Origin of the sequence: Pseudonocardia sulfidoxydans NBRC 16205 (assembly GCF_007989085.1) — a bacterium.
Taxonomy (GTDB): Bacteria; Actinomycetota; Actinomycetes; order Mycobacteriales; family Pseudonocardiaceae; genus Pseudonocardia; species Pseudonocardia sulfidoxydans.
Window position 1 is genome coordinate 1 of sequence record NZ_BJVJ01000012.1, and the last position, 55,213, is coordinate 55,213.

Genomic DNA, 55,213 nt, shown 5'->3' on the forward strand with positions numbered 1-55,213 from the left:
GGGGTACATGGACGCGGGCAACCTCGTCCCCGACTCGGTGACCGTCGGCATGGTGAAGGCCCGCCTCGCCGACCCCGATGCGGCCAAGGGCTTCCTGCTCGACGGGTTCCCGCGCACCACGTCGCAGGCCGACGCGCTGGGTGAGATCCTGTCGGAGACGGGCGACGAGCTCGACGCCGTCGTCGAGCTGCAGGTGTCGGAGGACGTCGTCGTCGAGCGGCTGCTCGCGCGCGGCCGTTCCGACGACACCGAGGACGTCATCCGCAACCGGCAACAGGTCTACCGCGACGAGACCGCGCCGCTGCTCGACTACTACCGCGACCGGCTCGTCACCGTGGACGCCGTCGGCGAGGTCGCCGAGATCACCGACCGGGTGTTCGCGGCCCTCCCCGAGCGCTGACCCGCGTCGGGCGGGGCGTCACGAACCAGCAAGGAGCGCGTCGATGACTGGCGGCAGAGGCGGGGTCCGCGGAGCGTTGGCCCGTTTCCGTGGGCGTGACATCGAGCTGAAGACGCCGGGCGAGATCGAGGCCATGCGGGCGGCGGGGATCCTCGTCGCCCGCACCCTCGCCGCGGTCCGTGCGCTCGCCGCCCCGGGGGTCAGCACGGCCGACCTCGACGCACTGGCGGAGACGACGATCCGCGAGGGCGACGGCGTGCCGTCGTTCCTCGGCTACCACGGCTACCCGGCGTCGATCTGCGCGTCGGTGAACGACCAGATCGTCCACGGCATCCCGTCGGCGGCGCAGGTACTCGCCGAGGGCGACATCATCTCGGTCGACTGCGGCGCCGTCGTCGACGGCTGGCACGGCGACTCGGCGGTGACGCTGGAGATCGGCGCGGTCTCCGAGGCCGACCACCAGCTGTCGGCGGCCTGCGAGGAGTCGCTGTACGCGGGCATCGCCGCGGCGTTGCCCGGCGGCCGGCTCACCGACATCTCGCACGCGGTGCAGAACGCCGTCGAGAAGGCCGCGAACCGCGACCGGGCCGACTACGGGATCGTCGCGGAGTACGGCGGCCACGGCATCGGGACCTCGATGCACATGGACCCGTTCCTGCCCAACTACGGCGACCCGGGGCACGGGCTGCGGCTGCGCCCCGGTGTGGTGCTGGCGATCGAGCCGATGATCACGGCGGGCGAGCCGGAGACCCGCGAGCTGGAGGACGGCTGGACCGTCGTCACGGCCGACGGGAAGCGTGCGGTGCACTGGGAGCACACCGTCGCGATCACCGACGACGGCCCGCGGGTGCTGACCGCGGCACCGTGACGTCGGTGCTCAGGGGGCGCTGACCGGATCGGCCCCGTTGTCGGCCCCGTTGTCGGCCTCGTTCTCCGGTCCGTTCGCCGCCGCGTCCGCCGAGGAGGGCGCGGCCGGAGGAGCGGTGTCGAGCGGGTGCGCGATCTCGTCGCGGTCGAGCCGCCAGCCGACGACCGCCGCGGCCGCCAGCAGCACCGGGACGGTGCCGGCGAGCAGGAACGTCAGCGGGATGCCCACCCACTCGCCGATCGGGCCCGCCAGCGCCATCGACACCGGCATCAGGGCCAGCGAGACGAAGAAGTCGAGGCTCGACACCCGGCCCAGCAGGTGCGCCGGTACGCGGCGCTGCAGCAGCGTCCCCCAGATGACCATCGCACCGGCACTCGTGACGCCGACGACGAACGCGATGACGACCATGACCCACAACAGGTTCGTCAGCCCGAGGAAGGCCAGTGGGACGCCGCCGATGCCCCAGGCCAGGATCATCACCGTCAGGTAGCGGCGCGGCAGCCGGATCGACGACGTCGCGATCGACCCGACGGCGCTGCCGATCCCGAAGGCGCCCAGCACGAGGGCGTAGTCGCTGGGGCCGCCGCCGGTCTGGTCGCGCACCGCGAACGGCAGCAGGACCTCGATCGGGCCGATGACGACGAGCACGTACAGCGACGAGAACGCGAGGGTCGCGAAGAGCCATCCGGTGCGCAGCAGGTAGGCGAAGCCCTCGCGGACGTCGGCGAGCACGGAGGGGCGCCCGTCGGGGCCGCCGGGCGGGATGCGGTCCACAGCCGGGGTTCGGCGCATCGCCAGCAGGGGCGGCAGCGCGAGGCAGAACCCGATCGCGGCGGCGAGCAGCCCGGCCGCGGGGAACAGCGCACCGACGACGAGCCCGGCCACCGCGGGCCCGGCCGCCTGCATCGCGACCGGACGCAGCGTCCCCTCGACGCCGTTGGCGGCGAGCAGCTCGTCGGCGGGCAGCAGCGACGGCAGGATCGCCGACGCGGACGGGTAGTAGAAGGCGTCGGCGGTGCCGAGCAGGAACGCGACGACCGCGAGGTGCCACAGCGCTAGCGTGCCGGTGAGCGCGAGCGTCGCCGCCACGGCCGCCGACGCGATGCGGACGGTCTCGACGGCCACCAGCACGCGTCGGCGGGGGAGCCGGTCGGCGGCGACCCCACCCGCGAGCACGCTCAGCAGCAGACCCGCGCTGCCGGCCGCGGCGACGACGGAGAGCTGCGTCGGTCCGCCGCCCAGCTCGATGACCTGCCAGACGATCGCGACCAGCCAGATGCCCGTCGCGAACAGGGAGAACAGCATCGACGACGCCAGCAGCCGGTACTCGCGGTGGCGGAACGGCCGCAGTGCCCGGGGGAGGCGGGTATGGTCGGGTGCGGGGCCGTGACGGGTCTCCACGACCATGATGCGACCACGTCGACCCGGGTCGAGGTCAAGTGAAATTGTCCGTTCCGGCGGGCATGTCACGGGGGTCACCCCGCGCGCGTGTACCCGACTGTGAAGGCCCTCCGCAAGACCCGTACACTGGCTGTTCGGCGCGTTGGGTGCGCCGGTTCCGTCGTGCCTCCCGCATGTCGCCTCCGGTGTCCCTCGTGCCCACCGGACGCGACGACCGCAGCCAGATTGCTGTCGGCGGTCGTGGCCGTCCGCAGCACCACCTGTCAGATGCACGTCGTACGCAAGACCGTCACGGAACGCGGAGGACATGGCCAAGAAAGACGGGGCGATCGAGGTCGAGGGCCGGGTCGTCGAACCCCTGCCGAACGCGATGTTCCGCGTGGAGCTGGAGAACGGGCACAAGGTCCTGGCTCACATCAGCGGGAAGATGCGGCAGCACTACATCCGGATCCTCCCCGAGGACCGGGTGGTCGTGGAGCTCTCACCCTACGACCTGTCCCGCGGCCGAATCGTCTACCGCTACAAGTGATCGCCCGCTCCACCGGAACAAGAAGGCAGAAGACGTGAAGGTCAAGCCGAGCGTCAAGCCGATCTGCGACAAGTGCAAGGTGATCCGCCGTCACGGCCGGGTCATGGTGATCTGCGAGAACCTGCGCCACAAGCAGCGCCAGGGCTGAGCGTCACCAGCACGTCGCGGTCGTCCTGACCGCAGCTCTCACGAGCGTTAGAAGCACCCGACGAACCTGTCGCGCCGCGCGGGCGCGGCCCACCCCCGGCCCCCAGGCCGGGGCCCGGACCACGAGTCGGACCGGGGCGGACGTCGGGCAGACCTGGGGAACGGAACAGAGGAGAACATCGCCGCATGGCACGACTCGCAGGCGTCGACCTCCCCCGCGACAAGCGGATGGAGATCGCGCTCACCTACATCTTCGGGATCGGACGTACCCGGTCGCTGGAGATCCTCAACGCCACGGGCATCAGCAAGGACCTCCGGTCGAAGGACCTGACCGACGAGGACCTGTCCGCCCTGCGTGAGTACATCGAGGCCAACTTCCGCGTCGAGGGCGACCTCCGCCGCGAGGTGCAGGCCGACATCCGTCGCAAGATCGAGATCGGCTGCTACCAGGGGATCCGGCACCGCCGGGGCCTGCCGGTGCGTGGCCAGCGCACCAAGACCAATGCCCGCGGCCGCAAGGGACCGAAGAAGACGGTCGCCGGCAAGAAGAAGGCAGGTAAGAAGTAATGCCGCCCCGTACCCGTGGCGCGGCCGGACCCAAGAAGGTCCGCCGCAAGGAGAAGAAGAACGTCGCGCACGGCCACGCGCACATCAAGAGCACCTTCAACAACACCATCGTGTCCATCACGGACCCGACCGGTGCCGTGATCGCGTGGGCCTCCGCCGGCCACGTCGGTTTCAAGGGCTCGCGCAAGTCGACGCCGTTCGCGGCGCAGATGGCCGCGGAGAACGCCGCCCGCAAGGCCGCCGAGCACGGCATGAAGAAGGTCGACGTCTTCGTCAAGGGCCCCGGCTCCGGTCGTGAGACCGCGATCCGTTCGCTGCAGGCCGCGGGACTCGAGGTCGGCACCATCAGCGACGTGACCCCCCAGCCGCACAACGGATGCCGCCCGCCCAAGCGGCGCCGGGTCTAAGGGAGAGGGAGTAACCAGACATGGCTCGTTACACCGGACCCATGACCCGCAAGTCCCGCCGACTGAAGGTCGACCTCGTCGGCGGCGACCAGGCGTTCGAGCGCCGTCCCTACCCGCCCGGCCAGCACGGCCGGATCCGGATCAAGGAGACGGAGTACCTCCTGCAGATGCAGGAGAAGCAGAAGGCGCGCTTCGCCTACGGCGTGCTGGAGAAGCAGTTCCGCCGCTACTACGAGGAAGCCAACCGGCGTCCCGGCAAGACCGGTGACAACCTGCTGCAGATCCTCGAGTCGCGACTCGACAACGTCGTCTACCGGGCGGGCCTCGCGCGCACCCGGCGGATGGCCCGTCAGCTGGTGAACCACGGTCACTTCCTGGTCAACGGCCAGAAGGTGAACATTCCCAGCTTCCGCGTCGGCCAGTACGACATCATCGACGTCAAGCCGAAGTCGCTGTCGGCCGACCCGTTCGTGATCGCCAAGGAGCTCCTCGGCGACCGTCCGGTCCCGGCGTGGCTCCAGGTCGTCCCGTCGAACCTGCGCATCCTCGTGCACCAGCTGCCCGAGCGCCCGCAGATCGACACGCAGGTCACCGAGCAGCTGATCGTCGAGCTCTACTCGAAGTAGGAACTCGGTAGGGCCTCACGAGCTTCACGGCTCGTCCCCCCGCCCTGGAGTGGGGCGGGGGGCTCACTGCGGCATCAAATAGTGGTTGCCGCGGCATACAAAGGAGAAACACTGTGCTGATCTCTCAGCGCCCCACCCTGACCGAGGACTCGGTCACCGAGACCCGGTCGCGGTTCGTCATCGAGCCGCTCGAGCCCGGCTTCGGCTACACGCTCGGCAACTCGCTCCGCCGGACCCTGCTGTCCTCCATCCCCGGCGCGGCCGTGACCAGCATCCGCATCGACGGCGTGCTGCACGAGTTCACCACCGTCCCCGGGGTCAAGGAGGACGTCACCGACATCATCCTGAACCTCAAGGAGCTCGTCGTGAGCTCCGAGGAGGACGAGCCGGTGACGATGTACCTGCGCAAGCAGGGCCCCGGCCCGGTCACCGCAGGCGACATCGTGCCCCCGGCCGGCGTCACCGTGCACAACCCGGACCTGCACATCGCCACCCTGAACGACAAGGGCCGCCTCGAGGTCGAGCTCGTCGTCGAGCGGGGCCGCGGCTACGTGCCGGCCATGCAGAACAAGGCCACCGGCGCCGAGATCGGCCGCATCCCGGTCGACTCGATCTACTCGCCGGTCCTCAAGGTGACCTACAAGGTCGAGGCCACCCGTGTCGAGCAGCGCACCGACTTCGACAAGCTGGTGCTCGACGTCGAGACGAAGCCGTCGATCACCCCGCGCGACGCCCTGGCGTCGGCAGGCAAGACCCTCGTCGAGCTGTTCGGCCTCGCCCGCGAGCTGAACGTCGACGCCGAGGGCATCGAGATCGGTCCCTCGCCGCAGGAGGCCGACACCATCGCGGCCTTCGCGATGCCGATCGAGGAGCTCGACCTCACGGTCCGCTCCTACAACTGCCTCAAGCGCGAGGGCATCCACACCGTGGGTGAGCTGGTGGGCCGGTCCGAGGCCGACCTGCTCGACATCCGCAACTTCGGCGCCAAGTCGATCGACGAGGTCAAGATGAAGCTCGTCGGCCTCGGCCTCGCGCTGAAGGACAGCCCGCCCGGATTCGACCCGTCGGCCGCGGCCGTCGAGTACGGCTCCGACGGGTTCGACCCCGACAACTTCGGGGACGACGGTCAGGACTACGCAGAAACGGAGCAGCTGTAGCCATGCCTCAGCCCACCAAGGGTCCCCGCCTCGGCGGTTCGCCCGCGCACCAGAGGCTGATCCTGGCCAACCTGGCCACGCAGCTGTTCGAGCACGGTCGCATCACCACCACCGAGGCCAAGGCCCGGCGGCTGCGTCCGTACGCGGAGCGCCTGATCACCAAGGCCAAGAAGGGCGACCTGCACAACATCCGGCAGATCGCCAAGGTGATCCGGGACAAGGACGTCATCCACCGTCTCGTCACCGACATCGGCCCGTTCTTCGCCGACCGCAACGGCGGCTACACCCGCATCACCAAGACGCTGCCGCGCAAGGGCGACAACGCCCCTATGGCCGTGATCGAGCTGGTGTCGCAGAAGACGGTCACCGACGAGGCCGACCGTGCCCGTCGCGTCGCGGCGTCGCAGAACAAGGCCGAGGACAAGGTCCAGGCCGCTGCGGCTGCTCCGGCGTCGGAGGAGCCCGCTGTCGACCCGTCGACCGCGCCGTACGGCGAGGGCAGCCACGCCCCGCTGGACGACCCGCAGGAGGCCCCCGAGGGCTTCCCGGTCAAGGGCAACGCCGACTCGATGCTGTACCACCTCCCCGGGACGTCGTTCTACGACCGCACCGTGGCCGAGGTCTGGTTCGCCGACGCCGTCACCGCCGAGGCCGCAGGCTTCTCGCTGCCGAAGTCGCAGCAGGAGCTGAAGGACGACGCCGACGCGTCCGTCGAGAACGCCGAGGCCGACGCCGAGGCCGGCGACGCCAAGGGCGACGCCTGAGCAGCACCCCGCACCACGACGAGCCCGCCGTCCACCCGGACGGCGGGCTCGTCGGCGTCGTGCCCCCTGTGCCCGGGTCCGTGCAGCGCTACCGGCTCGACATCTCCTACGACGGCACGGACTTCTCCGGCTGGGCCCCGCAGCCGTCGCGGCGCACCGTCCACGGCGAGATCTCCGGTGCGCTGCAACGACTCCTGCGGGCGCCGGTGGCCCTCACCGTCGCCGGGCGCACCGACGCCGGGGTGCACGCGAGCGGCCAGGTGGCCCACGTCGACCTGGCCCTGGACGTCGAGCCGGACCGGCTCGTCCGCCGCCTCGCCCGGTTGCTGCCCCCCGACGTCCGGGTGCGTGAGGTGACGGTCGTGCCACCCGAGTTCGACGCCCGCTTCTCCGCGCTGCGCCGCCACTACGTCTACCGCGTGACGACCTCACCGTGGGGCGCGGACCCGTTGCGGGCCAGGGACACCCTCGCCTGGCCGCACCCGATCGACCTCGACGCCGTCGTCCGCGCCTCGGCCGGGCTGCTCGGCGAGCACGACTTCGCGGCCTTCTGCAGACGCCGCGAGGGCGCGACGACCATCCGCGAGCTGCTGCGGTTCGAATGGTCGGTCGACGCGGACGGCGTGTTCCGTGCCGCGCTGAGCGCCGACGCGTTCTGCCACAGCATGGTGCGCAGCCTGGTCGGCGCGATGCTCGACGTCGGCCGCGGGCGTCGGTCCCCCGACTGGCCGGCGGGCCTGCTCGACCGCACCGAACGCGTCTCCGACGTCGCCGTCGCGCCCGCGCACGGGCTGACCCTGGTGCGCGTCGACTACCCGGCCGACGACGAGCTCGCCGCCCGCGCGGCCGTCACGCGCAACGTCCGCACCCGCTGACGTCGCGGGGCAGGAACCCACAGCACGCCGAGTTCGACACCAGCCTGGTCCCGAGCATGATCGAACCAGTCCGACGTCGAACTCGGCGGAGCTTCTGGATCACGCCGCGGTCGTCGCCACGCAGGAGCGGCTGTGCATCGCCCGCGTCAGCAGGGCCATCGGCAAGCTCGGCTGCCGCGACCCGGCGCAGCTGCTGGTGCTCGCCGACGAGAGCGGGCTGGTGCGGCCGGGCTGGGCCGGCTGACGGGTTTCCCCGAACGCCCACGGGCGGGGTGCTCACGCGGATACGGTCCGCGGCATGGTCCGCCCGACCGCTCCCGCCCCGGCGCGGACGCCCGCCACCCGCGACCAGGCCGACGCCTACCGCTTCGGGGTGCGGCGCATGGAGGCCGCACTCGTCCGCGGCGACACCGTGCTGCTCCACGAACAGCTGCGGGCGCAGCGACGTGCCGCGTTCGCCGGTGTCCTGCTGGCGTTGCTCGTGCTGGGCGGGGTCGCCGCGCACGGGCGGCTCACGTCGGCGAGCGACTGGACGAGGGCGAAGCTCGTCGTCGCGGAGACGGCCGCGACGATGTACGCGGTGGTGCCGGGGCCCCGGTTGGTCCCGGTCGCGAACCTGGCGGCGGGGCGTCTGCTGCTCGCCGCGTACCGCGTCGAGGGAGGGGCGACCGCGGTACCGGAACCGGTGGCCGACGACGAGCTCGCGGACGCGCCGCGGACGGCCGTGGTCGCGGTGCCCGGCGCGTCCGGTGTGCACCCCGACGGGCCGGGGCCGGCGGGCGGCTGGGCGGTGTGCGACACCGTCGGGTCCTCGGGGCTGGAACGCACGACCGTCGTCGCCGGGGTGGTGCCCGACGACCTGCCCGGGGCGGGCGCCGCCGTGCTCGCCGAGAGCGCCGGACAGGCGTGGGTGATCGCGGACAACCGCCGCTACCGCGTCGACCCGGGGGACCGGGCAGTGCTCGACGCCCTCGGCGCCGACCGGCGTGCGGTCCGGCAGGTCGGCGCGGCGTTGCTCGCGTCGCTGCCCGAGGGCCCCGCGCTCACCATGGCCTCGCGGAGCCGCTCGGGGGACTGGCCCCGGCCGCCGCCACGCTGGGCCGACCCCGCGGCGGAACCGGTGCTGTGCCGGGTGGTCATGCCGAACGATCCCGCGCATCCGGTGGTCGTCGGCGCCGCAGCGGTGCCCGCGGCGGCGGGCACCGTCACCGTCGACCTCGCCCAGGGCGACGGGGCCGGCCCGCGTGCCGACGCGGTCGTGCTCGGTGCGGGCGCCGGCGGCGCCGTCCGGCTCGCCTCGGACCCGGCGCGGCTCGCGCTGGTGTCGACGACCGGTGTCCTGCACCCGATCACCGGAACCGGGACGGCCGAGGCGCTCGGCGTCACGGACGCGGCGGACGCGCCGGACTGGGCGCTGCGGCTGCTGCCCGTCGGACCGGGACTCGACCTCGACGCCGTGACACGGACGGTCGACGTCCTCGACCGGGTGGGCTGACTACGGACGGCGCCGCAGCGCCCGGACCGCGAGCGGCAGCGCGGCGACGCACGCGACGACGATCGCGACCGCCACCCCCGGTGGGAGCGGCGGCTCGACGTCGACACGCTCGCCCAGGCCGGGCAGGGGGGCGGTGGGTCTGCCCTGCGTCGTCGGGGGCGTGTGCGCCGGGCGTGGCTGCGCGGCGCCGGTGCCGGCCGCCGGGGCGTCGGTGGTCGGGTGCAGGGACAGCGCCGCCACGGGGTCGACGACGCCGCTGCCCACCGCGTCCCGCGTCGCCGAGGGCAGTGGCCGTGCCGTCGCGAGGATCGTCCCGACGATCTCGCGGGCGCTCGCGTCGGGCCGCTGCTGGGTCAGCAGCGCCGCCGTCCCCGCGACGAACGGTGCCGCGAAACTGGTGCCCCGCACCGGTTCCCGGGTGAACCCACCGGGCACCCCGAGGGTGTCGAGGCCGGCGCCGGGCGCCGCGATGTCGACCCACGGGCCGCGGACGCCGAACGGCGCCGGCCCGCCGCGTGCGTCGAGGGCGCCGACGGTGAGCACGTCCTCGCCCAGCCAGCCGGGCAGCGCGACCTCCCCGTCGAGGCAGCCGCCGCCACCGACGTTGCCGGCCGCGGCGACCACGACGACGTCGTGGTCGGCGGCGAACCGCAGCGCCGCGCGCAGGGGCGGGGCCGCGTCCTCGGCGACGGCGGGGGTGACGCAGCCGGCCTCGGACACGTTGACGACGTCGGCCCCGGCCCGGACGGCCAGGACGAGGGCATCGGCCAGCGTGTCGACGTTCCCCACACCGGTCGACGAACCGCCGAGGGTGTACCTCCGGCTCGACTGGCGGATCGAGAGCAGCGTGGCGTCCGGGGCGACACCGCGGAACCCGTCGTCGGCGTTCGGGGACGCGGCGAGCAGGCCCGCGACCGCGGTGCCGTGGCCGTCGCAGTCCTCCAGCCCCGAGCCGCCACGAACGTAGTCGCCGACACCGGTGACCCGGCCGTCGAGCCGCGGGTGCGGGGCGATACCGGTGTCGATGACCGCGACGCGGACGCCGCGACCGGTCGCCAGCCGGTGCGCCGCATCGAGACCGAGCGCCGCGACCTGCGTGTCGGGCACCCGAGGTCCGGGGGCGCCGCCGCTGTCCTCGCACGCCTGCGGCGCCTGCAGACCCGTCGCCGGGACGCGGGGCGCGGTGCCGTCGGGCAACGGGGCGTCGACGGCCGGCAGCGGGCCCAGAGCGAGCATCACGGCGACTGCCAGTGCGGTGATCACAGCACGTGCACCACGGCGAGCAGCCCCGACGCGGCGACGGCCAGTGGCGCGGCGGCGGCCACCAGCGCGGCCTCGGCCATGTCGAGCGCCCGCCGCGCGACGGGGGAGAGCGTCGGCGTCACCGGCCCCGAGGAGCCCAGCGCCGCGACCCCCCCGATCAGCACCGCGACGGCGACCGCAGCGCCCGCCGTGCCGGAGAGGGCGAGCGGCGCCAGCGCGGCGAGGCCCGCGGCCGCGCAGCCGCCCGTCAGCACCCGGGTCACGACGGGATCGGTCGTGCCGCGGGTGCGCAGCCCGAGGACCACGGCGACGACGCCCGCGAGCGCCGCGCCCGCCCAGCCCTGCGACGAGGCGAGCGACGCCGCACCCGCCGCGACGACCGCGATCCCGCCCGCGGTGCCCGTCAGGTAGCCGCGGGCGAGGTCGGCGCGGTCGGCCAGCTCGTCGGGGGAGAGTCCACAGGCCGGGTCGGCGTCGGCCAGGTCGTCGAAATCGGACGCGACGACGGGGCGCGGCACCCCGGCCAGCCGCAGCGCGCACCGGGGCAGCAGCGGCCCGACCGCCACGGCGACGGCGGCGACGACGGCTGCGACCTGCGGACCGTCGGCCTCGGTGGACAGGGCGCCCGTCGCGGCGAGCAGCAGCGCTGCGGCGACGGTGACCGTGGCCAGCAGCGCGGGCGTCACGACCCGGACCACGAGCTGACCCGCCGCCGCGACAGCGCCCGCCGCGGTGGCCGCGAGCAGCAGCCCCGCCGCGCCCTCGGGGAGTGCGGCCCATCCCGCCGCCGCGGCGAACGGCACCGCGGCCAGCGCGGCGACCCGCGCCTCGCGCAGCCCGTCGTCGTCGGGCGGGCGGCGGCCGGCGACGACCACACCCCCGACGGCGAGCACCCCGGCGACGACGCACGCAGGCCACCCCGCGCCCGCTGCGGCCACGACGCCCGCGGCGACGGTCGCGAGCAGCAGCGCGAGGACCGTCCTCAGCGCGTCCCCCCGACCCGGCACGTGCTCACCGGCCGCGCGGGCGAGCACGTCGACGGGGTCGTCGAGCACCGGTGGCGCAGGCGCGGCCGTGTCGGGGCGCAACTGCAGCAGTTCCCCGTCGAGCAGCCCGAGCGCGGCGAGAGACGCGGGAGGCGGCAGCGCGACACCCGTCGACGTCATCAGCCGCCACCGCACGGGCGCCGCCGTCACCGGTGCGCGGCCAAGCAGGTCGAGCAGCATCGGGACCAGCTCGGCGACCGGCACCCCGGTCGGGAGCGCGACGTCGGCGGTGCGGTGCGGGGCGCACACCGTCACCCGGCACCACGCCGACGAGGTGACGACGGGCGGGTCGGCCTCCGGACGTCCGACACGGGCCGCGGCGACGCGGCGGGCGGTGGCGTACGGGTCGCCACCCAGGGGCACGGTGGCGCCGGTGTGGGCCGGGAACTCTGTCACGGGCACCTCGGTCTTCGGATGCGGGCGCGCCGGTTCCGGGTGCAACGTGATTGCCGGAACGGCCACGCCGAGGGCGGGGTGGCGCCTACTGTCGCCGCGCATCCGGCCCGGTGTGGGCCGTTTCGGGAAAGCAGTTCGCACCTGAACGCGAACCGCTGCCCCGGGAGAGACGTGGAGGGCGGGGCGTGGGCACGATCGGGAAGGCGCGGACGCGTCGCGTCGTGGCGCCGATGCCGGGTGGCGAGCTGCTGCTGGAGCCGCCGCCCGAGCTCGAACGGGTCGTCCCGGGCGGGATGCTCGCCCGGCTGCTGCCGATCGGGATGATCGTGGCGTCGATCGCGATGATGTGGGTGCTCGCGAGGGCGAACCCGTCGATGTGGATGTTCGGCGCGATGATGGTGCTGTCCAGCATCGCGATGCTGGTGTCGGGCAACTCCTCCGGGCAGGGCGGCGCCGCGCGGGCCGCCGGTCTCGACGAGGACCGCCGCGACTACCTGCGCTACCTCGGGGTCCAGCGCGACCGCGTCGACGCCGTGGCCGCCGCGCAACGGGCCGCGCTGCTCGGCACCCACCCCGACCCCGCGGCCTGGCCCGACGTCGTCGCCGCCGGGCGGCACTGGGAGCGCGTCCCGGCCGATGCCGACTTCGCGCAGGTCCGCGTCGCGCTCGGCGTCCAACGTCTCGCGACCCGGCTCACCGCGCCCGAGACCGGTCCCGTCGACGGCGTCGAACCCGTCACCGCGGCCGCGTTGCGACGCTTCCTCGGCCGGCACTCCGTCGTCGCCGACCTGCCCGTCGCGCTCGACCTGCGCTCCAGCGCGACGGTGTGGCTGGAACGGACCGGCGCCGATCCGGGCCCGGCGCGCGGCCTGGCCCGCGCGATCGTCGCCCAGTTCGTGCTGTGGCACGGCCCCGCCGACGCGGTCGTCGCCGTCCTCGCCGCCGACCCCGCACCCTGGGACTGGGTGAAGTGGCTGCCGCACAACGCCCACGGCCGCACCGTCGACGCGCTCGGGCCGGTCCGGCTCGTCGCCTCCGACCCCGACGAGCTGCGCGCGCTGCTGGCCGCCGACCTCGCGGCGCGCCCACCGGGCCCCGGCCCCGCCGAACCGCACGTGCTGCTCGTCGTCGACGGGGTCGACGGGCCCGGCCCGTGGGCGGGCGTCGCCGGGGTCACCGTGCTGCGGGCCGGGGCGCCGCCCGGGCGGCGGGCCGCGCCGTCGGTGGTGCGGCTCGCGGTCGGCCCCGGGACCCTGGGTCGCGTCGCCCCCGACGGGGCGATCGCCCCGATCGGCGTGCCCGACTCGCTCGACCCCGCCGAGGCGGCCGCGCTCGCCCGTCGCCTCGCACGCTTCCGCCCCGCCGGGGTCGCGGCGGCCGACGACGGCACACCCGTTGCCGCGCAGGACCTGCCCGCGCTGCTCGGCGTTCCCGGGCGGCCCACGGCGGCCGACGTGGAGGCCGTCCGCACCCGCCGGCGACGCACCGCCGCCGACCGGCTGCGGGTGCCGCTCGGCGTCGACGAGGACGGCCGGCCCCTGCTGCTCGACCTCAAGGAGTCCGCGCAGGGCGGGTCCGGGCCCCACGGGCTGTGCGTCGGCGCCACCGGCTCGGGGAATGCCCAGACGGACTATGGCACACTTCCTGCCGTGACAGCAACCGTCGCGCGCCGAGTCGCCTTGTATCTCCGCATCAGCCGCGACAAGTCCGGCGCCGGACTGGGTGTCGACCGGCAGCGCGCCGAGTGCCAGGCGCTCGCCGACAAGCTGGGCTGGGTCGTCGTCGCGACGTTCGAGGACAACGACATGTCGGCGTACTCAGGCAAGCCTCGGCCCGGATACCGCGCGCTGCTCGACGCGATCCAGGCCGGCACCGTCGACACGGTCGTCGCATGGCACACGGACCGGCTGCACCGCTCGCCGTCCGAGCTCGAGGAGTGGATCGAGGTCTGCGACCCGCGCGGGGTCGAGGTCCACACGGTGAAGGCCGGCCCGATCGACCTCGCGACGCCGTCCGGTCGGATGGTCGCCCGCGTGCTCGGCGGCATCGCGCGGTACGAGTCCGAGCACCGGTCCGAGCGCATCGCGTCGAAGAACGACGAAATCGTCCGTCGAGGCGGCTTCCTCGGCGGCGTCCGGCCATTCGGCTACACCGCCGACGGAATGCAGCTCGAACCCGGCGAGGCCAAGATGATCACAGCAGCGACCCGGGCGATCCTCGACGGCGGGTCTCTGCGGACCGTCGTCAAGGAGTGGAACGCGACGGGCCGGCGCACGACGAAGTCGGGGCAGGCATGGTCGTCGTCGAGCGTGCGCGACGTCCTGATGCGCGGCAGAAACGCCGGCCTCGTCCAGCATCGGGGCCGGATCGTTGGGCCCGCCTCGTGGCCGGCGATCGTCAGCGAGGACGAGTGGCGTGGCGTGTGCGCGCTGCTCGGATCGCCGTCTCGGCGGACCAGCCCCGGCAACGAGGTGAGGTGGCTCGGGAGCCTGCTCTACCAGTGCGGCGTGTGCGCGGAGACGATGATCGTCGGAACCTCCGGCCAGCACCGGCACCCGTCGTACAAGTGCCGGGGATCCGATCAGGGAGGCCCGCGGCACGTGACTCGCCAGGCTGCGGCCCTCGACGAGTTCGTCGAGCAGGTCATCGTGACGCGGCTGTCGCTCGACGACGCACGCGAGATGTTCGCACCGCACAGGCCGGACGTCGATGTGACGGCGATCCGGGCGGACCTTGCCCGGATCGACCAGCACCGGACCGACCTCGCGGAACGGCTCGGGAGCGGCGAGATCAGCATTGCGATGATGGACGCAGCGAACCGGCCGCTACTCGCGCGCCAGGCCGAGATGGAGCGAGCGCTCGCCGACGCTGCGATCCGGTCACCGCTCGCCGAGCTCGTCGACGCTACAGACGTCGCCGCCGAATGGGCGCGCCTGCCGCTACAGATGCGCCGCAGCATCCTCGACGAGCTGATGACCGTGACCGTCCTGCCTGCGCCGCGTGGCCGACGGCCCGGGGGCGGCTACTTCGATCCCGAGTACGTCCGGATCGAGTGGAAGGGCGGGGAGGCGTGATGGCGTACAACCTGCCGAACGTCGGCCGAAGCCGCCGGGCCGAGCAACTCGCGGAGGCCTTGCTCGCTCACCCGGACGAACTCGCCGCCCGCGCGTCCCACATCGTCATCTGTGCCAAAGGGCGCGTGTGGTGCCGCCTGTTCAAGATCCCCGAGGAAGGTCTGCTGTTCGTGCCCGCCGGCAAGACCCCGCAGATGGTCATACGGGGTCGGGACAAGAAGGCCCAGCAGGAATGGCAGCGGCCGGCGCCGTACTGGCTCGACGACTCCGAGCCCGGCGAGCACGTCCGCGGGCGGTGCGCATGCTGCTCCGACACGAACCCGGGAGTGACGGTCGGGTGGCTCCTCGATGTCATCAAATCGGGCCAGAAACGGATCATGCTGCCCCGTACGATACGGTCTTCGTAGCCTTGCGGTAGCCGGACGGGAATCTTCCCGGACACCGGCCCTGGCAGCCCTGGGGATAGGCACCCAGCGAGAGCCCGAGAGGGGCTATCGATGGCTGCCCGCACACCGGCACGGCGATCCGCTGCCGCCCGTGTCTCCGTCCTCCAGCGCCACCACGGTCCAGACGACCCCCGCCTCAACGACGCCCGCCGAGAACTCCGCGCCGCGGAACTCGAGGACCACGTCCGTCGCATCGTCGACGGCGCCCCGCCCCTCACCGCCGAGCAGCGGAACCGCATCGCGACCCTGCTCCGCACCCCGGCGCCGGCAGCAACGGGATGAGCCAGACACCAGACGACCGGGGAGTTGGCGGCTCCCCGGTCGTCCAGAACAACAGGGTCCGGCTGGGCGGCGGGACTGACTCGGATCGTAGCGCGCACACAGCCGACTACATCGCCGGTCTCCGCCGCCGACAGGCCGCCGCCCTCCGCTGCGAGCCCCTCGACACCGGCCACCGCGACCCCCACACCGACGCCACCCGCGACCACGTCGACCCGCGAACCGTCGAATCCTGGCGGGCCGCCTGGTCACACCTCGCCGCCGCAGGACACGATGTCGGCTGGGCGGTCCCCGACCCTGTCCGCGCCTACCGGACCGCGTCGTGAACCGCCCCGCGGAAGGGCACTGGGTGCGGGTGCGGTGGGTCCTCGGCGAACTCGCCCGCCACCCTGACGACCGGCCTGTCGCGCCCCGGTTCCGGCACGGCCGCCGCGTCGGACTGTCGACGGTCGCGAGCGTCCGCAAGGAACTCGTCAACGGCCTGACCGACGTCGCGGTGATCGAACAGGTCGTCGAGCGCCCCAGCTGGCGGTGGGCCTGATGACCGACACTTCCTTCGAGGCCGCGGTTCGCGCGCTCGACGACCTGCCCACCGCCTACTCGGTCGGGCTCATCACCGAACTGGACGGCGTCACCCCGGTTGCCCCCCTCACGGTCGGTGACCTGCGGCTCGCGCTCCACCGCGACGAGATCCAACCCCACGAGGTCCTCGACCTCCTGACCCGGCAGCGCATGCTGCGGCCCACCGGTGGTGACTCGTGACCGCGGCCGACATCCGCCACCAGCACCAGCCCGACGTGTGGGGCCTCGACCGCGACGGATTCGCCCGCTGCCGCGGCTGCGGGGTCAACTACCAGCCCGACGACGAGGCGTTCCACGACCCTGACGCGAGTTGGCCCAACAGCCCAGCAGTCACCACGAACGGGTCGCAGCCGACACCAGATCAGCCGCCAACCACCCGGCGGCTGGTAGCGGTACGGCCACATCTACGGGCGTCCCTGCTGACTGTGTCCGGTCTCGCCACGCTTCCACCCGTCCGCCCACTGATCGACGGGTTGCTGTACCGCGGAACCCCGGCCCAGCTCTCCGGCCCACCCGGCTCCTACAAGTCGTTTACCTCCGTCGGGATGGCGTGCGCGGTCGCGGCCGGCGTGCCTTTCGAGGGCCACGCCGTACCCGAAGGGGGCGGACCGGTCGTCTACGTCGCCGCTGAAGGCGCGAACGGTCTACAAGCACGGATCCTCGCGTGGTGTGAGCTCACCAACATCGACCCCGTCGATCTCGAGGGCAAGCTCTACGTGCTCCCGCTGCCCGTCCAGCTTGGCAACTGGATGGACGTCGCCGATGCCGTCGAGATCACCCGCGAACTCGGCGCTGTTCTCATCGTGCTCGACACCCGTGCCCGCTGCACGGTCGGTCTCGAGGAGAACTCCAACACCGAGCAGGGCCGTGCGATCGCCGCGTTGGAGACGTTGATCCACGACACCGACTGCGCCGCGCTCGTCGTCCATCACTCCGGACGGAGTGGCCTCAACCCGCGCGGCGCCAACGCCTGGGACGGAGCGGTGTGGTCTGACCTACGCCTGACCGGTGACAACCTGCACTGCAAGCTGAACTGCTTCAAGCACAAGGACATACCGGACGGCTGCGACCACGAATTCCGGCTCATCCCGCACACCGTGTCCGACAGCCTCATGCCCGAAGCCACCGAAGCGCAGCGGCAGACACTCGTCCTCGTCGCAGGAGACGGCCGGCCTGACACCGACGACGCACCCAGCGTCACCTCAGTCGCCGAGATCATCCGCGAATGCGACGGCATCGAAGGGCTCACTCGGCCCCAGATCATCACGTTGGCCGCAGACCGGGGAGTCAGCCGCTCACAGGCCTACGCCGCAGTGAAGACGCTGATCGAACGGGGGCAGGTCCGCAACGTCAGCGCCACCCGGACACCGCGCTACGTCGCTTCCCGGACCACCCTGCCCGTCGACGTCGGAGACCCCGAGTGAGCTCACGATCTGGCCTCCGCAATCCGTCCGGATTCCATGATCAAAGAGGGACGGATTCCGGAGGCCCAACCGGACGCCGAAACCGGACCGAGTTCGGACGGCCGGGCCACAACGTCGCAGGTCAGCTCGCCGGCCCTGACGACGTCCGGTCCATGTCCGGACCTCGTCCGGCATCTGTCCGAGGTGTGTCCGGCCCGTCCGGTCTCTCTATAGAGACCGGACGACCGGACGGGCCGAACACGCACACCACCCAACCCCCGTGGTCAGACACCCGACCCAGCACCAAGGAGACACGCCCGATGGCTACCGCATGGTCCGACGACAAGGACCTCAGCAGCGTCGTCGGCACGCACCGCCTGGCACGCGTGGCGATCACCTACGACCGGCTCGTCCGCGCCTTCGGGAAACCCGAGCACGGCTTGGACTACAAGACCGAAGTCGAGTGGCACATCAGCACCCCGTTCGGGCTCGGCACGATCTACGACTTCACCTACGGCGACTACCCCGGCCCGTCCGTGCCCGAGCGGATCACCAGGTGGTCGATCGGCGGACACAACGACGCAACCGGGACATACATGTTGCGCCTCATCGAGGCCGCAGGCGGCGAGCCGGCATGAGCTCCCACCACGAACCGACCTGACCGACACAGCGACGCTCCCGCGCCACCGCTCCCCCCAACCAAGCCGGAGGCCCGCATGCCACGTACCGAGTACCGCCCCGACGTCCTCGACCCCGACAGCCCGATCGGCCGGCTCCACCGCCAACGAACGCTCCCGTGCCGCGGCCAGGCCGACACCTTCGACATCGACGAGCAGCCCGGCGAATCAACCGAGGACCGCATCACCCGCCTGCGCATCGCCGTCGGGATCTGCCGCTCCTGCCCGGCCCGCACGCTGTGCGCCGAGGCGCTGCTCGCACTACCCCCGCACCATCAGCGGGGACTCTGGGCAGGCCAGGTCCTCGGAGCGGGCAGGCATATCGCTCGGGCGGTCCTCGCCGAGGCGCCCCCTGTCGAGATGGCCGCCGGTGCATGACGAGACCAGCCCCGGAGACCAGGCCTCGACCGGGCAGCACACAGCGGGGTCGCCGGTGTCGCGGTGGTGCCCGGTGCGCGACGTAGCCGCCACCTGCGAAGTGCAGGCTGTGGCCCCGCCCATCGGCCGGGTGGTGTGCCCGGAGCAGCCCGGCGCCAACCCAGGTGACCCGCCCGGCGCCCGCGCCCACCACCACTGCGTGCGCTGCACCATCACGACACGAACGAACTCGTCGAGTTGCCGATCTCGACTGCGAACCATCAACGTCGCGACTCGTTGCAACCGCACCGCGAGATCGAGGCAGGCCCGCCGGCACCTGCCCTCGGCTGCACCGCATCCGCCCCGGATCAGGGGTGCCCCTCACGGGCAGGTGCCGGGCGGACATACGGCCGGCCATGGCTCGTCGGTGGCGGCGCTGCCTGGTCATGCCGCGCCTCCGGTCTGCCGCGCCCCCTCGGCCACGCGACCCGAGGCGCCAGTCCGCCCCGGCCGAAGCCCGAGCCTGTGCATCACACCCATGATCACCATCGATGTCGATCACTCAATGATCAACTCAAGTGCGTTGAGTGATCCACAACTGATCAACAAGCCGCAACGCTCTGACCTGCGGAAACACCGAGGGGTAGGGGGCGGCCAGCCCATCGTCGCTGGTCAGAGCCCCCGACCCCGGTCCAAGGCCCAGAAACCCCTGTGCGACCTGAATCAATCGAGGTGTAGATCATGAACGTGAGGGCCCCGGCGGGGTTGAAGACTTCGGGTCGCGCGCTGTGGAAGGCTGTGACCAGCGACTTTGATCTGGCCGAGCATGAGCGCAGGCTGTTGGTCGAGGCGTGCAGGTGTGCGGATCAGCTGGATGAACTGGCCGCGATATCGGCCGCTGAGGGGTCGATGGGCCCGGATGGGCGGGTCCACCCTGCGGTGATCGAGGCCCGGCAGCAGCGGCTGACTCTGGCCCGCCTGGTCGCGTCTCTGCGTGTCCCGGACGACGGGGATGTCCGTCCGCAGCGCCGGGGTGCCGCCCGCGGCTTCTACGGCGGGATGGACGGGTCGTGAGGCGCCGGGTCGCGCGCGGCGTCGTGGAGATGCCGGAACACCTGCGGGCGCAGCCGACGGTCGACGATCCGATCGATGTGTGGCGCGCGTGGTGGACTGCGCGGGACGAGTGGCGGAAGTCGGCGGGTGCCCCGAACGTCCTGGGCGGCTGGCTCACCGACGTGTCCCAGTTGATGCGGCTGCACAATCGACGCTGGGCCTCGAACGGGCGTGCCCTCTCGCAGGCGGTCCAGAAGGCCGGCACGGACGGCGACGGGACGTCGCGGTGAAGGTGCTGGCACGGCTTGTCCCGGCGCGCCGCTGCTCGGTCTGTCGTCGGCGGTTCGGTCGGGTCGACAGCTGCGCGGTGACGCGGCGGACGTATGTGTCGCGGTTCGGCACCGGGATCGAGTTGCCCGACTTGATGTTCGCGCCCCTCGGTGACAAACCGTTGCGCTGCAACGGGTGCGGTGTGGTGCACGGCCGGTCTCATCACGCCGGCTGCCGAGAGGCGCGGTGCCTGACCTGTACGGAACGCGCGGCCGACTGCGGCTGCCGATGGAGTGAGGAGATCACGTGATGAACGACTGCGATGCCTGCCGTGGCGGGTTGGGCCACGATCACGACGACGGCGGGGAGTGCGCGCACGCGTGGTCGTCGGGTGCGTGGCGGGGCTGCTGCGCGAATGAGTTGGCGCAGCGGGTGGGTCTGCTGACGGCGTCGTTCGAGGCGCGGCGCCGGCCCCCCGAGGACGCGGCGCAGGTGGCGTGCGAGCTCCGATGCCCGTGCGCCGAGGTGGGCGAGGTGTTGCCGGCGGCGGAGGAGCTGGAGAGGTTTCCGTGCGCGACGAGCGCCGCGGCGGCGTGCCGGGTGTGGACCCGGGAACGACTGGAGATGGAGTTGCTCGCCGAGCGGCTCGCCGCCGGCGTCGTCCAGATGCCGGAGAACGTTGCTGACCTGCTGAGCAGCAGCAACCGGGATGAGGAGGTCTGACAATGGGCGACACGGGATTCGGGATCGCGGTGTGTGCACACGAGGCCGCGCACGCGGTTGTTTCGACGGCGTTGGGTGTGCCGGTGCTCGAACTGCGGGTCGACAACCCCGAGCCGGGTACCGGCGGCTGGTGCCTGTTCGACGGCGATGGCTGGCGGTCGGGTCGGTGGGGCGGCCGATCGCTGGAGTGCATCGCGATGACGAGCGCGCCGAAGGTCTGGTCGCGGGAGTTCGCGGATCGGCGGGACCGGGAACCGGCCGCGGCGCACGGTAGCGACGACCAGGCGATCGAGGCGATCCAACGCGAAGCACTGCCGCTGGACGCGGCGCTGTTCCGGGATCACCGTCGGCGGGCTGAGGCGTTGGCGGCGACGGTGCTGGCGGAACGGCAGGACGACGTGCGCACCCTCGCTCGGAAGCTGCAGCGGCACGGTGGCTGGGTGCGCGGGGTCGGGTGGGGGCTCCCGCCGCGCCAGACTCCGCGGCCGGCGTCTCGCGAGGTTGGGCAGCGGGAGGAGACCCGCGTCGTCGTCCGGCCGAGTCAGGACCCCTTGATGCCGTCGCTGCGTGCGGTGGTTGCTGACAGCCTCACGAGAAGCGCGGCCGACGAGCAGCGGCGCCAGGAGTTCATGCTCGACGTCCGTGACCGGGTGGCGAAGCGGTTGATCACGACGGATGAGGCGTATCGGCTGTGCCGTCAGGCCGGGTATCGGACCGAGTTCCGGAAGGCGGGCTGATGGGCACCGACACCCTGACCGGGGTCACGACGTCGACGTCGGTGTATCGGTTCGATGTGGCCTGCGATGGCGGCACGGTCGGCCACCATCTCCTCGTCGGTGACCCGATCCCGGCCGGGGCGGTCGTGGTCGACGCCCTCGCACGGGTCGAGCGAAAGTTCGTCTCCGCCGAGCCTCCTCAGGCCCGTAGCCCTCTCCGCCTCGCCGTTGTGGTCGGTGGTGGGGTGCTGCTCCCGCCGGTCGGGACGGGCGCGCTGGCATCGCCGGGGCAGGTACTGCGGTCAGAGCTCCCGGCCCGGGCGCGGGTGCTGGTCGGGAACGGTGAGCGACCGGCGGCCGCGGTCGAGGGGTCGGTGGGCTTCTCAGCGGGCGGGTTGCTGCTCGTGGTGTCGTGGGTGGAGCTGCCCGACGTGTGACGTCGCGGGGTGATGTCTTTGGCCCTTGGCCTCTATGCTGAACCCAGCTTCAGGTTTGAGTCTCGGCTACCTCTCGGCGCGACAGGCTCCGAGAGGTTCAGCCGGGGCTTGACCGGGTGGCCTGCCGGCTGAGAACCGGTGGGTCGCCTGGTCCGGTGTCCCAGCCCCTAACGGCCGGTCTACGCTGCGCCGAGGGTCGGCCGTCTCCGATCAGGAGGCGGGCCAACCTGACGGCCGCCGCGCGCGAACCTGTCAGAGATCGCGGTTCTCCTCGATGCTGTTGCGCGCTTCGACGGCGTCGGCGAGTTTCTCGATCGCGCTGGCGACGGCGAGCAGGGCGTGCACCTTGGCTTCCTCGATCTCGTTGTCGCGGCTGAGGCTGGCGAGGGCGCTGTCCTCGTGCGAGGAGGGTCCGATCATCGACATGCTCAGCACTTCGCGGCCGGGACGTGGCTGCGTTACTCAGGACGTCGAGAGCCGCAGGAGCAGCGCTCCCCACGAGTAGCTGATCGCCAGAGCGCGTTTCTGGCAGATCGAGTCCTGGACGGTGCCGGCCCCGTCAGGGAGCGCGTACCCGCTGTAGCAGCTCGCCTTCCCGTACGACTCGCCGACATCGATCACCAGGTCCGCAGTCTCGCGGAGATCACCGGAGGGCACCTCGCCCCGGATGTCGAGCGCGAGCCGCGCCATCTCGGTGAACGGGCCCGCGCAGACGCCGCCCCTGCTGGTGAGGGTCTCCTGCTGCTTGCACGTCTCGTAGCGCGCCTGGATCGGCTCGGCCTGCGCCAGGTACCTCCGGCCGAGTGTGGTCGGCCCGGTCGTCGTTGCTGCCGCGGTTCTGGCCGTCGTCGGAGACACTGTGGTCGGGCTTCCCGGGGTGGACGTCGCGCACCCGGACAGCGCAACCGCGACGAGCAGAGCAAGCGGGCCAATGAGCAGGGAGCGGCGCACATCCGACGATTCGGCCCCGGGCTGCCGGGTGTTACGGATACGCTGCCGCGCGGGCGGTCGGCTTCCTAGGACGTGCTGACTGTCCCGTGCTCGGCCCCGGACGTGAGCGTGAGCTTGCCGCCGGGGCCGAGTTGCGTTCGCCATCGTGGCGCTGGTGGGCTCAGCTGCCGGGGAACAGGTCAGGGCACAGGTTCCGTGTCGCGGAGAGGAAGACGCTGTCGGGCCAGCCGAGGTCCTTCGCCGACATGAAGGTGACGACCTCACGGTCCTCGGGCTTGAGGTTCTTCGCTGCGTCGCAGAGGGCGTGCCCCCGCTCGAGGTACTTGTCGGGGTCGCTGAGCGTGATCTCGGAGCCCGACTTCTGGACGTCGGCGAGGAACGCCTCCTCGGCCGGGGTCTTCCCGCCACAGCCGGCGAGCAGGAACAGGACAGCCGCCGCAGCGGGGACGATCGTGAGGCGACGCACGAACAATGAATCGGTCCCACACGGTCACGCGTTACGTCTCGAACTACCGGGGTCGGCCCGTACGGGGATGCGGCGGGGGTCGGATGCCGGCGAGGTTGGTCCTCGCCAGCATCCGACGGCGACCCGGGGCGTGAGCGGAACAGTCTTCCGCTCGTCGTCAGCCCCCGGTCGGGCTGCGTGTCCACCGGCCCGTTCCTCACGCCTCCGCGCAGAGCTTCAGCGCCTCGCCGACGGCCTCGTGGACCTTGACCATCAGATCGGCCGGGGCTCCGGCGTGGTCGACTCCCTCGACGACCACCTCGGGACCGTCCTGCCGGACCGCTCCGTCCGCGCTGATCCACGTGATCTGTTGCAGCCCAACGGAAACGGCGCCCGTCTGGAGGGTCCACCGCTTGTGGGCGATCATGCGGTCACCGCTGCCGTCGTCGACAGCATCGATTCCGCAGCGCGTCAGGTCGCACCACGAGGGATGGGGCGGTTCGCCCGCAGACGCCGCGGCGGCAACGAACAGCTCCCCGGCCTGCCGGAGGGCGTCGGCCAGTTCACACGCCTGCTGTCCACTGAGGTGCGTGTCACCGACGTCGCCGCGGAGCCGCAGGAACACTCCCCGGCTGGAATGGGCGTGCGACCCGTCGTCGCCAGAGAGCACGACGTGGTCGACCCACACGGTGCCTACCGCCGTTGTGACGTCGGCAGATCGGTGGAACGTCGTGACCTCGTGGGCTCGCACCTCGGTCCCGCCGTGGTTGGCGCACCAGTCCGGGCAGGGCGCGGTGTGGATCGCGGGGAGCGACGCGACGGGCTCGTCGTCGAGCACGGTCATGAGGAGCATCCTTTCGGGGTGTTCGCCCGCATCGGGGGATCACGGGCGAAGTCGGGGAACAGGCTGTCGGGGTTACGCGCTGTCCGCGTGTCGTTGCGCTGTGTCGGCCCAGCTATTGGCCAGGGACGGACGGGCCAGGAGCACGTGTGCCACCTGGGTGTTGATCGGGGAGATCGGGGGAGAGCGCGCTACTCGCTGCGGGTAGGTCACCCCGTTTCGACGTGGCGCCGGTGCTGGTCGGTGAGACGGGTCGGGGCGTACCAGTCGACGCCGCGCTCGGTGAGCCAGCGTCGGGCCGCGTCGGGGCCGGCGGTCTCGGTCACGGACAGGAGTTCGGTTGCGCGAGCCTTGACCGCCCGCCAGCCGTCGCGGGTGATGACCGCGACGTCCTCCCCGTCCAGGTCATCGGCGGCGATCTCGTCGTCGGTGCGTTCCTCACCGAGCCCGGCCGCCTCCCGCAGATCGTGGCGACCGGTCGACCAGGTCAACATCTTGCGGCCCTTCACCGCGCGCTCATACTCGCGCAGGCGGACACGGGCGGTCTGGTCAACCGTGAGGACGTGCTGGCCGTTCGCCGGGTTCTCCCACCGCTGCGGCGCGAGCGCGTCCCGCATCAGTTCCCGCGCGGTGCGGTTGCCGCCACGGGCGGACTTGGTGACGCCGAGCGTGGCCTCCGCAGCGATGCCCTTGGTGACGTACTTCGCCCACGCCCGAACCGAGCCGAACGACCGGCCGGCACCCGCATCCGGATCGAGGTGCTGCACGTCGAGACCGTGCTCCCGAGACGGTGCGGGCATCCCGGCCTTCACCAGGCCCGCCGACCAGCGCGAGAACATGCCCTCGACCACGTGCTCGACCATGTCATCCGACGGGCGGGCGGAGAACACAATCACCGCGTGGAAGTGCACGTGCCACCCGTTCTCCGGGGACTCGGTGATCTCCAACGCGCGCGCGTAGCCGGCGAACCCGGACGCCGCCTTGTCGTCCTGCCAGCGCCGACCCGACACCACCGCCCGCCAGCCCCTGCCTGCGGCGGTCAAGCACTGGTCGAGGCCGTGGCCCCGGTGATGGCGCATCGTCACCGTCACCAGAATCGCCCACCCGCCGGCGGCGATGTGATGCGCGAGTACCGATTCGAGTTCCGCCGCGCGAGCAGCCGCGATCTTGGTGGAGCACTCCGGGCACAGCCACACGTTGCCGCAGTGGAACAACCCGCCGAACCCGGCGACGCTGCCCGTCGCACCCGTCGAGGACTCCGCCGCGGTGCCGGTGGCGTCGGTGACCCGCAGCACGACCGACCCGTCCTCGCGGGCACCTGCCCGGCCACACGAACGGACCCGTCGGGACTCGGTGAACCCCCGCATCGCGCGGCGGAGATCCCAGCGCTCACCCCGTGCGGTGTCCCGGGCTGCCTGCCGCTGTGCCGGATCGGAACGGTCCACCTTCCCGGGCTTGCGGTCCCTCAGCGCGAACCACTCACCTGCGACGGAAGCACTGTGCGTGATATTGCCAAGGGGCTCGCTGCGCTCGCCCTCGGCCGCGCCAGCGCCTTCGGCGCGCGCGGCCGCTGCGGCCCGCTCGACCATGCCCGTCACGGCATGCCTCCGGCGGCCGCTGCGCGCGGGGCGTCCTCGCTCCGGACGGGGGGAGCTCCCCGACCGCCGTTTCGGCCCCGGAGGGCAGCACGGCCGCCGCGCGGGCCGCAAGCCGGGCAGGGTCGGCCGGCGGCTGAGATGGAGGGTGCGGCCCACACGACGACCGCGCAGGCGCAGGCGCGCCGAAACGACGGACGGGGAGCAGGGGAGAGCCGCAGGGGGCTCACGCGGCATCCCGGGTGGTTCCGGTGACGACCGCGGCGTACTCGGCGTAGCCGCCCAGGAACGGGCCGCGGACCCGGGCGAGGGGGCGGCCGGGCCAGGTGCACAGCGCGATCCCAGGCGGCGCGGAGACGTGCTCCACGGCGAAGGTCTCCGCGTCGGAGTGCAGTAGACCGAGGGAGTCACGGGAGTCCACCCGGAACGACAGCCGGCCCGCGCACTGCGCCCGCTCAGCGGCCCCCACGATCGTCGCTTCGGCCCGTTGCGCGGCGAGGATGACGCGGTGCCCGACCTTGTGGGCCTCGGCGAGCAGACGGGCGACGAGGGCCCGCACGCGCTTCCCCTGCTTCGGGTCCGTGGCGTCGAGGGCGCGGAGCAGGGCCGGCCACTCGTCGAGCACCACGACCCGCAGCGACCACTCGTCGCCGATCGGTAGGACGTCGCGGTCGGGCGGCATGGCGGCGAGTCGGGCGTCGAGGTCGGCGACCAGGTCGGCGAGGACGGCCTCGACGCGCACGAGGTCACCGAGCCCGAGGACCTGGCGGTGGGCGTGGTGGGTGCTGGTGAACGGGCGCAGCGTGATCCCGGACGGGTCGACGCCGGCCACCTCGACGCGCGGGTCGCGGGCGAGCTGTGCCAACAGCGCGTAGAGCCACGTCGACTTCCCGGACCTCGTCTGCCCCTGGACGATCACGTGGGGCAGGTCGACCGGGTCGACGCGTAGCTCGCCGCCGTCCTCCCCGCGCCCGATCAGCACCCCGGGGCCGTCGACGAGGGGGAGCTCCGCGGCGAGGGGGTCGGCGAGGAGCAACGCCACTCGCACGTATCCGGGCCTGTAGGGGCGGACACGGGCCGCGGCCACGCCCATACCCTCGGCGATGCGGGGCGCGACCGCGGCGACGTCGTCGGGGACCTGGCCGGGCAGCAGGCGGACGGTCAGGACGATCGGGCCGGCCTCGCCGATGATCCGGACGTCGCACACGGTCGGGCCGCTCGTGTAGGCGATCCCGGCCGCGGACGCACCCGACCGTGCGGCGTCGGTGCCCTCGATCGTGGCGCGCCAGCGGTCGACAAGTTCGGCGACGGCGACGGCCCACGGGTCGTGTGCGCGGCTCATGCGGCCCGCCGGTGATCGCGTGCGGCGCCGAGGTCGACGACGTCGGCGAGCGGGGCGTCGTCATAGCCGCCGAGGTTGTCGCGCCAACGGTCCGCGACCAGACCGGCCAGGTAGTTCGCGAGCGGGGTGCCGTCGTCGGGTGGTCGGCTGGTCGGTTGTGCGTGCAGGACGGTGCGGGTCATGACCATGCCGCGCCGGTAGCGCGGGTACACCAGGGCAGCGGCGAGGCCGAACGCGACGGCGAGGCCCAGCAGGGTCATCACGGCCGAGTTGGCGCCCCATACCCAGACGGCGAGGTCGACGGTCCAACCGAGGGTGCGACCACCGGTGAACGCGGCGGCGAGGAGGTAGAGCAGGGCGAACGAGAGCACGATCACGGGGTGTTCCTCTCAACGAACGGGAACGCCCCCGCCCCGGCCGTGGTGACCAGGTACGGGGGCGTTGACGTGGTTGCTGGTCAGGCGGCGGCCGGCTGCTGCTTGCCGCCCTGGCCCTCGATCCCGTCCGCGCGCATCGACAGCGCGACACGGTTGGTTCCCTGGGCGACGTAGGGGACGGCGACGAGGTTGACGAACTTGACCGGCTTCCACTTGTCAGTCCGCGGTTCGTCGTGGGAGGCGACCTTGACCCCGACGACCTCGGCGCGGTCGGAGTCCTCGTCGTCGACCAGGACGTCGACCGTCCACAGCGGGACGCCGTTGTCGTCGGTGGCCTGGTTGCCGGAGCGGCGGCGGGAGCCGTCGGAGAGTTCGACGTACTCGGCCCGACCTGCGGCCTTGCCGGTGCCGATGAACTGGACGCGGGAGGTGTCGACGGGGATGGCGCGCATGGCTGTCTCCTGGTGTGAAGGTGTGGGTGTTCGACCGCCGGGCGTCGGCGGACAGGAAGGGGCCCGAGAGACGGGCAGGGTCGAGCCAGGGGGAGCGGGCCAGGTCAGGCCGGCGGCCGGGCGAGAGCTACCTCGACCTCGTGAACGGCCAAGCCCATCGCGGCCGCGACGTCGTCGAGACTCACCCCATGACGGAGCGCCTGCCGGGCGGTGCTCCACCGCAGGCCGAGCAGACGGGACGCGACCGCGTCGCCGATGGCGAGGTGTTCGAGCAACATCGCGTGGACGGCCGCGCCGGGCTGGGGTTCGCCGAGGCCGTGCTCGACGTCGACGAGCGCCAGGAGCAGGGCAGTCCACCGCTCGATCAGGGCGCTGATCGACTCGCCTTCGGGGACGTCGGACGGTCGCGTCACGGGGCGCGGCGTCTGGTCGTCGCCGGGGGTGCTGGGTACAGTGCTCATCGGGTCTCAGCCGCCTCTTCACGGTTCGAGATCAAGTCCCCGGGACGGTGCTGCTAACACCGACCCGAGGGGCGCGCAATTAAAGTGCGCTTCACTCCCGGTCTGGGAAGTCGGAGCTGCTGCGCACCCTCGTGCTCGGCCTCGCCACCACGCACAGCCCCGCCGACCTCAACCTCGTGCTCGTCGACTTCAAGGGCGGCGCGACGTTCCTCGGGCTGTCGGCGCTGCCGCACGTCTCGGCCGTCATCACCAACCTCGCCGACGAGCTGACCCTGGTCGACCGCATGGCCGACGCCCTGGCCGGGGAGATCACCCGGCGCCAGGAGCTGCTGCGCGCCGCGGGGAACCTCACCGGCGTCGCCGAGTACGCCGCCGCCCGCGCCGCCCGCCCGGACCTGCCGCCGCTGCCCGCGCTGCTCGTCGTCGTCGACGAGTTCTCCGAGCTCCTCGCGCAGCGGCCGGAGCTGATCGACCTCATGGTCATGATCGGGCGCCTCGGCCGCTCCCTGGGCCTGCACCTGCTGCTGGCCTCGCAGCGGCTGGAGGAGGGGCGGCTGCGGGGGCTCGAGTCGCACCTGTCGTACCGGATCGCGTTGCGCACCTTCTCCGCCGCCGAGTCCCGCGCGGTCCTGGGTGTGCCCGACGCGCACCTGCTGCCACCGGTACCGGGCGCGGCGTTCCTGTCCGACGGCACCGGCGAGCTGGTGCGGTTCCGCTCGGCGTACGTGTCCGGGAAACCCGCCGACACCCCGGTCGCGCGCGGGTCGGCGCGGCGGCCGGTGCTGTTCGGCACCGGGATCGTGCCGGAAACCGCCACCGATCCGATCCCTGGTGACGACTCCGACGACGCGACCGTCCTCGACGGGTTCATCGCCGCCGCCGACGGGCTCGGGCCCGCCGCCCACCGGGTCTGGCTGCCACCGCTGGCCGAACCACCGCCCCTCGACGAGCTCGGTGCATCCGCACCGGCCCGGCTCAGCGCCGTGATCGGCGTCGTCGACCGGCCCTACCAGCAACGACGCGAACCGTTGGCCGTCGACCTGTCCGGCGCGGCGGGCAACGTCGCGGTCGTCGGCGGACCCCGGTCGGGCAAGTCGACCGCGCTCGCGACGCTCGTCCTCGCGCTCGCCCGCACCCACACGCCGGCCGACGTGGGCGTGTACGCCGTCGACCTCGGCGGCGGCGCCCTCGCGCAGCTCGCCGGGCTCCCGCACGTCGGCACCGTCGCCGACCGCGGCGACCCGGATCTGGTGCGGCGCACCGTCGCCGAGGTCGCGGGACTCGTCACCCGCCGGGAACGGCTGTTCCGCGACGCCGGGCTGACCTCGGTCGAGGCGTTCCGGGCCCGGCGCGCGGCCGGCGGCTTCCCCGACGAGCCCGCGACCGACGTGCTGCTCGTCGTCGACGGGGTCCTGGCGCTGCGGACGGAGTTCGAGGAGGTCGAGGCGCGGCTGCAGGGCATCGCGGCGCAGGGCCTCGGCTACGGGGTGCACGTCGCCGTCGGCGCGGGCCGGTGGAGCGAGCTGCGGCCCGCGGTGAAGGAGCTGCTCGGCACCCGCATCGAGCTGCGGCTCGGCGAACCGGGGGAGTCCGAGATCGACCGACGACGCGCCGCCACCGTTCCCACCCGCCCCGGGCACTGCCTCGCCCCCGACGGCGGTGCGGCCGTCGTCGCGGCACCGTGGACGTCCGCCCTCGACACCGCCGGCCTGGTCGCGGCTCTCGTCGGCGCCGGTGCCGCACCGGGGGTGCCGCCGATCCGGACCCTGCCCGAGCGGATCGACCGCGCCGGCCTCCCCACCGGTCGTCCGGGGCGCCTGCGGCTCGGACTCGACGAGGACGGCCTCGCGCTCGTCGACCTCGACCCCGCCGCCGAACCCCACCTGCTCTGCTTCGCCGACGCCGAGAGCGGCAAGACCGCGCTCCTGCGCCTGCTCGCCGCGGAGATCGCCACCCACCACACCCCGCAACAGGCACGCATCGTCGTCGCCGATCCCCGCCGCGGCCTGCTCGGCGCCGTCCCCGGCGCCCACCTGCTCGCCGCACCCTCGACCCCCGACGCCATCGCCGAAGCCGTCCGCGACATCGCGGAGTCGTTGCGCCACAGGCTTCCCGGGCCCGACGTCACGGCCCGCGAGCTGCGCGAACGCAGCTGGTGGACCGGCCCCGACGTGTGGCTGCTCGTCGACGACTACGACCTCGTCGCCCCCACCGGATCCGGTGCGCCGCACCCGCTGCTGCCGCTGGCCGAGTTCCTGCCGCAGGCCAAGGACGTCGGCCTGCACGTCGTCGTCGCCCGCCGCTGCGGCGGCGCCGGGCGCGCCCTCTACGACCCGGTGCTCGGTCGGCTGCGCGAGCTCGGCGCACCCGGGCTGGTGATGAACGGCAGCCCCGACGACGGCGCGCTCGTCGACACCGTGAAGCCCGCGCCCATGCCGCCCGGACGCGCGATGCTCGTCGACCGCCGCCGCGGTGCCCGCCGCATCCAGCTGGCCTGGCTCGCGCCCGAGCCCGACGCGTGAGCCTGCGCGTGGCGGTGCACCCGAGTCCGACGACGACCCGGGTGGCGGTCGCCGACCCGCAGCCGCGGCTCGTCGCCGAACTGCCCGGCCACGTGCGCCCCGAGACCGCGGTCGCGCTGCTGTTCGGCCGGCCGGTGACGCCGACGGTGGTCGGGCCGGGCGGGGTGCCCGTCGCGGTGGCGGTCGGCGGGGCGCCGCAGCGGATCGTCGTCGACCTCTCGTCCCCACCGGCGGAGGTGTCCGTCGTGGACGGTGGTCGGGTCGTCGCCACCCGATCGTCGGCGCGGGTCGTCGACGCCGTGGTGGCGCTCGCGCAGCAGCAGCCCGTCGCGGAGGTGGTGCTCGTCGGCCGGGATCCGCGGCTGGCCACGCGGCTCGACGCGGCCTGTCGCGCTCACCGCGCACCCCCGGTCCGGGTCGCCGCCGCGCCCGTGGTGCTCGGTGCGGCCGTGACCGGCGAGGCGGCACCGGAGTCCGTTGTGGACGACGTTCCGAACCTGCTCCCGGCGCCGCGGCGGTGGGCGGCGTCGACAGTGGTTCCCGGCGTGCTCCTCGCGGCGCTCGGCGTCGTCGCGGCCCTCCTCCTGCCCACCCCCGCGGCGCGCACCGAACCCGCCGGGCAGCTCGTGCAGTACGGCTACCGGTTCACGCTCCCCGCCGGCTGGGCCCACACGGGAGCGCTGCCCGAGCGGCGACGGACCGTCGTCACCCCGGTCGCGGCGCCCGACGGGATCGAGCTCGTCGCCGTCGAACGCACCGACCTCGGCTACGACGCGGGCCTCGAACCCGCACGGGCCACCGCCGACCTGCGCGCCGTCTACGACGACGCCCTCGCCGCGGGCGAACGCCTCGACGGGTTCGCGCCCGGCCGGGCCGGGGGTCGCGACGTCCACACCTACCGGCAGACGCTCGCCGACGGCATCGTCGACTGGACGGTCGTGCTCGACGGCACCGCCCAGCTCAGCGTCGGCTGCCGGCACGGCCCGGTCCCGTCACCGTCGCTGGTGGCGGCGTGCGCGGGCGTCGTCACGTCGGTGGGCCGCGCCTGACGGCGCGACGCCGCCGAGTTCGACAGGAGACTGCCGGGGCGGGCGTCGACAGCAGTCCCACGTCGAGCTCGGCGGTGCGGGGTCACGCAGGATGGGCCCGTGGAACGTCTCGATCCCGTCGTGCTCGACGTGCGGGTGCACGACTACACCGACCCGGTCGTCGCGGAGCTGGTCGAGGAGGTGCAGGGCGAGTACGTCGTGCGTTACGGCGACCGCGACCTCACGCCCGTCGACCCCGCCGAGTTCCGGCTCCCGCGCGGGTTCGTGCTCGTCGGCTGGTGCGAGGGGGTGGCGGTCGGGTCGGTCGCGATGCGTGCCGCCGCGCAACCCGGCGTGGCGGAGATGAAACGGCTCTACGTCCGCGCGTCGCACCGGCGGCGTGGTCTGGCCCGGCTGCTGCTGCACGCCGCCGAGGACCGCGCCCGCGAGGCCGGGTACACGCGCATCGTGCTCGAGACCGGGGTCCGGCAGCCGGAGGCCATCGCGCTCTACGAAACCGAGGGCTACACACCCGTCGCCGGTTTCGGCTACTACGCCGACATGCCGTCGAGCCGCTACTTCGGCCTCGATCTCACCGGGAGTCGTTCGCGCCGGTGAACGGCTTCCGGTGAACCGCCACGCCGACCCCGTCCGGCCTGCGACGGTGGGCGCCCCACAGAAGGAAGGGCGCACACATGTCAGGTGGATACGGGACCAGTACCGCGGAGATGCAGCGGGCCGGTCGGCACGTCCTGGAGGTGAACGACCAGGTACAGGCCGACCTGTCGGCACTGCGCAACGGGTTGATGCCGCTCGCCGGTGCGTGGCGGGGTGAGGCGGCGACGGCGTTCACCGGGCTCATGGCCCGCTGGGACGCCGACGCCCGCAAGCTCGGCGAGGCGTTGCAGGCGATCGGGACGGCCGTGCAGGGCTCGGCCGCGGCCTACCAGCGCCAGGAGGACGAGCAGGCCGCCGGCCTGTCCGCGATCCGGTCGGCGCTGGGCTGATCGGCACCGGACTGAAGGGGAGACGATGTCGGAGATCAAGGTCGCCTTCGGTGAGCTGGGCGCGGCCCAGCAGAACGTGGCGGGCACCGCGCAGCGCATCAGCACCACGCTCGACGAGCTCAAGCGGTTCCTCGCGCCGATGGCCGCGACGTGGGAGGGGCAGGCCGCGACCGACTACCGGGCGCGGCAGCGGCAGTGGGACACCGCGGCGGCCGACCTGGCGTCGGTACTGAGCCGGATCGGGGTCGCGCTCGGCGCCGCGAACGACAACTATCAGCAGGTCGAGCAGGCGAACGCGCGCCGCTGGCAGTGAGCTGCGACAGACCCGGGGGACCCGCCGTCCGACGGGGAGGGGGGCGTTTTGACCCTCCTCGAAGGCGGCGGGTACCCTCGACAATCGATGTGCGGCGGGCGAGCCGCCGCCGTTCCGTTTCAGGAGCGGTGCGCTCGCCCCCCGGGGTAGCCCTCAGGTCAGCCGCACCCAGCGACGACAGGCATCCCGAGCCGAGAACGACGAGGTACATCCGTGTCCACGTACAGCCCGAAGCCCGGCGAGATCACGCGCGCCTGGCACGTGATCGACGCCAGCGACGTCGTCCTCGGCCGGCTCGCCACGCACGCCGCGACGCTGCTGCGGGGCAAGCACAAGCCGACGTACGCGCCGCACATGGACACCGGTGACTTCGTCATCATCGTCAACGCCGAGAAGATCGCCGTCTCCGGCAACAAGCGCGACGACAAGTTCGTCTACCGCCACTCGGGCTTCCCGGGCGGCCTCAAGCAGCGCTCGGTCGGCGAGATGATCGAGAAGCACCCGGACCGTCTCGTCGAGAAGGCCATCAAGGGCATGCTTCCCAAGAACCGGCTGGGCCGCGCCATGGCCAAGAAGCTGAAGGTCTACGCCGGGCCGTCGCACCCGCACAGCGCGCAGAAGCCGCAGGCCTTCGAGATCACCCAGGTCGCGCAGTGACCGACCCGAGCAACGAAGAGGGACAGCACGTGACCAGCCCTGAGTCCGAGGGCGTCGACGAGACCGTCGCCGCCGAGGAGACCGCTGTCGACGAGACCGCCGACGCGGCCGCTGTCGACGAGACCGCCGCGGAGGAGGCCGCCGTCGAGGAGGTCGCCGCCGAGGACTTCGCCGCGGACGACGACTTCGCTGCCGACGAGTCCTTCACCGTCGACACCCCGGACGTCCTCATCGACCGGCCCATCCAGACCGTCGGCCGCCGCAAGGAGGCTGTCGTCCGGGTGCGTCTCGTCGCCGGGTCGGGCCAGTTCACCCTCAACGGCAAGCCGCTCGAGGTGTACTTCCCGAACAAGCTGCACCAGCAGCTCATCCGCGAGCCGCTCGTTCTCCTCGAGAAGAGCGAGCGCTTCGACATCTTCGCCAACCTCCACGGTGGCGGCATCTCCGGCCAGGCCGGTGCGCTGCGCCTCGCGATCGCGCGTGCGCTGATCGAGGCCGACTCCGAGGACCGCCCGCCGCTCAAGAAGGCCGGCTTCCTCACCCGTGACGCCCGCGCCACCGAGCGCAAGAAGTACGGCCTCAAGAAGGCCCGCAAGGCGCCTCAGTACAGCAAGCGCTGACGTACACCCGGATGCGTCGTCTCTTCGGAACCGACGGCGTCCGGGGCCTGGCCAACGGCGAGCTCCTCACTCCGGAGCTCGCCGTGGCTGTGTCGGCCTCGGCCGCCCGCGTCCTCGCCGCCCACGACCGGTCGCACCGGCCGGTCGCCGTCGTGGGCCGGGACCCCCGGGCCAGCGGCGAGATGCTCGAGGCCGCGGTCGTCGCCGGCCTCACGTCCGCGGGCGCCGACGCCGTGCGCGTCGGTGTCGTGCCGACCCCCGCGGTCGCGCACCTGGTCGCGGAGCTGGGCGCCGATCTCGGCGTCATGATCTCCGCGTCGCACAACCCGATGCCCGACAACGGCATCAAGCTGTTCGCGGCGGGTGGGCACAAGCTGCCCGACGAGGTCGAGCTGGAGATCGAGGCGGGGCTGACCCCGCCGGCGACCCGGCCGACCGGTGCCGCTGTCGGCCGCGTCCGCGACCTGCCCGACGCGATCGCCCGCTACGGCGCGCACCTCGTCGCCGCCACCCCCGTCTCGCTGGTCGGGATCCGCGTCGTCGTCGACTGTGCGCACGGCGCCGCCTCGGTGGCCGCGCCGGAGGCCTACGCCAAGGCGGGTGCCGACGTCGTCGCGATCAACGCCGCCCCCGACGGCCTCAACATCAACGACGGCGTGGGCTCCACCCACCTCGGCCCGCTGCGGGCGGCCGTGCTCGCGCACGGCGCCGACCTGGGCATCGCCCACGACGGCGACGCCGACCGCTGCCTCGCCGTCGACGCCGGCGGCAACGACGTCGACGGCGACCACATCATGGCCGTCCTCGCGGTCGCGATGCGCGACGCGGGCGAGCTGGTCGACGACACCCTCGTCGCGACCGTCATGAGCAACCTCGGGCTGCACCTGGCGATGCGTGCGCAGGGCATCACGCTGCGCACCACCGGCGTCGGCGACCGCTACGTCCTCGAGGACCTGCGGGCGGGCGGCTACAGCCTGGGCGGCGAGCAGTCGGGGCACGTCGTGCTGCCCGGCCACGCCACCACCGGCGACGGCCTGCTCACCGCGATGCGGCTGATGGCCCGCATGGCGTCGACGGGATCGTCGCTGGCCGAGCTGGCCGGGGTCATGACGTCGCTGCCGCAGGTGCTGGTCAACGTGCCGGTCGGCGACAAGGACACGGTCGCCGCGTCCGAGTCGGTGCGGGTCGCCGTCGCGGCGGCCGAGGCGGCCCTGGGCGACACCGGTCGGGTGCTGCTGCGCCCCTCGGGCACCGAGCAGCTGGTGCGGGTGATGGTCGAGGCCCCGACCGCCGAGACCGCGGAGCGGACCGCCGCGGACCTGGCCGAGGTCGTCGCCGCCGCGTCCTGATCCGTTCGCGATCGCGACCGGTTCCCGCCGGTCGCGACCGCGGCGGCCCGAGTGCTGGAACGATCGCCGCATGGTCGACGTCCACCTCGATCCCGAGCGACTGCGGGGCCACGCGCGCCGCGTTGAAACGCTGGCCGACGGGTTGGCGCGAGGACGGCGGGACGTCGACCGGGCGCGCCCCGGCGACCGTGCCGAGCTCGATCGGATCACCGGAGACGTCGGCAGGGTGGCCGACCGGCTGACAGTGCTCGCCGCGGAGCTGCGTGCCGCGGCACGGGCCGCGGAGGAGGCCGACCGGGCGCAGCGCGAGGTCGTGGTGCGGCTGGCGGGCGACTCGCCGATCGTGGACGCGCTCGCCGGCCGTGTCACGTGACGACTCCGGAGCCCGAGGTGGCGGCCGACCAGCTCGACGAGGCAGCCCGGCTGCTCGGCTCCTACGCCGGCGAGCTGCGCGAGGCGTGGGCGTCGCTGCGGGCGCTCGTCGCCGACGTCGCCGCCGACTGGTCCGATCCGACGGGAACGTCGTGGGTCGACCGGGCCGACCTGCTGCGCCGCGACCTCGAACGGCACGCCGACGACGCCGCCGACCTCGCGGCCCGCGCCACCCGCGCGGCCGCCGACGTGACCCGCACGGCCGCCGACCCCGCGGCCGGGCCGGTGCCGGCCGGGCCGATACAGGCCGGGCCGGTGCTCGCCGGGACCGACGGCCGCCGGGTGCTCCCGGGTGCCGGGATGCGGATCGCGACCCTGCCCGAGCGCTGAACCCCCGGCGTCAGGGGGTGCGGACCAACAGCTCCGTGCCCGGGACCTTCCCGTCGACGAGCACGTCGACCCGGTCCTCCTCACACAGGTGGTGCAGCAGGAACGCCGTCATCAGCGCGGTCGCCAGGCGTCGTGACTTGCCGTCCCGGTTCGTGGCCAGGATCAGGTCGCTCCAGTGCATGCCCTCGAGGAACGCTGTGTGCCCGGCTTTGGGCAACGTCCGCACCGTCACCGGGCCACCCGCCGCCTGCGTGATCGGCTCCGCGTGACCGGCCGGCGGCGCGACCGTGTCCTGCCCGGCTACGACGTGCAGCGTCGGCACCGTGACCGCCTTCGCCGCCTCGACCGCCGACGGCTTGGTCTGCGCGGGCGCCAGCGTCACGACGGCCGCGGCGCGCGGGTGCGTGGCCGCCGCCAGCAGCGCGGCCCCACCCCCGATGCCGTGGCCCGCGAACGCCATCCGGCGGCTGTCGACGCTGATGTGCCCGTCGCCCAGGCGGACCCCGGCGCAGGTGTCGAGCGCGGTGCGCAGGTCGGCGGAGAAACGGGCGTGGCTCGCGAACGGGCCGCGGTGCGACGACGGCGCCGCCACCACGAACCCCCACGACGCCAGGTGGCGCAGCAGCTCGGTGTAGCGGGTGGCGGGCTGGAGCCAGTCGTGCCCGAACGCGACCGCGGGCAGCCCCAGGCCCTGGGCCGGGGCGAACACCACGCCGGGGACGCCGACGAGGCCGAGGTCGCCGCGGAGCACCGCGTTGGGCCCCGGTCGCGACAGCTGCGCGACGGCATCCTTCGCGCCGCGGGTCGGCTCGGGCCGGGTGAACGTGCTGGTCCGCGTCACCGCAGCACGGTACCGCCGACGATCACCGCCCGCCCACTCCGGGCGTGCCCCGACCGGGGCCTGTGCGGGAGGGGCCGGATGGCAGGGTGACGCCGAACCGTCATGGTCGCTTCCGTCGAGGGTGGTGCCAGTACCCCTGTCGGCGAAGCTGATCATCTCTACGGTGTCCTACGGGACGGGCCGAGCCGGCCCGCAACGACGAGGAGATCACGATGACGTCCAGGCTGGTCCGCTTTCTCGCCGCGACGGGCACGGCGGCGGCCGTGGTCCTCGGCCTGAGCGCCTGTGGTGTGAGCGTCGCGAAGGCCGACCTCGCGCAGTCGGTCACCGGCAAGCTCTCCGAGCAGCAGGTCGACGCGAAGAACATGACCTGCCCCGACGATCTCAAGGGGGAGAAGGGCGCCACGGTCACCTGCCAGTACACGACGGCCGACGGCCAGCCGGTCGACGTCGTCGTCACCGTCGACGCGGTCGAGGGCTCGACCGTCAACTACACCGCGAAGCCGAAGGCGCGCCCGCTGGTGCCCGCGGTCCTCGCGAAGTCGGTGACCTCGGACCTGGCGAAGCAGAACGTCCAGGCCTCCGACCTGACCTGCCCCTCGGAGCTGCAGCCGCAGAACGGCCAGTCCATCGAGTGCACGTTCACCTCGGGCGGCCAGCCCGTCGGCGCGAAGGTCACCGTGACCGAGGTGCAGGACGCGAACGTCAGCTACAACGTCGAGCTCGTCGCCCGCCCGGTCGGCAAGGACCTGCTGCAGACGACCCTCACCGAGCAGATCGGTCAGGCCGCCGGTGTCAGCGTCGAGTCCACGACCTGCACCGACGACCTCCAGCCGCAGGTCGGCTCGCGGTCGACGTGCACCGTCGTCGCCCCCGGTGAGGAGGTCGCGTTCGACGTGACCGTCACCGCGGTCGACCAGGGCCTGGTCAAGTTCAGCTGGGTCCCGCAGGCCTGATCCGTCCGTTCGTGGGTGCGGCCCGGCGCTGTGCGCCGGGCCGCATTACGTTGCGGGGCGTGAGAGGCGTCTTCACCGCGCAGCAGGTCCGCGACACCGAGCGTGTCCTCATCGACCGGCTCCCCGCGGGCGCGTTGATGCGGCGGGCGGCGTTCGGGCTGGCCGTGCACCTCGTCCGCATCCTGCGGGAGCGGGTGGGGCACGTGGCGGGCGCGCGGGTGGTGCTGCTCGTCGGCGCCGGGGACAACGGTGGCGACGCCCTGTGGGCCGGCGCCGAGCTTCGCCGCAGGGGTGTGGCGGTGACGGCGGTGCTCCTGGCTCCCGACCGTGCGCATCGCGCCGGGTCGGCGGCGCTGCGCGCGGCCGGTGGCCGGACGGTGACCGACGGGGCGGGCCTCCTGCGCGGAGCGGACCTGGTCGTCGACGGGATCGTCGGCATCTCGGGGCGGGGTGCATTGCGCGATCCCGCACCGGCCCTGGTCGACGAGGCCGCGGCCGCGAACATTCCGATCGTCGCCGTGGACCTCCCGAGCGGCGTCGACACCGACACCGGCGCGGTCGTGGGCCCGGCCGTCACCGCGGCCGAGACGGTGACGTTCGGGGCGCTGAAGCCGGTGCACGTGCTCGCGGCGGCACGCTGCGGGGCGGTGCACCTCGTCGACATCGGGCTGGGCCCGCTGCTCCCGGAGCCGCGCGCGCGTGTCCTGGACGACGCCGACGTCGCGGCCGGCTGGCCGCTGCCCGGCCCGACCGACGACAAGTACACCCAGGGCGTCACCGGGATCGCGGCCGGGTCGTCGACCTACCCGGGTGCGGCGGTGCTGGCCACGGGTGCGGCGGTGCTGGCGACGAGCGGCATGGTCCGTTACGCGGGCTCGGCCGCCGACGGGGTGCGCGCCCGGCGGCCGGAGGTCGTCGCCACCGACGCGTTGGGCGACGCGGGCCGGGTCCAGGCGTGGACGGTCGGCCCCGGCCTGGGGACCGACGCCGCCGGCCGCGAGGCCCTGGCCGCGGTGATCGCCCAGGGTGTTCCGCTGTGCGTCGACGCGGATGCGATCACGTTGCTGGGCGAGCACGCCGACCTGCGCGGCGCGGTCCGCGGGAAGCCGGTGATCGTGACGCCGCACGACCGGGAGTTCGCCCGGATCGCCGGGGAGGTGGGTGATGACCGGATCGGCGCCGCCCGCCGCGCCGCCGCCGAGCTCGGCGTGACGGTGCTGCTCAAGGGCAACGCGACGGTCGTCGCAAGTCCGGGGGGTGTCGTGTTCGTGCATCCGTCGGCGGGGTCGTGGGCGGCGACGGCCGGGTCGGGTGACGTGCTGTCGGGCATCGTGGGGGCGTTGTTGGCGGCGGGTCGTGAGCCGGTGTGGGCGGGGGCGGCGGCGACGCACGTCCATGGCGTCGCCGCGGCCCTGGCGGCGCGCGGCGCCCCGGCCCCGGCGTCGGAGATCGAGGCCCACATCCCGGATGCGATCCGCGCCCTGGCCACGGGGGACTGACCGCGCGCAACCTGACGGTCCTCGACGCGCATCGGCAGCGCAGTGAGGTTGCGCGCGAACGATCGGCGCGCGGCGTCGGGCACACATCCGTGGCCGGACACAGCCGGGAGGGTCGTGAGCGGCAATAGTCGCTATAGCGACTATTGCCGCTCACAGGGTTCAGGCGGCGAGGGCCTTGCCTGCCTCCCGGGCCGAGGCGAGGGCGCCCTGGTGCATGTCGGCGGCGAGGTCGGCGAAGTCGTCGAGGGCCGGGTTGACGCCCACGAGGGTGAACTCGCGCTCGACGACGGTGAGGTCGGCGCCCCAGACGTCGGCGAGGATGCGACGCAGGTAGTCGGTGGAGTGGTCCCAGCCCTCGCGGGGTGTGCCGCCGCCGTAGGCCCCGCCGCGCACGGTGCACAGGACGACCGGCTTGCCCGCGAGCAGCGGGTCGGAGCCTGCGGCGGCGCGCGGGTCGGTGATGACGAGGTCCATCCACGTCTTGACGTGCTGGGACACGCCGAAGTTGTAGAGCGGGACGGCGAGGAGGACGGCGTCGGCGGCGAGGAGCTCGTCGACCAGTGTCGCGGCGAGGGCGACGGCCGCCTGCTGGTCGGCGCTGCGCTCGTCCGCGGGGGTCTGGCTCCCGGTGATCGCGTGCCCCCACGCGGAGGCGGGCAGGACGTCGATGCCGATGTGGCGACGCTCGACGGCGTCGCCGGGGTGGGCGGCGACCCATTCGGCCTCGACGATGTCGGCGATCTCGCGGCTGGCCGACCCCTCGGTGCGAATGCTGGCGTCGAGGCGGAACAGGGTCATGGCGTACTCCCGGATTGACTTCAAGGTTGAACCAAGCATCGATCACTTCACGCTTGAAGTCAAACGGAATCTCGTACGCTGGCCGCATGGCCGCCACGCCGCACTGGCTCTCCGAGGAGGAACAGCAGGCGTGGGTCGCCGTCGCGCAGCTGGTCCTGCAGCTGCCCAGCGCGCTCGACGCCCAGCTCCAGCGCGACTCGGACGTCAACCTGTTCGAGTACCTCACGCTCAGCAGGCTCTCGATGACCCCCGACCGGCTGCTGCGGATGAGCGCGCTCGCCGAGCTGACGGGTGGTTCGCTGTCGCGGCTGTCCAACGTCGTCAAGCGGCTCGAGCAGCGAGGCTTCGTCCGGCGTGAACCCGACCCGGCCGACGGCCGCTACACCAACGCGATCCTGACCGCCCAAGGCTGGGAGAAGGTCGTCGCCGCGGCTCCGGGGCACGTGGCGGCGGTCCGGCACCTGGTCCTCGACCCGCTCGGGCCCGCCCAGATCGCCGCTCTCGGCGAGATCGGCGAGCAGTTGCGCACCCACGTCCGCGGCGAGTGCGACAGGGCGGCCCACGCCGACGCCGCCCGCTCCGACACCGACTGCTGACCCGGGAGTGCGAGCGCAGCCGCACCCACGGACGGGGCCGGGCCCCGGGTGCGATGATGCGGGCGTGGCACAGCCGAGACCGTCCGACCCCGGACCGCGGGCCGAGGTGGTCGTCGATCTCGCGGCGGTGCGGCACAACGTCGGGCTCCTGTCGCGGACGGCGGCGGACTCGGGGGCGGCGACGATGGTCGTCGTCAAGTCCGACGGCTACGGCCACGGCGCGCCCGACATCGCGCGCACGGCCCTGCGCTCCGGTGCCAGCTGGCTCGGCGTGTGCACGCTCGACGAGGCACTCGCGTTGCGCGACAACGGGATCGACGCCCCCTTGCTGTCGTGGCTGCACCTGCCCGACGAGGACTTCGCCCCCGCGGTGGCGGCGGACGTCGACCTGTCGGTGTCGTCGCACGCCCACCTCGACGCGGTGCTCGACGGCGCCCGCCGCGCGGGCCGCCCCGCGCGCGTCCACCTGAAGATCGACACCGGGCTCGGTCGCAACGGCTGCACCGGCGACGACTGGCCGGACCTGGTCGACGCGGCGGCGAAGGCGGCCGCGGCGGGTCGGTGCGAGGTCGTGTCGGTGTGGTCGCACCTGGCGTTCGCCGACGTCACGGACCACCCGGTCACCGACGCGCAGGCCGCACGCCTCGACGCGGCCTGGCGCCACGCGCGTGATCGCGGCCTCGCCCCGATGCGCCACCTCGCCAACTCCGCGGCGACCATGGCACGCCCCGACCTGCACTACGACCTCGTCCGCCCCGGCATCGCGGTGTACGGGCTCGACCCGTTCGACCGGCCGGTCGGCGAGAGCCCGCTACGGCCGGCGATGACATTGCGCGCCAGGGTCGTCAACGTGAAGAAGGTCCGTGCGGGCGAGGGCGTGTCCTACGGCCACGAGTTCACGACGACCCGCGACACGACGCTCGCGCTGGTCCCGCTGGGCTACGCCGACGGGGTGCCGCGTCGGATGAACTTCGGCGGCCGGATGCGGGTGTGGCTCGGGGGCCGGTCGCGGCCGGTGGTCGGGCGGGTGTGCATGGACCAGGTCGTCGTCGACTGCGGCCCCGACGGCGGGTCGCAGGTGCGGGAAGGCGACGTGGCGGTGCTGTTCGGCCCCGGCGACGGTGGCGCGCCGACCGCCCAGGAATGGGCCGACGAGCTGGGGACGATCCACTACGAGGTCGTCACCGGGGTGCAGTCGCGGCGGATCACGCGAACGGTCGTCGGGGAGAACGTGTGAAACCGAGTGTCTGGCAGACCGTCGGCATCGCGAGCGGTGTCGCCGGGGCCGCGGGAGCCGCGGTCGGTGTGGGTGTCGCGGCCCGGCGCCGCAACAGGATCGCGGCCGACCGTCGCAGGCTGGCGGCGCAGCTGACGTCGACGCCCCCACCGGAGTCGACGCCGCGCAGCGAGGAGTCCTCGGTCACCGCCGACGACGGTGTCCGGCTCTCCTGCGAGGAGATCGAGCCGCCCGACGGGGTCCGGCCGGTGCTGACGGTGGTGCTGGTGCACGGGTTCGCCCTCGACCGGCGGACGTGGTCGCTGCAGACCCCGGTGCTGACGGCGCAGCGGCACCCGGCGTCGCGGATCGTCATGTACGACCAGCGCAGCCACGGCCGTTCGGAGCGGGCCCCGCGGGAGACGTGCACGATCGACCAGCTGGGCCGCGACCTCGACGCGGTGATCCGTGCGCTGGCCCCGGACGGCCCGCTGGTGCTGGTGGGGCACTCGATGGGCGGCATGACGCTGATGGCGCTGGCCGAGCAGCGCCCGGACCTGTTCGCCGAGCGGGTCGCGGGTGTGGCGCTGGTGTCGACGTCGGCGGGGGAGATGGGCAGCGGCGGCCTGGGGGCGGCGCTGTTGTCGCGCAACAACCCGTTGCTGCGCGGCGTCGGCCTGCTGGCCCGGGTGCAGCCCAAGCTGGTCGAGGGGGTGCGGCGCGCGGCGGGCGACCTCATCTGGTCGATCACCCGCAGCTACGCCTACGGTGACCGGTCGGTCGACCCGGCGCTGGTCGACCTCGTCGACACCATGATCGGAGCGAACGCGGTGGACGCCCTCACCGACTTCGTCGACACCCTGGGCAGCCACGACCGGATCGCCGCACTGCCCGCGCTCGCGGGGTGCGAGGTGCTGGTCGCGGCCGGGGACGCCGACAAGATGATCCCGTTCTCCCACAGCGAGCGGATCGCCGGCGAGCTGCCGTCGGCGCGGCTGCTGCGGCTGCCCGGCGTCGGTCACATGCCGATGATGGAGAAGCCGGCGGAGTTCGACGCGGCGCTGGTCGAGCTCGTCGACGCGGCGGCCCGGCGGGCGGCGGCGGGCCGGTCGGTGCGGCGGATGCGGAAGCGGGCATGACGACCGTCTTCGAGGCCGAGCACGTGCTCCCCGAGCCGGCCGACACCGAGGCGCTCGGCGAAGCCCTTGCGGCGCAGCTGAAAGCGGGCGACCTCGTGCTGCTGTCGGGGCCGCTGGGCGCCGGGAAGACCGCCATGACCCGCGGCATCGCGCGCGGCCTCGGGGTCACGGGCGCGGTCACCTCGCCGACGTTCGTCATCGCCCGCGAGCACCGGCCCGGTCCCGGCGGGGCCGGGGTGCCGCTGGTGCACGTCGACGCGTACCGGCTCGGGTCGTCGGGCATCGCGGTCGCCGACGAGCTCGACGACCTCGACCTCGACACCGACCTCACGGCCGCCGTCGTCGTCGTGGAGTGGGGCGAGGGCGTGGCGGAACGGCTGTCGTCGTCGCACGTACTGGTGCAGCTGCAACGACGTCCCGACGACGTGCGGGTCGCCACCGTGCGCCGGGTGCAGGGATGATCAGGGCCGTCATCTTCGACTGGGGCGGCACCCTCACCCCGTGGCGCACGATGGACTTCCGCGCCGGCTGGCGGGCCTACGCGTCGTTGCGGCACGCCGGTGACGACGACCGGGCGGCCGCGCTCGCCGAGGCACTGGCCACGGCCGACAGCGCCCGCTGGACCGCCATCCGCGACGGCGCGCGGGCGTTCACGATCGCCGACGTCCTGGCCGACGCCGCCGCCGACCACCGCGACGACGAACACGCCCACGCCCTGGCCGCCTACCGCGACCACTGGGTGCAGGCCACCCACACCGACCCCGAGGCCGCGCCGATGCTGCGTGCCCTCAAGGAACGGGGCCTGCGGCTGGGCATCCTGTCGTCGACGATGTGGCCCGGCGACTGGCACGACGAGTGGCTGCGCCGCGACGGCGTGCTCGACCTGTTCGACGGCCGCACCTGGTCGAGCGACCTGCCCTTCACCAAGCCGCACCCGCAGGCGTTCCGCGCGGCCATGGACTCCGTCGGTGTCGACGACCCGGCCGCCTGCGTGTTCGTCGGCGACCGCCCCTACGACGACATCAGCGGTGCGAAGGGCGTCGGAATGCGGGCGGTCCTGGTGCCGCACAGCGAGATCCCCGCCGAGCAGCAGGTCCCCGTCGACGTCACGCCCGACGCCGTCGTCCAGCGCCTGTCCGAGCTCCCGGACGTCGTGCGCGGGTGGTGAACGGCGGCTCGTAGGCTGGCCGGGTGCTGGTTCTGGCCCTGGACACCGCGACGTCGACCGTGACGGCGGGGGTCGTCTCGCTTCCCGATTCCGGTAGCCCGGTCGTGAGAGGACAGCGGGTCGCCGCCGACGCGCGCAAGCACGGCGAGCTCCTCATGCCCAACGTGCTCGCCGCGTGCGCCGAGGCCGGCGTCGCACTGCGCGACGTCGACGCCATCGTCACCGGCACCGGGCCCGGCCCGTTCACCGGGCTGCGGGTCGGCATGGTCACCGCCGCCGCGCTCGGCGACGCGCTGGGCAAACCGGTGCACGGCGTCTGCTCGCACGACGCGATCGCCCGCGAGGCGTGCGCAGACCGCTTGAGCGGCAACCTGATCGTGGTCACCGATGCGCGGCGTCGCGAGGTCTACTGGGCCGGCTACGAGGCGGAGGGCGCCCGCGTCACGGGCCCGCACGTCGAGGCCCCCGCGGTGCTCGTCGAGCGGCTCGGCGGGTTCCCGTCGGTCGCCGCGGCGGGGGAGAGGGCCGACGTCACGGGCCTGCCCGTCATCGGTCCCGCGACGGCCGGGGCCGCCGGGCTGGTCGCCGTGGCCGCCGACGCGCTGCGCGCAGGTGCCGACCCCGGCCCGCTGCGCCCGCTCTACCTGCGTCGCCCCGACGCCGTGGAACCGGGGGCCCGCAAACGGGTGAGCGCGTGACGAGCGTTCACGTGGGCCCGCTGCTGCGGGCCGACGCCGAACGCTGCGCCGAGCTGGAGGAGCTGCTCTTCCCCGGCGACGACCCCTGGAGCGCGCAGGCGTTCCGCGACGAGATCGGCGCCGGGCACGTCTACGTCGGCGTCCGCAGCGAGGGGACGCTCGTCGGCTATGCCGGGCTGGCGTTCACCGCGGGCCCGCCGCAGCCCGAGGCCGAGGTGCACACCATCGGCGTCGACCCCGCCCACCAGGGCCGCGGCCTCGGCCGGGTGCTGCTGCACCGCCTGCTCACCCCCGCCGACGAGGTGGGGGCCACGATCTTCCTCGAGGTGCGCACCGACAACGAACCCGCGCGGCGGCTCTACGAGTCCGAGGGGTTCACGGTCGTCGGCGTGCGCAAGAGGTACTACCGGCCCTCCGGGGCCGACGCCTACACGATGCGAAGGGACGCGCGAGCGTGACGAGCGGGCTGGTGCTGGGGATCGAGACGTCGTGCGACGAGACCGGCGTCGGGATCGTGCGCGTCGACGGTGACGGCACGACCACGTTGCTGGCCAACGAGATCTCCTCGAGCGTCGAGGAGCACGCGCGGTTCGGCGGCGTGGTGCCGGAGGTGGCGTCGCGGGCGCACCTGCAGGCGATGGTGCCCGCCGTGCACCGCGCGATGGCGACGGCCGGTGTGACGGCGAAGGACGTCGACGCCGTCGCCGTGACCGCCGGGCCGGGTCTGTCGGGGACGCTGCTCGTCGGCGTCGCCGCGGCCAAGGCCTACGCCGCGGCGTGGGAGGTCCCGCTGTACGGGGTGAACCACCTGGCCGCGCACGTCGCCGTCGACACCCTGCAGAACGGGCCGCTGCCGCCCGCGCTGGCGCTGCTCGTGTCGGGCGGTCACTCCAGCCTGCTGTCGGTGCCCGACCTCGCCGGCCCGGTCACACCGTTGGGCGCGACGATCGACGACGCCGCCGGCGAGGCCTTCGACAAGGTTGCCCGGCTGCTCGGCCTGCCGTTCCCGGGTGGGCCGCACATCGACCGCGTCGCTCGCGACGGGGACCCGAGGGCGATCTCCTTCCCGCGCGGGCTCACCGGCCCACGCGACGCCCCCTTCGACTTCTCCTTCTCCGGGCTCAAGACGGCCGTCGCCCGCCACGTCGAGGCGCTGGAGCGGACCGGGACGCCGATCCCGGTCGCCGACGTCGCCGCGAGTTTCCAGGAGGCCGTGGTCGACGTCCTCACCGCCAAGGCGGTGAAGGCCGCGCGCGAGCACGGGATGGAGATCCTGTGCCTGGGCGGTGGGGTCGCCGCCAACTCACGGCTCCGCGCGCTGGCGCAGGAGCGTTGCGACGCGGCAGGTCTCGTCCTGCGGGTGCCCAAGCCCGTGCTGTGCACCGACAACGGCGCGATGGTCGCGGCGCTGGGCGCGCACCTGCTCGCCCGCGACGCCACCCCCTCGTCGCTCGACCTCCCCGCCGACTCGTCGCTGCCGGTCACCGAGGTCCTGGTCGGCTGAGATCGCCGCAGGTCAGACCTTGTGAGCGGTAATAGTCGCCATAGCGACCATTACCGCTCACAGGGTCGGTCAGGCGCTGCTGACGTGCGACAGCAGGCGCAGCTCGTCGTCGGTCAGCTGCAAGGTCAGCACCGGCAGCAGGTCGGCCAGCTGCTCCGGGGTGCGGGCGCTCGCGATCGGGGCCGCGACCGTCGGCTGCGCCGCCAGCCACGCCAGCGCCACCGCCGCCACCGGCACCTCGTGGCCCGCGGCGATCTCGTCGAGTGCTGCCAGGACGGCGCGGCCGCGGTCGTCGAGGTACTCCAGCGCACCCTCGGCGCGGACGCTGTCGACCGACGGGCCACCGTCGCGGTACTTGCCCGTCAGGAAGCCCTTGGCCAGCGCGTAGTACGGCAGGCACGCGATGTTCTCCGACTCCAGCAGCGGCGCCTGGGACGCCTCGAAGTCGCTCCGCTCCATCAGGTTGTAGTGCGGCTGCACGGCCTCGTAGCGGGGCAGGCCGTCGCGGTCGGAGATCTCCAGCGCCGAGCGCAGCCGCTCCGCGGTGAAGTTCGACGCCCCCAGCGCGCGGACCTTGCCCGCCTTCACCAGCGTCGCGAACGCGTCGAGGGTCTCCTCCTGCGCGACCGACTCGTCGTCGCGGTGCGCGTAGAGCAGGTCGATCCGGTCGGTGCGCAGCCGGCGCAGGCAGTCGTCGGCCGCCTCGGCGATGTTGGCCGCGGACAGGCCCGGCCTGCTCGGCAGGCTGCTCACCTTCGTCGCGATCACGACGTCGTCGCGGTTGCCGCGCGCGGCCATCCAGTTGCCGATGATGGTCTCGGACTCGCCGCCCGAGTTGCCCGGCTTGCGCCAGAAGTAGGAGTCGGCGGTGTCGATGAAGTTGCCGCCCGCCGCCACGTAGGCGTCGAGGACCTCGAACGAGGCGTCCTCGTCGATGGTCCACCCGAACACGTTGCCGCCGAGGCAGAGCCGGGAGACGTCCAGGTCGCTGGAGCCGATCGTCGTCATGGGTCCCAACGTACGACGCCGATCACCGGGCCAGGCTGTTGCCCTCCGGGCCTTCCGTGTGCGACAGGCGTTTCGCGAAACAGTCGTCGCGCAGCAGGTTCTGCTGGTCGCACCACGCGTTGGCCTCCTGCGCGGTCGCGAACGGCTGCCCGGCGAGCGTCACCCAGAACCCGCCGCGGCGGAAGCTCGTGTAGTCGTCGGAGCGGACCAGGATCGCCTGCGGGAACCGCGACCGCGACACGGTGAAGTCGGCGAGGATCGACGCCTCGTCGAACGTCCGCCCGTTGACGACGAGTCCCGGCGCCTTCGACCCCAGCTGCGGCACCCACTGCCCGACCAGGCTCTCCGCACGGATGCGGTCGGTGCCGACCTGCCGCTGCAGCGCCTCGGCGGGGTCGCCCGCGGTGAGCGAGCCCGACGACGTCGTGGGCACGGTGCTGCCCGGACCGGGCCCGGGCCCGCCCGCGGCCGGGCCCGCCGCCTGCGCAACGCCGACGACCTCGCGGTGGAGCAGATCGTCGCGCAGCAGGTAGACGGTGAGTGCCGAACCCAGGACCAGCAACGACGCGACGAGCGCGGCCACACCCGTCGCCGTCGAGGCCGGCCGGGACCCCCTCGGCCGGCCCGCGGGACGCGGCGCGGGGCCTTCCTGCGACACGGTCGTCCTCCCGACGTTGAGCGGTTGGCAGTCTCATGGGTAGAGTGCCAGAGCACAGAGCGAACGGGCCGCCCCGGCACCCGCGACGGCGGGGCTCCCGATCGCTCGACACTTGCCAGAGTCAGAATTCGAGTTCGTACCCCATGGAAGGGGAGGTCATCCAGTGGCGAACATCAAGCCGCTCGAGGACAAGATCGTCGTCCAGGCCAGCGAGGCCGAGACCACCACCGCCTCGGGCATCGTGATCCCCGACACCGCCAAGGAGAAGCCCCAGGAGGGCAAGGTCCTGGCCGTGGGCCCGGGTCGCATCGACGACAACGGCAACCGTGTGCCGCTCGACGTGGCCGTGGGCGACGTCGTCATCTATTCGAAGTACGGCGGCACCGAGGTCAAGTACAACGGCGAGGAGTACCTGATCCTCTCCGCGCGCGACGTCCTCGCGGTCGTCAACTGACACCACCCGGCTGATCTCCGGCCGCATCCACCGCCCCGGCCGACCGTCGACCACTGACCGGTCGCCGGGGCGGTGGTGTGTGGCGGGGCGCCGCACAAGAATTCGAGAGAGGCGAAGATGCCGAAGCAGATCAGCTTCGACGAAGACACGCGCCGTGCGCTCGAGCGTGGGGTGAACCAGCTGGCCGACGCGGTCAAGGTCACCCTGGGCCCGCGCGGCCGGCACGTGGTGATCGACAAGAAGTTCGGCGGCCCGACCGTCACCAACGACGGCGTCACGATCGCCCGCGAGGTCGACCTCGAGGACCCGTACGAGAACCTCGGCGCCCAGCTCGCCAAGACCGTCGCCACCAAGACGAACGACGTCGCGGGTGACGGCACCACCACCGCCACCGTGCTGGCGCAGGCGCTGGTCCGCGAGGGCCTGCGCAACGTCGCCGCCGGTGCGAACCCGACGGCACTGGGCCGGGGCATCGCCGCGGCCGCCGAGAAGGTCGCCGAGTTCCTCAAGGACAAGGCCATCCAGGTCAACGGCGACGAGCACATCGCGCAGGTCGGCACGATCGCCTCGCGCGAGGAGACGATCGGCCAGCTGATCGCCCAGGCGTTCGGCAAGGTCGGCGCCGACGGCGTCGTCACCATCGAAGAGGGATCGACGATGGCGACGGAGCTGGAGATCACCGAGGGTCTGCAGTTCGACAAGGGCTACCTCTCGCCGTACTTCGTCACCGACCCCGAGTCGATGGAGGCCGTGCTGGAGGACGCCTACGTCCTGCTGCACCGCGAGAAGATCAGCGCGATCGCCGACCTGCTCCCGCTGCTGGAGAAGGTCCTGGCCGACGGCAAGCCCCTGCTGATCGTGGCCGAGGACGTCGAGGGCGAGGCGCTGTCCACGCTGGTCGTCAACTCGATCCGCAAGACCGTCCGCGTCACCGCGGTCAAGTCGCCGTTCTTCGGCGACCGCCGCAAGGCGTTCATGGACGACCTCGCCATCGCCACGGGCGGCACGGTCATCAACGCCGAGATCGGCCTCAAGCTGTCCGACTCCGGTCTCGACGTGCTGGGCAAGGTCCGTCGCGCGGTCGTCACCAAGGACGCCACCACCCTCGTCGAGGGTGGGGGCACCAAGGACGCCGTCGAGGGCCGGATCGCGCAGATCAAGGCCGAGATCGAGGCCGCGGACTCCGACTGGGACCGCGAGAAGCTGCAGGAGCGGCTGGCCAAGCTGTCCGGCGGCGTCGCCGTCATCAAGGTCGGCGCGGCCACCGAGACCGAGCTCAAGGAGCGCAAGCACCGCATCGAGGACGCGGTGTCGGCGACCCGGGCCGCGGTCGAGGAGGGCGTCGTCCCCGGCGGCGGTTCCGCGCTCGTGCAGGCCGCCAAGGCCCTCGAGGACGGCATCGGCCTCACCGGCGACGAGGCGACCGGTGTCGCGATCGTGCGCCGCGCGCTGTCGGCGCCGCTCTACTGGATCGCCGCCAACGGTGGTCTCGAGGGCGCGGTCGTGACCTCCAAGGTCGCCGACCAGGAGTGGGGCCACGGCTTCAACGCCGCGACGCTCACCTACTCCGACCTGCTGGCCGACGGTGTCATCGACCCGGTGAAGGTGACCCGCTCCGCGGTCGTCAACGCCGCGTCGATCGCGCGCATGGTCCTCACGACCGAGAGCGCCGTCGTCGACAAGCCGGAGCCGCCGGCGCCCGCCCCCGCGGGTGGCCACGGCCACGGCCACGGGCACTGACCGTCCCGTAGCTCAGCAGCACCGCCGAGGGCGGGTGCGAACCTCGTGTTCGCACCCGCCCTCGTGGCGTTGCCGGGGCCCTTACCGCCGGACCGTCGCGTCCCGCGGCTGCCGCAGCCGACGCTCGCGGGCCTGGAGCACCTCGAGGCGGTCGGCCTCCGAGAGCCCACCCCACACGCCGTAGGGCTCGTGCACGGCCAGGGCGTGCCGGCGGCACTCCTCGACGACCGGGCACGTGCGGCACACGGCCTTGGCCTGCGCCTCCCGGTTGACCTTGGCCGGGCCGCGCTCGCCCTCGGGATGGAAGAAGAACGCGCTGTCCATGCCGCGGCAGGCGCCGCGCATCTGCCAGTCCCAGGTTTCCGACACGGGGACCGGAAGTCGTCGGGTGTCTGCCACGACCCTCACCAGCCTTGTCTGCTCGAACGATGTCGTCGATGCCGAGATACCCGCAGTAAATCGCGCCAAACCCGGTTCAACAAGAGTATCGGCACATGTTTCCGGCTTGACCGCCGGACGGTCGGGACGCACGATGACCGCCGTGGAGGGGGACCCGGACACCGCCGCGCCGATCGCGCTCTCGCTCCCGGTCGCCGCCGTCGCCCGCCGCCTCGGCGTCGCGCCCGCCACCCTGCGCACCTGGGCCCGCCGCTACGGGCTCGAACCCACCGGTCACGTCCCCGGCCGCCACCGCCGCTACACCGCGGGCGACCTCGCACGGCTCGAGATCATGCAGCGCGCCCTGACCCATGGCGCCGGGCCCGCGGAAGCGGCGCGGCTGGCACTCGCCGCGCGCGCGACTGCGCCGACTCCCATCGCCCTCGCCGCAGGCCCCGCGACACACCACGCCGCCGACCCTGCCGTCGCGACAGCCGTCCTCGACGCCCCGGCACCGCGCCGCGGCGGGCGGCTGCTCCGCCTGTCCGACGCCGGACCCGGCGCCCGCGGGCTCGCCCGCGCCGCGTTCGCCATGGACGCCCAGGCCGTGCGGGGAGTCCTCGCCGAATCCGTGGCCGCCGACGGCCTCGTCGTGACCTGGGACGACGTCGCCCGGCCCGTCCTGGTCGCCGTCGCCGAACGCTGGGAGTCCAACGGCCGCGGCGTCGAGATCGAGCACCTCGTCAGCGACTGCGTCACCAGCGTCTACAACGCCCATTCCGTCGGCGCGCCGGTCGACACCGGCCTGCGGCCCGTGCTGCTCGCCGCGATGCCCGGGGAGCTGCACGTCCTGCCCCTGAACGTGCTCTCGGCGGTGCTGGCCGAGCGTGGGCTGCCGTGCCGGCCGCTCGGCGCCGACCTGCCCGCGGTGGCGCTCGTCGACGCGGTCCGCCGCGTCGCCCCCGCCGCGCTCGTGCTGTGGTCGCAGATGGCCGGGTCCGGCGACCCGGAGGTCGTCGAATCCCTGCCACGGACGCGGCCGCGTCACCGCGTGTTCGTCGGCGGCACCGGCTGGGACGGCGTCGCGCTGCCGTCCGCGACGACCCGCCTCACGTCCCTCGCCCAGGCCGCCGACGTGCTGACCAGGGTCGTGGCAGGCTGACCCGGTCCTACCGGGATGCGGCGTTCGGTGCCGTGCCCGGCCGCGTCGTCGCCGTGCCACCCGACGCGACCGCCGCCGACCGCTGGACCGCCGCCGTCGCCCTCGGCGGACAGGGACACTACGCGCGCGCCGCCACGCTGCTGCGCGGCCTGATCCACGACCCGGCGGCGCCGCGGCCCGTCGTCGCCCACGCGGCGGTGACACTGGGCTCGCACCTCCGCCAGCTCGGCGGGCACGCCGCGGCACGCCGGTTCGACGCGCTGGGGCTGCGGCTCGCGACGACCGTGCTGGGTGAGCCGGCTGCCGTCCTGGGCGAGCCGGCTGCCGTGCTGGGTGAGCCGGCTGTCGAGGTGGGCGCGCCCGCTGCCGAGGTGGCCCGCGCGGATGCCCTCACCGGCCTCGCCGCCGACGCGCTCGGCGCCGGTGACCTGCGCGGAGCCCGTGCCCTGCTGGCCCGGGCCGTCGACGCCTGCGCGGCGGCCGAGGCGGCGGCCGAGGCGGCGGCCGAGGCGGTGGACGACCCGGCGGACGACCCGGCGGACGACCCGGTGGGCGACGCGGTGGACGACCCGGCCGGAGCCGGGCGGTCCGCGATCCGCATCGGCTGGGTCGCCGCCGAGCTCGCGCTGCTCGGCGGCGACGCTCCCGCCGCGTCCCGTGCAGCCGACGCCGCCGTCGCACGCGCCGCTCGGAGCCGTTCGTCGCGGCACCGGGTGAAGTCGGCGATCGTGGCCGGCGTGTCGCGCGCGGCCGCCAGACCCGACACCGCCCCGGAAGCCCTCCTCGAACTGGATGCCCTCGCGGCCGCCGCACTACGCCTCGGGCTGCTCCCGCTGCACTGGCCCGCGGCCCTCGCGGCGGCCGATCTGGCGGACCGTCCGGGCGTCGCCGAGGCCGCGGCGGCCATGGCCGCTGCGGGGGTCACGCCCGCTCGCAACTGGGCGGATGCGCTGGGACTCGCGACGGACGCCGAGGTTGCCTGCCGTCCCCCGGACGGCCCTGTGCGGCCACCGGTACGTCGGCGGTACCCGTCCGGGAGGGCCACCCGATCGGCCCTGCCGCCCGCCTCGCACCGACGACCGTCCGACGTCGTCGATCATGCTGGGAACGCAAACGACCGACACGTGAATCGGTCCTCCGATGCGCCGAATGACACGGTGAGCGACGCGCCACGCCGACGACACGCCGCTGCGCGAACGCTCAGCGTCCTCTACTCCCGATCGGACCCGATCGGCAGGCGCCTGATGGGGGAGTCGGCGTGGGTTCCGGGGTGGCGCCGGGTAATGTAATTACTCCGTTCGGACGTTCGTCACCCACATGACGAGTGCCACTCGGCGAAACGCGCTCGAATGGAGGGCACAAACTCGCCCTGATCGTGTCAAGGTGAGGCTGTCACCCGCCGATGCGGAGGGTGACACATCACCCGGCTGCAGGAAGCTGCAGGAAGGAATCGTCGTGACGACGGTACTCATCTGCGACGATCGTCGCAGCGTCCGCGAAGGTCTCACCCGCGTGATGTCCGCGGTGCCGGGGGTGCACCGGATCGACTGTGTGGCTCATGGCGACGAGTTGCTGGCCCGGTTCTCCCGGCAGCCGGTGGACGTCGTCCTGGTCGGGACCCAGCGTGCGGTCCCCACCGGTGTGGAGGCGACGCGACGACTCGTCGCGGCGCACCCGCAGGCCAACGTGATCGTCTTCGGCGCCCCTGACGACGCGGGCAGCATCGCCGCGGCCATCGCGGGCGGAGCACGCGGCTATCTCCGCTGGGACGCGTCCCGGCCGGAGCTCGTCGCCGCTCTCGCCCACACGCTGGCCAGCACCGCGGTCCCCACGCCGCGTACGCCGGCCGACCCGGGCGTCCAGCTCACCGAGCGCGAGCTGCAGGTGCTCCGCGGGATGAGCCAGGGCAAGAGCAACGGCCAGATCGGGCGCGAGCTCTACCTGTCCGAGGACACGGTCAAGACCCACGCGCGGCGGCTGTTCCGCAAGCTCGGTGTCCGCGACCGCGCCCAGGCCGTCGCGCACGGCTTCCGTCGCGGCCTGGTGTCCTGACGTCCGTCCGCCGAGAGGCGGTCGCCCGGCTCCCCCTTGCCGGGCACCCCGGTCCCCGCGTCGGACCCCGAGGCCGACGCGCGACCACGACGGACGCCCGGCGGCGCCCCACGCCGCCCCTGTCCGCTCCGGACGTTCCGGTCGGCTCGAGTTCCCGCCCCAGAGGGCTCGATCCGGCGCACGGGCCGTCCCCTTGCTCCCCACGGGTCGCCGGGTTCTCCGGCGGCCCCGGTCGTGGCCCGCGCCGCGACCCCCGCCCGGGTGACGACCTCCCCGGCTCCGCCGCCGCGCCCCACCGATCGGGTGCGGCCGCTGCGGTCGCGCTCCGTCGCGCTCCTGCCGCACCAGCTCCTGCCGCCCACGAAGAGCGCCCGCCGCGGCCGCCACTCCCACCCCGTAGGTGGCCCGGATCGTGTCCGCGGCCCTGTCGGCAGGTCTGTCCGGCCCAACCCTCCAGGTCCGAACGGCCGGACCACGCGAGAGGATTGCGCCACTCGGCGGCGTGACCTCCCGGCGTCGTCACTCGTTCCCTCGATCGAGGCCTTGCCCGCGGTACGGGCCCGGGCTTCGCTACCGTGTCCGTTGTCGAGGACTCATTACGACACTCTCCGTAGTCGTCCTCACCGAACGGATGATGTCGACCATGTTGCGTAACACCCGGAGCAC

Annotated in this window: 65 protein-coding genes; 48 read left to right on the forward strand and 17 right to left on the reverse strand. The window is 73.4% G+C overall.

Annotation, left to right across the window (positions count from 1 at the left end):
* Together PSU4_RS08440 and map are read left to right on the forward strand one after the other, a co-directional pair.
* The coding region (locus tag PSU4_RS08440) for a nucleoside monophosphate kinase (protein WP_147104552.1) at positions 1-400 on the forward strand (400 nt) is incomplete at its 5' end.
* 43 nt (positions 401-443) lie between these two features.
* Positions 444-1,268 carry a type I methionyl aminopeptidase gene (map, locus tag PSU4_RS08445; RefSeq protein WP_147104556.1) on the forward strand — a complete coding sequence of 275 codons (825 nt, stop codon included), beginning with the start codon at positions 444-446 and terminating at the stop codon, positions 1,266-1,268.
* A 9-nt stretch (positions 1,269-1,277) separates the two neighbouring features.
* Here the strand turns inward: map and PSU4_RS08450 are convergent, their stop codons facing one another.
* Entirely contained in the window at positions 1,278-2,675 is a 1,398-nt protein-coding gene (locus PSU4_RS08450; RefSeq protein ID WP_147104559.1) for an MFS transporter, read from the reverse strand.
* A gap of 301 nt (positions 2,676-2,976) precedes the next feature.
* On the opposite strand from PSU4_RS08450, the gene infA reads away from it, so the two are divergent.
* The 9 genes from infA (at position 2,977) to PSU4_RS08500 (ending at position 9,236) form a co-directional block, all read left to right on the forward strand.
* Entirely contained in the window at positions 2,977-3,198 is a 222-nt protein-coding gene (gene infA, locus PSU4_RS08455) for a translation initiation factor IF-1 (RefSeq protein WP_004558881.1), read from the forward strand.
* A gap of 34 nt (positions 3,199-3,232) precedes the next feature.
* Positions 3,233-3,346, forward strand: a complete 114-nt coding sequence (gene rpmJ / locus PSU4_RS08460; protein WP_015883600.1) for a 50S ribosomal protein L36 — start codon at positions 3,233-3,235, stop codon at positions 3,344-3,346.
* A 185-nt stretch (positions 3,347-3,531) separates the two neighbouring features.
* A complete protein-coding gene (gene rpsM / locus PSU4_RS08465; RefSeq protein WP_147104562.1) occupies positions 3,532-3,912 on the forward strand; it encodes a 30S ribosomal protein S13 in 381 nt (126 codons plus the stop codon).
* Complete coding sequence (rpsK, locus tag PSU4_RS08470) at positions 3,912-4,319, forward strand: 30S ribosomal protein S11 (RefSeq protein WP_013677438.1); 408 nt, start codon at positions 3,912-3,914, stop codon at positions 4,317-4,319. Before rpsM ends, rpsK begins: the two co-directional genes overlap by 1 nt.
* A gap of 20 nt (positions 4,320-4,339) precedes the next feature.
* Positions 4,340-4,945, forward strand: a complete 606-nt coding sequence (gene rpsD, locus PSU4_RS08475) for a 30S ribosomal protein S4 (RefSeq protein WP_147104565.1) — start codon at positions 4,340-4,342, stop codon at positions 4,943-4,945.
* Positions 4,946-5,058: 113 nt separating this feature from the next.
* A complete protein-coding gene (locus PSU4_RS08480; RefSeq protein WP_098958560.1) occupies positions 5,059-6,102 on the forward strand; it encodes a DNA-directed RNA polymerase subunit alpha in 1,044 nt (347 codons plus the stop codon).
* A gap of 2 nt (positions 6,103-6,104) precedes the next feature.
* Positions 6,105-6,866, forward strand: a complete 762-nt coding sequence (gene rplQ / locus PSU4_RS32235) for a 50S ribosomal protein L17, sunset domain variant (protein ID WP_147104568.1) — start codon at positions 6,105-6,107, stop codon at positions 6,864-6,866.
* 68 nt (positions 6,867-6,934) lie between these two features.
* A complete protein-coding gene (gene truA, locus PSU4_RS08490) occupies positions 6,935-7,741 on the forward strand; it encodes a tRNA pseudouridine(38-40) synthase TruA (RefSeq protein WP_222596204.1) in 807 nt (268 codons plus the stop codon).
* A 298-nt stretch (positions 7,742-8,039) separates the two neighbouring features.
* Positions 8,040-9,236, forward strand: coding sequence for a type VII secretion protein EccB (locus PSU4_RS08500; RefSeq protein WP_147104574.1), 1,197 nt, complete (start codon positions 8,040-8,042; stop codon positions 9,234-9,236).
* On the opposite strand, the gene mycP is transcribed toward PSU4_RS08500, so the two are convergent.
* Positions 9,237-10,499 (reverse strand): type VII secretion-associated serine protease mycosin, encoded by a 1,263-nt coding sequence (gene mycP / locus PSU4_RS08505; RefSeq protein WP_147104576.1) that lies wholly within the window; start codon positions 10,497-10,499, stop codon positions 9,237-9,239.
* Positions 10,496-11,941 (reverse strand): type VII secretion integral membrane protein EccD, encoded by a 1,446-nt coding sequence (eccD, locus tag PSU4_RS08510; RefSeq protein ID WP_186816816.1) that lies wholly within the window; start codon positions 11,939-11,941, stop codon positions 10,496-10,498. The genes mycP and eccD overlap by 4 nt, the downstream gene beginning before the upstream one ends.
* A 185-nt stretch (positions 11,942-12,126) precedes the next feature.
* On the opposite strand from eccD, the gene PSU4_RS08515 reads away from it, so the two are divergent.
* The 12 genes from PSU4_RS08515 (at position 12,127) to PSU4_RS08575 (ending at position 21,958) form a co-directional block, all read left to right on the forward strand.
* Positions 12,127-15,015 (forward strand): recombinase family protein, encoded by a 2,889-nt coding sequence (locus tag PSU4_RS08515; protein WP_147104581.1) that lies wholly within the window; start codon positions 12,127-12,129, stop codon positions 15,013-15,015.
* Positions 15,015-15,422 carry a hypothetical protein gene (locus PSU4_RS08520; RefSeq protein ID WP_147104584.1) on the forward strand — a complete coding sequence of 136 codons (408 nt, stop codon included), beginning with the start codon at positions 15,015-15,017 and terminating at the stop codon, positions 15,420-15,422. The genes PSU4_RS08515 and PSU4_RS08520 overlap by 1 nt, the downstream gene beginning before the upstream one ends.
* Before the next feature lie 640 nt (positions 15,423-16,062).
* The gene (locus PSU4_RS08530; RefSeq protein WP_147104587.1) at positions 16,063-16,281 is read left to right on the forward strand and encodes a hypothetical protein; all 219 of its coding nucleotides are present in this window, start codon (positions 16,063-16,065) and stop codon (positions 16,279-16,281) included.
* Positions 16,281-16,502 (forward strand): hypothetical protein, encoded by a 222-nt coding sequence (locus PSU4_RS08535; RefSeq protein WP_147104590.1) that lies wholly within the window; start codon positions 16,281-16,283, stop codon positions 16,500-16,502. The genes PSU4_RS08530 and PSU4_RS08535 overlap by 1 nt, the downstream gene beginning before the upstream one ends.
* A gap of 35 nt (positions 16,503-16,537) precedes the next feature.
* Entirely contained in the window at positions 16,538-17,746 is a 1,209-nt protein-coding gene (locus PSU4_RS08540) for an AAA family ATPase (protein WP_222596205.1), read from the forward strand.
* A gap of 299 nt (positions 17,747-18,045) precedes the next feature.
* Positions 18,046-18,363, forward strand: a complete 318-nt coding sequence (locus tag PSU4_RS08545) for a hypothetical protein (RefSeq protein WP_147104596.1) — start codon at positions 18,046-18,048, stop codon at positions 18,361-18,363.
* 78 nt (positions 18,364-18,441) lie between these two features.
* The gene (locus PSU4_RS08550; protein WP_147104599.1) at positions 18,442-18,780 is read left to right on the forward strand and encodes a hypothetical protein; all 339 of its coding nucleotides are present in this window, start codon (positions 18,442-18,444) and stop codon (positions 18,778-18,780) included.
* Between the two features lie 720 nt (positions 18,781-19,500).
* The gene (locus PSU4_RS08555) at positions 19,501-19,833 is read left to right on the forward strand and encodes a terminase (protein WP_147104602.1); all 333 of its coding nucleotides are present in this window, start codon (positions 19,501-19,503) and stop codon (positions 19,831-19,833) included.
* Positions 19,830-20,102, forward strand: a complete 273-nt coding sequence (locus tag PSU4_RS08560; RefSeq protein ID WP_147104605.1) for a hypothetical protein — start codon at positions 19,830-19,832, stop codon at positions 20,100-20,102. Before PSU4_RS08555 ends, PSU4_RS08560 begins: the two co-directional genes overlap by 4 nt.
* A gap of 289 nt (positions 20,103-20,391) precedes the next feature.
* Entirely contained in the window at positions 20,392-20,805 is a 414-nt protein-coding gene (locus tag PSU4_RS08565) for a hypothetical protein (protein WP_147104608.1), read from the forward strand.
* Between the two features lie 197 nt (positions 20,806-21,002).
* A complete protein-coding gene (locus PSU4_RS08570; RefSeq protein ID WP_147104611.1) occupies positions 21,003-21,542 on the forward strand; it encodes a hypothetical protein in 540 nt (179 codons plus the stop codon).
* Complete coding sequence (locus PSU4_RS08575; RefSeq protein ID WP_147104615.1) at positions 21,542-21,958, forward strand: hypothetical protein; 417 nt, start codon at positions 21,542-21,544, stop codon at positions 21,956-21,958. The genes PSU4_RS08570 and PSU4_RS08575 overlap by 1 nt, the downstream gene beginning before the upstream one ends.
* Positions 21,959-22,210: 252 nt before the next feature.
* Here PSU4_RS08575 and PSU4_RS31180 read toward each other — a convergent pair whose 3' ends face one another.
* The 9 genes from PSU4_RS31180 to PSU4_RS08615 form a co-directional block, all read right to left on the reverse strand.
* A complete protein-coding gene (locus tag PSU4_RS31180) occupies positions 22,211-22,384 on the reverse strand; it encodes a hypothetical protein (protein ID WP_186816817.1) in 174 nt (57 codons plus the stop codon).
* Positions 22,385-22,420: 36 nt separating this feature from the next.
* Complete coding sequence (locus tag PSU4_RS08580) at positions 22,421-22,816, reverse strand: hypothetical protein (RefSeq protein WP_147104618.1); 396 nt, start codon at positions 22,814-22,816, stop codon at positions 22,421-22,423.
* A gap of 253 nt (positions 22,817-23,069) precedes the next feature.
* Entirely contained in the window at positions 23,070-23,375 is a 306-nt protein-coding gene (locus PSU4_RS08585) for a DUF732 domain-containing protein (protein ID WP_186816818.1), read from the reverse strand.
* A gap of 196 nt (positions 23,376-23,571) precedes the next feature.
* Positions 23,572-24,198, reverse strand: a complete 627-nt coding sequence (locus PSU4_RS08590; protein ID WP_147104624.1) for a DUF6907 domain-containing protein — start codon at positions 24,196-24,198, stop codon at positions 23,572-23,574.
* 206 nt (positions 24,199-24,404) lie between these two features.
* Positions 24,405-25,490: a protein rep gene (locus PSU4_RS08595; protein WP_147104627.1), complete on the reverse strand. Its 1,086-nt coding sequence runs from the start codon at positions 25,488-25,490 to the stop codon at positions 24,405-24,407.
* A 526-nt stretch (positions 25,491-26,016) separates the two neighbouring features.
* Positions 26,017-27,132 carry an FtsK/SpoIIIE domain-containing protein gene (locus PSU4_RS08600; RefSeq protein ID WP_147104629.1) on the reverse strand — a complete coding sequence of 372 codons (1,116 nt, stop codon included), beginning with the start codon at positions 27,130-27,132 and terminating at the stop codon, positions 26,017-26,019.
* On the reverse strand, positions 27,129-27,509 hold the full coding sequence (locus PSU4_RS08605) for a hypothetical protein (protein ID WP_147104632.1): 381 nt from the start codon (positions 27,507-27,509) through the stop codon (positions 27,129-27,131). The genes PSU4_RS08600 and PSU4_RS08605 overlap by 4 nt, the downstream gene beginning before the upstream one ends.
* 80 nt (positions 27,510-27,589) lie before the next feature.
* Positions 27,590-27,961, reverse strand: a complete 372-nt coding sequence (locus tag PSU4_RS08610; RefSeq protein WP_147104635.1) for a hypothetical protein — start codon at positions 27,959-27,961, stop codon at positions 27,590-27,592.
* Between the two features lie 104 nt (positions 27,962-28,065).
* Positions 28,066-28,422 (reverse strand): hypothetical protein, encoded by a 357-nt coding sequence (locus PSU4_RS08615; protein ID WP_147104638.1) that lies wholly within the window; start codon positions 28,420-28,422, stop codon positions 28,066-28,068.
* Between the two features lie 131 nt (positions 28,423-28,553).
* Between PSU4_RS08615 and eccCb the strand changes: the two genes are divergently transcribed.
* The 10 genes from eccCb (at position 28,554) to PSU4_RS08665 (ending at position 36,680) form a co-directional block, all read left to right on the forward strand.
* The gene (eccCb, locus tag PSU4_RS08620; protein WP_246115004.1) at positions 28,554-30,944 is read left to right on the forward strand and encodes a type VII secretion protein EccCb; all 2,391 of its coding nucleotides are present in this window, start codon (positions 28,554-28,556) and stop codon (positions 30,942-30,944) included.
* On the forward strand, positions 30,941-31,993 hold the full coding sequence (locus PSU4_RS08625) for a type VII secretion-associated protein (protein WP_186816819.1): 1,053 nt from the start codon (positions 30,941-30,943) through the stop codon (positions 31,991-31,993). The genes eccCb and PSU4_RS08625 overlap by 4 nt, the downstream gene beginning before the upstream one ends.
* A 99-nt stretch (positions 31,994-32,092) precedes the next feature.
* Positions 32,093-32,590 carry a GNAT family N-acetyltransferase gene (locus PSU4_RS08630; protein ID WP_147104644.1) on the forward strand — a complete coding sequence of 166 codons (498 nt, stop codon included), beginning with the start codon at positions 32,093-32,095 and terminating at the stop codon, positions 32,588-32,590.
* A gap of 77 nt (positions 32,591-32,667) precedes the next feature.
* Positions 32,668-32,979 (forward strand): WXG100 family type VII secretion target, encoded by a 312-nt coding sequence (locus PSU4_RS08635; RefSeq protein ID WP_147104646.1) that lies wholly within the window; start codon positions 32,668-32,670, stop codon positions 32,977-32,979.
* Between the two features lie 25 nt (positions 32,980-33,004).
* Complete coding sequence (locus PSU4_RS08640) at positions 33,005-33,292, forward strand: WXG100 family type VII secretion target (protein ID WP_147104649.1); 288 nt, start codon at positions 33,005-33,007, stop codon at positions 33,290-33,292.
* Between the two features lie 213 nt (positions 33,293-33,505).
* Complete coding sequence (gene rplM / locus PSU4_RS08645) at positions 33,506-33,949, forward strand: 50S ribosomal protein L13 (RefSeq protein ID WP_147104652.1); 444 nt, start codon at positions 33,506-33,508, stop codon at positions 33,947-33,949.
* Entirely contained in the window at positions 33,946-34,569 is a 624-nt protein-coding gene (rpsI, locus tag PSU4_RS31185) for a 30S ribosomal protein S9 (protein ID WP_147104654.1), read from the forward strand. Before rplM ends, rpsI begins: the two co-directional genes overlap by 4 nt.
* 11 nt (positions 34,570-34,580) lie before the next feature.
* Positions 34,581-35,918, forward strand: coding sequence for a phosphoglucosamine mutase (glmM, locus tag PSU4_RS08655; protein WP_147104657.1), 1,338 nt, complete (start codon positions 34,581-34,583; stop codon positions 35,916-35,918).
* 70 nt (positions 35,919-35,988) lie between these two features.
* Positions 35,989-36,291, forward strand: coding sequence for a hypothetical protein (locus PSU4_RS08660; protein ID WP_147104660.1), 303 nt, complete (start codon positions 35,989-35,991; stop codon positions 36,289-36,291).
* Positions 36,288-36,680, forward strand: a complete 393-nt coding sequence (locus PSU4_RS08665; RefSeq protein ID WP_147104663.1) for a hypothetical protein — start codon at positions 36,288-36,290, stop codon at positions 36,678-36,680. Before PSU4_RS08660 ends, PSU4_RS08665 begins: the two co-directional genes overlap by 4 nt.
* Positions 36,681-36,690: 10 nt before the next feature.
* Here PSU4_RS08665 and PSU4_RS08670 read toward each other — a convergent pair whose 3' ends face one another.
* Complete coding sequence (locus PSU4_RS08670; protein ID WP_147104666.1) at positions 36,691-37,521, reverse strand: dienelactone hydrolase family protein; 831 nt, start codon at positions 37,519-37,521, stop codon at positions 36,691-36,693.
* 212 nt (positions 37,522-37,733) lie between these two features.
* Between PSU4_RS08670 and PSU4_RS08675 the strand changes: the two genes are divergently transcribed.
* Both PSU4_RS08675 and PSU4_RS08680 read left to right on the forward strand, forming a co-directional pair.
* On the forward strand, positions 37,734-38,477 hold the full coding sequence (locus PSU4_RS08675; protein ID WP_147104669.1) for a DUF4333 domain-containing protein: 744 nt from the start codon (positions 37,734-37,736) through the stop codon (positions 38,475-38,477).
* A 59-nt stretch (positions 38,478-38,536) separates the two neighbouring features.
* Positions 38,537-39,976, forward strand: a complete 1,440-nt coding sequence (locus PSU4_RS08680) for an NAD(P)H-hydrate epimerase (RefSeq protein WP_147104672.1) — start codon at positions 38,537-38,539, stop codon at positions 39,974-39,976.
* Between the two features lie 159 nt (positions 39,977-40,135).
* On the opposite strand, the gene PSU4_RS08685 is transcribed toward PSU4_RS08680, so the two are convergent.
* Entirely contained in the window at positions 40,136-40,774 is a 639-nt protein-coding gene (locus PSU4_RS08685) for an NAD(P)H-dependent oxidoreductase (RefSeq protein WP_147104675.1), read from the reverse strand.
* Between the two features lie 86 nt (positions 40,775-40,860).
* Here PSU4_RS08685 and PSU4_RS08690 point away from each other — a divergent pair, with 86 nt between their 5' ends.
* The 8 genes from PSU4_RS08690 (at position 40,861) to tsaD (ending at position 47,095) form a co-directional block, all read left to right on the forward strand.
* Positions 40,861-41,370: a MarR family winged helix-turn-helix transcriptional regulator gene (locus PSU4_RS08690; RefSeq protein WP_147104678.1), complete on the forward strand. Its 510-nt coding sequence runs from the start codon at positions 40,861-40,863 to the stop codon at positions 41,368-41,370.
* A gap of 64 nt (positions 41,371-41,434) precedes the next feature.
* Positions 41,435-42,607, forward strand: coding sequence for an alanine racemase (gene alr, locus PSU4_RS08695; RefSeq protein ID WP_147104681.1), 1,173 nt, complete (start codon positions 41,435-41,437; stop codon positions 42,605-42,607).
* On the forward strand, positions 42,604-43,725 hold the full coding sequence (locus PSU4_RS08700) for an alpha/beta fold hydrolase (RefSeq protein WP_147104684.1): 1,122 nt from the start codon (positions 42,604-42,606) through the stop codon (positions 43,723-43,725). Before alr ends, PSU4_RS08700 begins: the two co-directional genes overlap by 4 nt.
* Positions 43,722-44,186, forward strand: a complete 465-nt coding sequence (tsaE, locus tag PSU4_RS08705; protein WP_147104686.1) for a tRNA (adenosine(37)-N6)-threonylcarbamoyltransferase complex ATPase subunit type 1 TsaE — start codon at positions 43,722-43,724, stop codon at positions 44,184-44,186. Before PSU4_RS08700 ends, tsaE begins: the two co-directional genes overlap by 4 nt.
* The gene (locus tag PSU4_RS08710; protein ID WP_147104689.1) at positions 44,183-44,893 is read left to right on the forward strand and encodes an HAD family hydrolase; all 711 of its coding nucleotides are present in this window, start codon (positions 44,183-44,185) and stop codon (positions 44,891-44,893) included. The genes tsaE and PSU4_RS08710 overlap by 4 nt, the downstream gene beginning before the upstream one ends.
* A gap of 23 nt (positions 44,894-44,916) precedes the next feature.
* A complete protein-coding gene (gene tsaB / locus PSU4_RS08715; RefSeq protein ID WP_147104692.1) occupies positions 44,917-45,591 on the forward strand; it encodes a tRNA (adenosine(37)-N6)-threonylcarbamoyltransferase complex dimerization subunit type 1 TsaB in 675 nt (224 codons plus the stop codon).
* Positions 45,588-46,049, forward strand: a complete 462-nt coding sequence (gene rimI, locus PSU4_RS08720) for a ribosomal protein S18-alanine N-acetyltransferase (protein WP_147104695.1) — start codon at positions 45,588-45,590, stop codon at positions 46,047-46,049. Before tsaB ends, rimI begins: the two co-directional genes overlap by 4 nt.
* Positions 46,046-47,095: a tRNA (adenosine(37)-N6)-threonylcarbamoyltransferase complex transferase subunit TsaD gene (gene tsaD / locus PSU4_RS08725; RefSeq protein ID WP_147104698.1), complete on the forward strand. Its 1,050-nt coding sequence runs from the start codon at positions 46,046-46,048 to the stop codon at positions 47,093-47,095. Before rimI ends, tsaD begins: the two co-directional genes overlap by 4 nt.
* Before the next feature lie 69 nt (positions 47,096-47,164).
* Here tsaD and PSU4_RS08730 read toward each other — a convergent pair whose 3' ends face one another.
* Positions 47,165-48,103, reverse strand: a complete 939-nt coding sequence (locus tag PSU4_RS08730) for an aldo/keto reductase (protein WP_147104701.1) — start codon at positions 48,101-48,103, stop codon at positions 47,165-47,167.
* 22 nt (positions 48,104-48,125) lie between these two features.
* Entirely contained in the window at positions 48,126-48,686 is a 561-nt protein-coding gene (locus PSU4_RS08735) for a zinc ribbon domain-containing protein (RefSeq protein ID WP_147104704.1), read from the reverse strand.
* 238 nt (positions 48,687-48,924) lie between these two features.
* Between PSU4_RS08735 and groES the strand changes: the two genes are divergently transcribed.
* Together groES and groL are read left to right on the forward strand one after the other, a co-directional pair.
* Entirely contained in the window at positions 48,925-49,215 is a 291-nt protein-coding gene (groES, locus tag PSU4_RS08740) for a co-chaperone GroES (RefSeq protein WP_013677399.1), read from the forward strand.
* 117 nt (positions 49,216-49,332) lie between these two features.
* Complete coding sequence (groL, locus tag PSU4_RS08745) at positions 49,333-50,955, forward strand: chaperonin GroEL (RefSeq protein ID WP_147104707.1); 1,623 nt, start codon at positions 49,333-49,335, stop codon at positions 50,953-50,955.
* Positions 50,956-51,036: 81 nt separating this feature from the next.
* Here the strand turns inward: groL and PSU4_RS08750 are convergent, their stop codons facing one another.
* The gene (locus PSU4_RS08750; RefSeq protein WP_147104710.1) at positions 51,037-51,354 is read right to left on the reverse strand and encodes a WhiB family transcriptional regulator; all 318 of its coding nucleotides are present in this window, start codon (positions 51,352-51,354) and stop codon (positions 51,037-51,039) included.
* Positions 51,355-51,487: 133 nt separating this feature from the next.
* On the opposite strand from PSU4_RS08750, the gene PSU4_RS08755 reads away from it, so the two are divergent.
* From PSU4_RS08755 to PSU4_RS08765, 3 genes are all read left to right on the forward strand, one after another.
* Positions 51,488-52,495 carry a MerR family transcriptional regulator gene (locus PSU4_RS08755; protein ID WP_186816820.1) on the forward strand — a complete coding sequence of 336 codons (1,008 nt, stop codon included), beginning with the start codon at positions 51,488-51,490 and terminating at the stop codon, positions 52,493-52,495.
* 32 nt (positions 52,496-52,527) lie between these two features.
* Positions 52,528-53,784 carry a hypothetical protein gene (locus PSU4_RS08760; RefSeq protein WP_147104714.1) on the forward strand — a complete coding sequence of 419 codons (1,257 nt, stop codon included), beginning with the start codon at positions 52,528-52,530 and terminating at the stop codon, positions 53,782-53,784.
* Between the two features lie 166 nt (positions 53,785-53,950).
* The gene (locus tag PSU4_RS08765; RefSeq protein ID WP_013677394.1) at positions 53,951-54,547 is read left to right on the forward strand and encodes a response regulator transcription factor; all 597 of its coding nucleotides are present in this window, start codon (positions 53,951-53,953) and stop codon (positions 54,545-54,547) included.
* Positions 54,548-55,213 lie beyond the last annotated feature (666 nt).

Coding starts and splice junctions, on each gene's coding strand:
- map (WP_147104556.1), top strand. CDS start 444: ATGACTGGCGGCAGAGGCGGGGTCCGCGGAGCGTTGGCCCGTTTCCGT.
- PSU4_RS08450 (WP_147104559.1), bottom strand. CDS start 2,675: ATGGTCGTGGAGACCCGTCACGGCCCCGCACCCGACCATACCCGCCTC.
- infA (WP_004558881.1), top strand. CDS start 2,977: ATGGCCAAGAAAGACGGGGCGATCGAGGTCGAGGGCCGGGTCGTCGAA.
- rpsM (WP_147104562.1), top strand. CDS start 3,532: ATGGCACGACTCGCAGGCGTCGACCTCCCCCGCGACAAGCGGATGGAG.
- rpsK (WP_013677438.1), top strand. CDS start 3,912: ATGCCGCCCCGTACCCGTGGCGCGGCCGGACCCAAGAAGGTCCGCCGC.
- rpsD (WP_147104565.1), top strand. CDS start 4,340: ATGGCTCGTTACACCGGACCCATGACCCGCAAGTCCCGCCGACTGAAG.
- rplQ (WP_147104568.1), top strand. CDS start 6,105: ATGCCTCAGCCCACCAAGGGTCCCCGCCTCGGCGGTTCGCCCGCGCAC.
- PSU4_RS08500 (WP_147104574.1), top strand. CDS start 8,040: ATGGTCCGCCCGACCGCTCCCGCCCCGGCGCGGACGCCCGCCACCCGC.
- PSU4_RS08520 (WP_147104584.1), top strand. CDS start 15,015: ATGGCGTACAACCTGCCGAACGTCGGCCGAAGCCGCCGGGCCGAGCAA.
- PSU4_RS08535 (WP_147104590.1), top strand. CDS start 16,281: ATGACCGACACTTCCTTCGAGGCCGCGGTTCGCGCGCTCGACGACCTG.
- PSU4_RS08545 (WP_147104596.1), top strand. CDS start 18,046: ATGGCTACCGCATGGTCCGACGACAAGGACCTCAGCAGCGTCGTCGGC.
- PSU4_RS08550 (WP_147104599.1), top strand. CDS start 18,442: ATGCCACGTACCGAGTACCGCCCCGACGTCCTCGACCCCGACAGCCCG.
- PSU4_RS08555 (WP_147104602.1), top strand. CDS start 19,501: ATGAACGTGAGGGCCCCGGCGGGGTTGAAGACTTCGGGTCGCGCGCTG.
- PSU4_RS08565 (WP_147104608.1), top strand. CDS start 20,392: ATGAACGACTGCGATGCCTGCCGTGGCGGGTTGGGCCACGATCACGAC.
- PSU4_RS08570 (WP_147104611.1), top strand. CDS start 21,003: ATGACGAGCGCGCCGAAGGTCTGGTCGCGGGAGTTCGCGGATCGGCGG.
- PSU4_RS08575 (WP_147104615.1), top strand. CDS start 21,542: ATGGGCACCGACACCCTGACCGGGGTCACGACGTCGACGTCGGTGTAT.
- PSU4_RS31180 (WP_186816817.1), bottom strand. CDS start 22,384: ATGTCGATGATCGGACCCTCCTCGCACGAGGACAGCGCCCTCGCCAGC.
- PSU4_RS08590 (WP_147104624.1), bottom strand. CDS start 24,198: ATGACCGTGCTCGACGACGAGCCCGTCGCGTCGCTCCCCGCGATCCAC.
- PSU4_RS08600 (WP_147104629.1), bottom strand. CDS start 27,132: ATGAGCCGCGCACACGACCCGTGGGCCGTCGCCGTCGCCGAACTTGTC.
- PSU4_RS08610 (WP_147104635.1), bottom strand. CDS start 27,961: ATGCGCGCCATCCCCGTCGACACCTCCCGCGTCCAGTTCATCGGCACC.
- PSU4_RS08615 (WP_147104638.1), bottom strand. CDS start 28,422: ATGAGCACTGTACCCAGCACCCCCGGCGACGACCAGACGCCGCGCCCC.
- PSU4_RS08635 (WP_147104646.1), top strand. CDS start 32,668: ATGTCAGGTGGATACGGGACCAGTACCGCGGAGATGCAGCGGGCCGGT.
- PSU4_RS08640 (WP_147104649.1), top strand. CDS start 33,005: ATGTCGGAGATCAAGGTCGCCTTCGGTGAGCTGGGCGCGGCCCAGCAG.
- glmM (WP_147104657.1), top strand. CDS start 34,581: ATGCGTCGTCTCTTCGGAACCGACGGCGTCCGGGGCCTGGCCAACGGC.
- PSU4_RS08660 (WP_147104660.1), top strand. CDS start 35,989: ATGGTCGACGTCCACCTCGATCCCGAGCGACTGCGGGGCCACGCGCGC.
- PSU4_RS08675 (WP_147104669.1), top strand. CDS start 37,734: ATGACGTCCAGGCTGGTCCGCTTTCTCGCCGCGACGGGCACGGCGGCG.
- PSU4_RS08685 (WP_147104675.1), bottom strand. CDS start 40,774: ATGACCCTGTTCCGCCTCGACGCCAGCATTCGCACCGAGGGGTCGGCC.
- PSU4_RS08690 (WP_147104678.1), top strand. CDS start 40,861: ATGGCCGCCACGCCGCACTGGCTCTCCGAGGAGGAACAGCAGGCGTGG.
- tsaE (WP_147104686.1), top strand. CDS start 43,722: ATGACGACCGTCTTCGAGGCCGAGCACGTGCTCCCCGAGCCGGCCGAC.
- PSU4_RS08710 (WP_147104689.1), top strand. CDS start 44,183: ATGATCAGGGCCGTCATCTTCGACTGGGGCGGCACCCTCACCCCGTGG.
- PSU4_RS08730 (WP_147104701.1), bottom strand. CDS start 48,103: ATGACGACGATCGGCTCCAGCGACCTGGACGTCTCCCGGCTCTGCCTC.
- groL (WP_147104707.1), top strand. CDS start 49,333: ATGCCGAAGCAGATCAGCTTCGACGAAGACACGCGCCGTGCGCTCGAG.
- PSU4_RS08755 (WP_186816820.1), top strand. CDS start 51,488: ATGACCGCCGTGGAGGGGGACCCGGACACCGCCGCGCCGATCGCGCTC.